General features: G+C 65.1%; 51 protein-coding genes and 3 pseudogenes (2 of these 54 cut by a window edge). 38 read left to right on the top strand and 16 right to left on the bottom strand.

Translation table 11 applies throughout. From position 1 onward, the window contains the following. The 5 genes in view from FOM02_RS17280 to FOM02_RS17260 are tightly spaced (at most 32 nt apart) and all read left to right on the top strand, a layout consistent with a single transcriptional unit that may run on beyond the window. On the top strand, nt 1-504 hold the 3' portion of the coding sequence (locus FOM02_RS17280; RefSeq protein WP_051395273.1) for a branched-chain amino acid ABC transporter permease. It extends 393 nt beyond the left edge of the window; only the last 504 of its 897 coding nucleotides appear in the window; its start codon lies beyond the left edge, outside the window; the stop codon is at nt 502-504. Then, nucleotides 501-1535 carry a branched-chain amino acid ABC transporter permease gene (locus FOM02_RS17275; RefSeq protein WP_027564630.1) on the top strand — a complete coding sequence of 345 codons (1035 nt, stop codon included), beginning with the start codon at nt 501-503 and terminating at the stop codon, nt 1533-1535. The genes FOM02_RS17280 and FOM02_RS17275 overlap by 4 nt, the downstream gene beginning before the upstream one ends. Nucleotide 1536: 1 nt before the next feature. Continuing rightward, nucleotides 1537-2235, top strand: a complete 699-nt coding sequence (locus FOM02_RS17270; RefSeq protein ID WP_035729357.1) for an ABC transporter ATP-binding protein — start codon at nt 1537-1539, stop codon at nt 2233-2235. Next, nucleotides 2232-2927: an ABC transporter ATP-binding protein gene (locus FOM02_RS17265; protein WP_027564628.1), complete on the top strand. Its 696-nt coding sequence runs from the start codon at nt 2232-2234 to the stop codon at nt 2925-2927. The genes FOM02_RS17270 and FOM02_RS17265 overlap by 4 nt, the downstream gene beginning before the upstream one ends. Before the next feature lie 32 nt (nt 2928-2959). Continuing rightward, a complete protein-coding gene (locus tag FOM02_RS17260; RefSeq protein WP_084335036.1) occupies nt 2960-4177 on the top strand; it encodes an ABC transporter substrate-binding protein in 1218 nt (405 codons plus the stop codon). Nucleotides 4178-4219: 42 nt separating this feature from the next. Here FOM02_RS17260 and FOM02_RS17255 read toward each other — a convergent pair whose 3' ends face one another. Next, nucleotides 4220-5239: a zinc-binding dehydrogenase gene (locus tag FOM02_RS17255; protein WP_027564626.1), complete on the bottom strand. Its 1020-nt coding sequence runs from the start codon at nt 5237-5239 to the stop codon at nt 4220-4222. Between the two features lie 183 nt (nt 5240-5422). On the opposite strand from FOM02_RS17255, the gene FOM02_RS17250 reads away from it, so the two are divergent. Genes FOM02_RS17250 through FOM02_RS17215 form a run of 8 tightly spaced genes read left to right on the top strand, consistent with a single transcriptional unit; the run spans nt 5423 to nt 12825 of the window. Next, on the top strand, nt 5423-7081 hold the full coding sequence (locus tag FOM02_RS17250) for an AMP-binding protein (RefSeq protein ID WP_035729360.1): 1659 nt from the start codon (nt 5423-5425) through the stop codon (nt 7079-7081). Then, a complete protein-coding gene (locus FOM02_RS17245) occupies nt 7078-7839 on the top strand; it encodes an SDR family NAD(P)-dependent oxidoreductase (RefSeq protein ID WP_027564624.1) in 762 nt (253 codons plus the stop codon). Before FOM02_RS17250 ends, FOM02_RS17245 begins: the two co-directional genes overlap by 4 nt. A 10-nt stretch (nt 7840-7849) precedes the next feature. After that, nucleotides 7850-8635 (top strand): SDR family NAD(P)-dependent oxidoreductase, encoded by a 786-nt coding sequence (locus tag FOM02_RS17240; RefSeq protein WP_027564623.1) that lies wholly within the window; start codon nt 7850-7852, stop codon nt 8633-8635. Nucleotides 8636-8677: 42 nt separating this feature from the next. Beyond that, nucleotides 8678-9922, top strand: a complete 1245-nt coding sequence (locus tag FOM02_RS17235; protein WP_027564622.1) for an acyl-CoA dehydrogenase family protein — start codon at nt 8678-8680, stop codon at nt 9920-9922. Nucleotides 9923-9927: 5 nt separating this feature from the next. Further along, on the top strand, nt 9928-10968 hold the full coding sequence (locus FOM02_RS17230; protein WP_027564621.1) for a phosphotransferase family protein: 1041 nt from the start codon (nt 9928-9930) through the stop codon (nt 10966-10968). Next, the gene (locus FOM02_RS17225; RefSeq protein WP_265441921.1) at nt 10965-11441 is read left to right on the top strand and encodes a nitroreductase family protein; all 477 of its coding nucleotides are present in this window, start codon (nt 10965-10967) and stop codon (nt 11439-11441) included. Before FOM02_RS17230 ends, FOM02_RS17225 begins: the two co-directional genes overlap by 4 nt. Next, nucleotides 11423-11650 (top strand): nitroreductase family protein, encoded by a 228-nt coding sequence (locus FOM02_RS17220; RefSeq protein WP_265441920.1) that lies wholly within the window; start codon nt 11423-11425, stop codon nt 11648-11650. The genes FOM02_RS17225 and FOM02_RS17220 overlap by 19 nt, the downstream gene beginning before the upstream one ends. A gap of 26 nt (nt 11651-11676) precedes the next feature. Continuing rightward, nucleotides 11677-12825 (top strand): CaiB/BaiF CoA transferase family protein, encoded by a 1149-nt coding sequence (locus tag FOM02_RS17215; protein ID WP_027564619.1) that lies wholly within the window; start codon nt 11677-11679, stop codon nt 12823-12825. 21 nt (nt 12826-12846) lie between these two features. On the opposite strand, the gene FOM02_RS17210 is transcribed toward FOM02_RS17215, so the two are convergent. Together FOM02_RS17210 and FOM02_RS17205 are read right to left on the bottom strand one after the other, a co-directional pair. Further along, complete coding sequence (locus FOM02_RS17210) at nt 12847-14040, bottom strand: ABC transporter substrate-binding protein (RefSeq protein WP_027564618.1); 1194 nt, start codon at nt 14038-14040, stop codon at nt 12847-12849. 52 nt (nt 14041-14092) lie between these two features. Next, complete coding sequence (locus FOM02_RS17205; protein ID WP_027564617.1) at nt 14093-15232, bottom strand: acyl-CoA dehydrogenase family protein; 1140 nt, start codon at nt 15230-15232, stop codon at nt 14093-14095. A 191-nt stretch (nt 15233-15423) separates the two neighbouring features. Here FOM02_RS17205 and FOM02_RS17200 point away from each other — a divergent pair, with 191 nt between their 5' ends. The 4 genes from FOM02_RS17200 to FOM02_RS17185 are packed head-to-tail and all read left to right on the top strand — an operon-like array spanning nt 15424 to nt 20509. Then, a complete protein-coding gene (locus tag FOM02_RS17200) occupies nt 15424-16182 on the top strand; it encodes a FadR/GntR family transcriptional regulator (protein WP_051395272.1) in 759 nt (252 codons plus the stop codon). 59 nt (nt 16183-16241) lie between these two features. Then, on the top strand, nt 16242-17051 hold the full coding sequence (locus FOM02_RS17195) for an enoyl-CoA hydratase/isomerase family protein (protein WP_027564616.1): 810 nt from the start codon (nt 16242-16244) through the stop codon (nt 17049-17051). 49 nt (nt 17052-17100) lie between these two features. Continuing rightward, entirely contained in the window at nt 17101-19302 is a 2202-nt protein-coding gene (locus tag FOM02_RS17190; protein ID WP_231164096.1) for an acyl-CoA dehydrogenase, read from the top strand. 10 nt (nt 19303-19312) lie between these two features. Further along, nucleotides 19313-20509, top strand: coding sequence for a CaiB/BaiF CoA transferase family protein (locus tag FOM02_RS17185; protein WP_027564614.1), 1197 nt, complete (start codon nt 19313-19315; stop codon nt 20507-20509). Between the two features lie 156 nt (nt 20510-20665). Here the strand turns inward: FOM02_RS17185 and FOM02_RS17180 are convergent, their stop codons facing one another. From FOM02_RS17180 to FOM02_RS17165, 4 genes are read right to left on the bottom strand one after another with little or no spacing between them, the layout of a single operon-like run. Next, entirely contained in the window at nt 20666-21283 is a 618-nt protein-coding gene (locus tag FOM02_RS17180; RefSeq protein ID WP_027564613.1) for a HupE/UreJ family protein, read from the bottom strand. Next, nucleotides 21280-21885 carry a HupE/UreJ family protein gene (locus FOM02_RS17175; RefSeq protein ID WP_027564612.1) on the bottom strand — a complete coding sequence of 202 codons (606 nt, stop codon included), beginning with the start codon at nt 21883-21885 and terminating at the stop codon, nt 21280-21282. The genes FOM02_RS17180 and FOM02_RS17175 overlap by 4 nt, the downstream gene beginning before the upstream one ends. A 16-nt stretch (nt 21886-21901) precedes the next feature. Beyond that, a complete protein-coding gene (locus tag FOM02_RS17170; protein ID WP_027564611.1) occupies nt 21902-22894 on the bottom strand; it encodes a HupE/UreJ family protein in 993 nt (330 codons plus the stop codon). Then, entirely contained in the window at nt 22891-23652 is a 762-nt protein-coding gene (locus FOM02_RS17165; protein WP_322596972.1) for a peptidylprolyl isomerase, read from the bottom strand. Before FOM02_RS17165 ends, FOM02_RS17170 begins: the two co-directional genes overlap by 4 nt. A gap of 445 nt (nt 23653-24097) precedes the next feature. On the opposite strand from FOM02_RS17165, the gene FOM02_RS17160 reads away from it, so the two are divergent. From FOM02_RS17160 to FOM02_RS17150, 3 genes are all read left to right on the top strand, one after another. Further along, nucleotides 24098-26122: a hypothetical protein gene (locus tag FOM02_RS17160; RefSeq protein ID WP_027564609.1), complete on the top strand. Its 2025-nt coding sequence runs from the start codon at nt 24098-24100 to the stop codon at nt 26120-26122. A gap of 38 nt (nt 26123-26160) precedes the next feature. Further along, a complete protein-coding gene (locus FOM02_RS17155) occupies nt 26161-26556 on the top strand; it encodes a hypothetical protein (RefSeq protein WP_322596971.1) in 396 nt (131 codons plus the stop codon). Between the two features lie 90 nt (nt 26557-26646). Next, on the top strand, nt 26647-27270 hold the full coding sequence (locus tag FOM02_RS17150; RefSeq protein WP_027564607.1) for a putative 2OG-Fe(II) oxygenase: 624 nt from the start codon (nt 26647-26649) through the stop codon (nt 27268-27270). A gap of 9 nt (nt 27271-27279) precedes the next feature. Here FOM02_RS17150 and FOM02_RS17145 read toward each other — a convergent pair whose 3' ends face one another. After that, nucleotides 27280-29913, bottom strand: a complete 2634-nt coding sequence (locus FOM02_RS17145) for a spermidine synthase (protein WP_027564606.1) — start codon at nt 29911-29913, stop codon at nt 27280-27282. Nucleotides 29914-30064: 151 nt separating this feature from the next. Further along, entirely contained in the window at nt 30065-32302 is a 2238-nt protein-coding gene (locus FOM02_RS17140) for a TonB-dependent receptor (RefSeq protein ID WP_051377685.1), read from the bottom strand. Nucleotides 32303-32906: 604 nt separating this feature from the next. Here FOM02_RS17140 and FOM02_RS17135 point away from each other — a divergent pair. Next, nucleotides 32907-33251, top strand: a complete 345-nt coding sequence (locus tag FOM02_RS17135) for a hypothetical protein (protein WP_265441919.1) — start codon at nt 32907-32909, stop codon at nt 33249-33251. A 10-nt stretch (nt 33252-33261) separates the two neighbouring features. On the opposite strand, the gene FOM02_RS17130 is transcribed toward FOM02_RS17135, so the two are convergent. The 3 genes from FOM02_RS17130 to FOM02_RS17120 all read right to left on the bottom strand — a co-directional run bounded on the left by FOM02_RS17130 (nt 33262) and on the right by FOM02_RS17120 (nt 35312). Continuing rightward, nucleotides 33262-33558 (bottom strand): hypothetical protein, encoded by a 297-nt coding sequence (locus FOM02_RS17130; protein WP_027564604.1) that lies wholly within the window; start codon nt 33556-33558, stop codon nt 33262-33264. A 124-nt stretch (nt 33559-33682) separates the two neighbouring features. Continuing rightward, on the bottom strand, nt 33683-34177 hold the full coding sequence (locus tag FOM02_RS17125; protein WP_027564603.1) for a flavin reductase family protein: 495 nt from the start codon (nt 34175-34177) through the stop codon (nt 33683-33685). Nucleotides 34178-34229: 52 nt separating this feature from the next. After that, nucleotides 34230-35312, bottom strand: coding sequence for an LLM class flavin-dependent oxidoreductase (locus FOM02_RS17120; RefSeq protein ID WP_027564602.1), 1083 nt, complete (start codon nt 35310-35312; stop codon nt 34230-34232). Between the two features lie 123 nt (nt 35313-35435). Here FOM02_RS17120 and FOM02_RS17115 point away from each other — a divergent pair, with 123 nt between their 5' ends. Then, a complete protein-coding gene (locus FOM02_RS17115) occupies nt 35436-36353 on the top strand; it encodes a LysR family transcriptional regulator (protein WP_027564601.1) in 918 nt (305 codons plus the stop codon). An 11-nt stretch (nt 36354-36364) separates the two neighbouring features. Here the strand turns inward: FOM02_RS17115 and FOM02_RS17110 are convergent, their stop codons facing one another. Continuing rightward, nucleotides 36365-37249, bottom strand: a complete 885-nt coding sequence (locus tag FOM02_RS17110) for an SMP-30/gluconolactonase/LRE family protein (RefSeq protein ID WP_027564600.1) — start codon at nt 37247-37249, stop codon at nt 36365-36367. A gap of 98 nt (nt 37250-37347) precedes the next feature. Here FOM02_RS17110 and FOM02_RS17105 point away from each other — a divergent pair, with 98 nt between their 5' ends. Continuing rightward, nucleotides 37348-38022: a TetR/AcrR family transcriptional regulator gene (locus FOM02_RS17105; RefSeq protein WP_027564599.1), complete on the top strand. Its 675-nt coding sequence runs from the start codon at nt 37348-37350 to the stop codon at nt 38020-38022. 21 nt (nt 38023-38043) lie between these two features. On the opposite strand, the gene FOM02_RS17100 is transcribed toward FOM02_RS17105, so the two are convergent. After that, entirely contained in the window at nt 38044-39021 is a 978-nt protein-coding gene (locus FOM02_RS17100; protein WP_027564598.1) for a tripartite tricarboxylate transporter substrate binding protein, read from the bottom strand. Between the two features lie 189 nt (nt 39022-39210). Between FOM02_RS17100 and FOM02_RS17095 the strand changes: the two genes are divergently transcribed. The 13 genes and pseudogenes from FOM02_RS17095 to FOM02_RS17035 all read left to right on the top strand — a co-directional run bounded on the left by FOM02_RS17095 (nt 39211) and on the right by FOM02_RS17035 (nt 52458). Beyond that, on the top strand, nt 39211-39981 hold the full coding sequence (locus FOM02_RS17095) for an enoyl-CoA hydratase/isomerase family protein (RefSeq protein WP_027564597.1): 771 nt from the start codon (nt 39211-39213) through the stop codon (nt 39979-39981). After that, nucleotides 39869-41887 (top strand): annotated as a pseudogene (locus FOM02_RS17090) (acetate--CoA ligase family protein); the annotation flags it as partial. The gene FOM02_RS17095 and the pseudogene FOM02_RS17090, both read left to right, overlap by 113 nt. A 385-nt stretch (nt 41888-42272) precedes the next feature. Next, entirely contained in the window at nt 42273-43385 is a 1113-nt protein-coding gene (locus FOM02_RS17085) for an ABC transporter substrate-binding protein (RefSeq protein WP_265441918.1), read from the top strand. 52 nt (nt 43386-43437) lie between these two features. Beyond that, complete coding sequence (locus FOM02_RS17080; protein WP_027564594.1) at nt 43438-44649, top strand: acyl-CoA dehydrogenase; 1212 nt, start codon at nt 43438-43440, stop codon at nt 44647-44649. Continuing rightward, nucleotides 44649-44909, top strand: a pseudogene (locus FOM02_RS17075) (SDR family NAD(P)-dependent oxidoreductase); the annotation flags it as partial. The gene FOM02_RS17080 and the pseudogene FOM02_RS17075, both read left to right, overlap by 1 nt. Continuing rightward, entirely contained in the window at nt 44866-45420 is a 555-nt protein-coding gene (locus FOM02_RS17070) for an SDR family oxidoreductase (RefSeq protein ID WP_322596970.1), read from the top strand. The pseudogene FOM02_RS17075 and the gene FOM02_RS17070, both read left to right, overlap by 44 nt. Before the next feature lie 46 nt (nt 45421-45466). Beyond that, nucleotides 45467-46486, top strand: a complete 1020-nt coding sequence (locus FOM02_RS17065) for an acyl-CoA dehydrogenase family protein (RefSeq protein ID WP_231164094.1) — start codon at nt 45467-45469, stop codon at nt 46484-46486. 10 nt (nt 46487-46496) lie between these two features. Next, nucleotides 46497-47270 (top strand): SDR family NAD(P)-dependent oxidoreductase, encoded by a 774-nt coding sequence (locus FOM02_RS17060; protein WP_027564591.1) that lies wholly within the window; start codon nt 46497-46499, stop codon nt 47268-47270. A 13-nt stretch (nt 47271-47283) separates the two neighbouring features. Next, on the top strand, nt 47284-48081 hold the full coding sequence (locus FOM02_RS17055; RefSeq protein ID WP_027564590.1) for a carboxymuconolactone decarboxylase family protein: 798 nt from the start codon (nt 47284-47286) through the stop codon (nt 48079-48081). Beyond that, the gene (locus FOM02_RS17050; RefSeq protein WP_084335030.1) at nt 48078-48545 is read left to right on the top strand and encodes a tripartite tricarboxylate transporter TctB family protein; all 468 of its coding nucleotides are present in this window, start codon (nt 48078-48080) and stop codon (nt 48543-48545) included. The genes FOM02_RS17055 and FOM02_RS17050 overlap by 4 nt, the downstream gene beginning before the upstream one ends. A gap of 12 nt (nt 48546-48557) precedes the next feature. Then, a complete protein-coding gene (locus FOM02_RS17045) occupies nt 48558-50057 on the top strand; it encodes a tripartite tricarboxylate transporter permease (RefSeq protein WP_027564588.1) in 1500 nt (499 codons plus the stop codon). A 22-nt stretch (nt 50058-50079) separates the two neighbouring features. After that, nucleotides 50080-51234, top strand: coding sequence for an acyl-CoA dehydrogenase family protein (locus tag FOM02_RS17040; protein WP_027564587.1), 1155 nt, complete (start codon nt 50080-50082; stop codon nt 51232-51234). Between the two features lie 27 nt (nt 51235-51261). Next, nucleotides 51262-52458 (top strand): CaiB/BaiF CoA transferase family protein, encoded by a 1197-nt coding sequence (locus FOM02_RS17035; protein ID WP_027564586.1) that lies wholly within the window; start codon nt 51262-51264, stop codon nt 52456-52458. Between the two features lie 40 nt (nt 52459-52498). Here FOM02_RS17035 and FOM02_RS17030 read toward each other — a convergent pair whose 3' ends face one another. Beyond that, entirely contained in the window at nt 52499-52849 is a 351-nt protein-coding gene (locus FOM02_RS17030; RefSeq protein WP_027564585.1) for a RidA family protein, read from the bottom strand. 96 nt (nt 52850-52945) lie between these two features. Further along, nucleotides 52946-54454: an MFS transporter gene (locus FOM02_RS17025; RefSeq protein WP_084335028.1), complete on the bottom strand. Its 1509-nt coding sequence runs from the start codon at nt 54452-54454 to the stop codon at nt 52946-52948. A gap of 240 nt (nt 54455-54694) precedes the next feature. On the opposite strand from FOM02_RS17025, the gene FOM02_RS17020 reads away from it, so the two are divergent. Further along, on the top strand, nt 54695-55549 hold the full coding sequence (locus FOM02_RS17020) for a LysR family transcriptional regulator (RefSeq protein ID WP_027564584.1): 855 nt from the start codon (nt 54695-54697) through the stop codon (nt 55547-55549). Nucleotides 55550-55701: 152 nt separating this feature from the next. After that, nucleotides 55702-56631, top strand: a pseudogene (locus FOM02_RS17015) (molybdopterin guanine dinucleotide-containing S/N-oxide reductase) (it continues 1391 nt past the right edge of the window).

Genomic DNA, 56631 nt, shown 5'->3' with positions numbered 1-56631 from the left:
GCGCCGAAAATCCTGTCCGGCTCCGTGACCATCCTGCACCTGTCCTATCCGGTCTATCGTCTCTTCCTGATCGTGACGGGGCTCGGGTCCTGCGCGCTGCTCGCCTTGTGGCTGCGATGGACGGCGTCGGGGCTGTATGTCCGCGCAGTCAGTCAGGATCCGTCGGTCGCGCGCATGATGGGCATCAACGCCGACCGCCTGAGCCTGCTTGTGACCAGCCTCAGCACGGCGTTCGCCGGCATCGCGGGTGTGCTGGCCGGACCCTATTTGTCGGTCGATCCGGGAATGGACGTCGTGATGATCGTGAACTGCCTGATCATTGTCGTGATCGGCGGCACCGGCAGCATCGGCGGTGCAATCATTGCAGCTCTGCTGTTCGGCTTCGTTCAGGTCGCGGGGTCGGTGTTTCTGCCAAACCTTGCGGCGCTGGTGCCCTACATCCTGCTGATGGTCGTGCTGCTGATCGCGCCGGGCGGGATCGGACGCGGGAGGGTGCTGAGTTGAGCAACGGCACGATGACCGACGACCTGCATGCATCTGCGACGGCGACGGGCGGCGGCGCGTTGCCGCGGGTTTCGCTCGGCATTGTGGTCGGCCTGATCGGGCTTGGCGCCGGTGCCGTCGTCCCGACCTATTTCGCCAGCGATTTCATGCTTCGACTTGGCAGCGAAGGCCTCCTGCTGGGCTTGCTCGCGCTCAGCGTCGCTTTCCTGATGAACCAGGCCGGCCTCGTTGCGCTCGGCGCGGCCAGTATCTATGGCGGCGCCGGATATCTATTTGCGATCGGCATGAGCGATTGGGGCTTGACGCCGACTGCCGCGCTATGCGTCGCGTTCCTGATCCTTCTTGCCTATTCCGCCATGCTCGGCGCATTGATCGTCAGGACCAATCCGCTCGCCTTCATGATGTTGACGCTCGCCGCCGGCGAAATGATCAGTCATGCCGTTCTGCTCGAGGGACTGCGCGATTATACCGGCGGCGCAGACGGACTGGTTGTGCGGACCACCGGAACCGTCCTCGGCATCGACGCGGTTCGCTTTGCCGATCCCGCGCAATTCTGGTCGCTGGCCTGGGTCGTCACCGTCCTAGTCGGACTGGCATTCTGGGCCATCGCACGTTCCCGTCTCGGCGCGGTGCTTCGCGCCATCAGGGAGAACGAGGAGCGCATGCGCTTCTCGGGCTTCAATACCTTCCTGCCAAGGCTGATCGGGTATGTGGTCGTCAACATCGCGGCTGCGATCGCTGGATTCCTGCATGTGCTCAATGCCGGTTTCGTCTCGCCGGAGAGCCTGGGGCTGTTCGTCAGCACCAATACGCTGGTGGCCGCGCTGATCGGCGGCATCTCCGGTTCGCTCGGCCCGATTCTCGGCGGGCTGATCTTCTCCTTTGCGCAGGACGAGTTTGGCGCGCGCGGGCTCACGCAGCTTCTGACCGGTGTTGCGATCGTCGTGTTCATTGTCGTGTTCCCGCGTGGTGTCGTCGGCGGGCTGTCGGGCCTGTTGAAGCGGCTCGGCTGGCGGCGGGAGGCATCCTGACATGCTCGCGATCGAAAAGCTGTCGGTGAGCTATGGCTCGGTGCGGGCTTTGACCGATGTCGATCTCGATATCCGTGGCGATGGCCTGCTTCACGGCATCATTGGTCCGAATGGCGCCGGCAAGTCCACCTTGCTTGATGCGATCTGCGGCCGACGGCGTCCGACCTCCGGCCGAGTTCGCTATTGTGGCGAAGACATCACGCGGCGTTCGATCAGCTGGCGCCGCCGGCAAGGCATGGCGCGATCGTTCCAGCGCACCAGTATCTTCCAGGACCTGACCGTGCACGAGCAGCTGCAACTCGTTGCGCAACATCTCGGCGACGACAGGGTGGATGACGTCATCGAGGTCATGGATCTCGGCGGCTATCTCGACCAGAAGGCCGGGCGCATTGCCTATGGGGTGCAGCGGCGGGTCGACGTCGCGCTGGCCCTGATCGGGCGTCCGCGCCTTCTCCTGATGGACGAGCCGGGAGCCGGTCTCTCGGCCACGGAGACGTTGCGCCTGTTCGAGCATGTGCGCGATCTCGTTCGCGAGCGAAGGATCGCGGCCGTCGTGGTCGAGCACGATGTCGACGCGGTGTTCGCCTGCTGCGGCATGGTCACCGTGCTCGATCTCGGACGGCACCTTGCCACGGGAACGCCTGAAGCTATCCGCGCCGACCATCGCGTCATCGCGGCGTATCTGGGGACCGCGGCATGAGCGCGCTGCGGATCCACTCGCTGTTCGCCGGCTATGGCGCCTCGACCGTGCTGCGCGGCATCGACCTGACGGTCGAAGAGGGCGAGTCGGTGGCGTTGGTCGGCCGCAACGGCGCCGGCAAGTCGACGCTGCTGCTGTCGGTCTTTCGCGAAACGAATATCTTGTCGGGCGAGATCTGGGTTCGCGACCGCCGGATCGATGCGCTGCCAGGCTATACGGCTGCCAAGCTCGGTGTGGCGATCGCACCGCAAGGACGGCGCGTCCTTCCGAACCTGACCGTGAAGGAGAACCTGCTGCTGGGTCGATCGACCGGCAGGGCAGGGCACTGGACGCTGAAGACCATCTACGAGCTGTTTCCGGTGCTCGAGGAGCGCGCCGACCGGCTGGGCACGATGTTGAGCGGCGGCCAGCAGCAAATGCTGGCGATCGGTCGTGCCTTGATGGCCAATCCGAGCCTCATTCTGCTCGATGAGCCCTCTGAAGGCCTTTCGCCCGTTCTGATCGATGGACTGGTCGACACGCTCAACAAGATCCGCGGCGCCGGCACCGGCGTGCTGGTCGTCGAACAGCACCTCAGCCTCGTCAAGCGCGCCACCGATCGGTTCGTCATCCTGGCAAAGGGCGAGGTTGTCGGTTCGGGCACGATCGGCGCCATCGGCAAGCCGGAGAACCAGGCGCTCATGGCGCTCTAGCGCAACGTCGAGATAACGGAGGAGGGAGGAACATGAAAAAATCATCCATGCGGCTGGCTTTCGGCATGCTGCGCGCGGCGACCATTGGCGCAACGATGGCCGTTGCCGTCGCGACCGCAGCCTCGGCCGAGGACACGGTGAAGATCGGCGTTCTCCTGATCGATAGCGGACCGCTCGCCGGCCTGAAGGACACCCAGGTCAAGGCCGTCAACCTCGCGATCGAGCAGATCAACGGCGCCGGCGGCGCGGCGGGCAAGAAGCTGGAGGCGACCTTCATCTCCTATCCCGGCACGCCCGATACCGCGGTGGACGGTGCCACCCGCGCCGTCCAGAAGGAGGGGGCAATGTTCATCACCGGCATGGATACCTCCGCTGTCACGCCTGCGCTTCAGGCCAAGCTTCCGGCGCTGAAGGCCTTGATGCTGGAGGTGATGGCCAATGCCGACGGACTGACCGGAAAGAACTGCTCGCCGAACTACTTTCGGGTCAATGCCAACGACTCCATGATCATGGGGACGTTCAGGGAATTCCTGAAAGATCAGGGCATCAAGAAATGGGACATCATCGCGGTCGACTATGCCGCCGGACGCGACTCCGCGGACAAGTTCAAGGCGCTGGTGACCTCGCAGGGCGGAACGATCGGAAAAACCCTGTTCTCGCCAAACGGGACGCCGGATTTCGGCGCCAAGATTTCGGAGCTGGGAGCCGAACCGGCCGACGGGCTGTTCGTGACGATCTTCGGCAGTGACGCGATCAATCTCGCCAAGCAGCAGCAGCAGTTCGGGTTGTTCAAGAAGTACAAGATGGTGCTGGGCAACTCCTTCGTGATCCCGCAGACACTGCCGGCGCAGGGCGAGACCGTGCTCGGCGTCTATCAGAATATCGGGTTCGTGGCCGGCTTCCCCGGCGCGCAGGCCGAAGCCTTCGTGAAGGCATATAAGGAAAAATACAACGGCGAGCTCCCGCCCTACACCAGCGCCGATCAATACGCGGCCATTCAGCTGATTGCCGCTGGGCTTCAGAAGGCGAACTCGACCGACATCAACGCGGTTCGCGCCGCGCTGTCCGGCCTCAAAGCCGAAACGGTCCTCGGCGATGTCGAGATACGTGCAGCTGACCATCAGGTTGCGCGGCGGATGGCGATCAGCCAGATCGTGATGGGTCCGGAGGGCAAGCCGATGTACCAGATCAAGAAAATCGAGCCGGGACAGGACATCATCCCGCCCGTCGATCCCGCCTGCAAGATGTGATGCACCGACGCTGTCGATCCCATGTTGCTCGTGAGCCGAGACCTAGGCCACGAGCGACACTTTGCCAAACTGCGCCCCGGAGGCGAGATGGGCAAGCGCCGCAGGAGCGTCTGCCATCCGGAACGACGAGTCGATCACCGGCCGGACCAGGCCGCGATTGAACACATCGAGCAACTGGCGGAACTCCGCGATGCTGCCGCCCGTCGAGCCATAGATCTCGAGCTGGCGGATGAAGACTCGCTGCAGATCGGCCGGTGGGTTCGAGCCAGTCGTGGCACCGCAGGTGACCAGCCGGCCGCCACGACGCAAGGAACGCAGCGATTCACCCCAGCTCGCTTCGCCGACGCTGTCGATCACCATGTCGACACCGCCGCCGCTCATCTGCTGGACGGCGGCCGACACCTTGTCGTTCCGATAGTTGACGCCGCCATCCGCGCCCATCGCGAGGGCCCTGGCGATCTTGGCGTCGCTGGAGGAGGTGACGAAGACGCGGGCGCCCACGAGCTTTGCAAGTTGAAGGCAAGCCACCGCGACGCCGCCGCCGATGCCGACGATCATGACGCTTTCGCCGGGCTGCAAGGCGCGCTTGCCGAACAGCATCCGCCAGGCCGTGAGATGGCCCGTCATCAGGGCACCTGCCGCCACCAGATCAGCATCATCGGGCAGGGGAAAGAAGCAAGCGCTGGGCATCGCAATGTAGTCGGCGAAGCCGCCGTTGCGATGCTCGCCCATGATCTTGACGTTCTGGCAAAGCGGCTGGTCGCCGGCCAGGCAGTATCGGCACCTGCCGCAAAACGCCTCGGAGAAGAGCACCGCCTTCATGCCCGGCTTCAAGCCGCTGCCGGGCGCGGCCTCGACGATCTCCCCGGCGGCCTCGACCCCCATCACCTGCGGCAATGTGTGGGTGATGCCGCCGCCATTGTCGCGCATGTAGAGATCGACGCGATTGACCGAGGATGCGGCCACCTTGAGCATCGACTCGCCCGCAGCCGGTGTCGGGTCGGGGAAATCGCGCCAGGTCACGCCGTCCAGTCCGCGTCGTTCCAGCACTGCCGCCTTCATGGCCGCCTCCCTGCTTCCGGTCGCGTCGCCGAACTAATGCACTAGCTCACGAAAAATCGAGCGCCGTGCCCGCTGCCGATGATTGTGCGGCCGAATTTGATGTTGCAGTTCACTTTAAATATAATACACTAGCGAACTAATATGCCGTCAAGTGCATCGATCAATCGTCATGGAGGCAACGTCATGAGCGAAAGCCGTTTCGATCCCGTGGCGCATGCGCGCGCGATGCGTGTCAGCGGTTTCTGGGTCGACAAGAGCTTTGACGAGTTCCTGCAGCAAGCGATCGCCGCCACGCCCAGCAAGCTCGCGTTGATGGCGGATCGCGCCGATCGCGACGCGCCGAAGCGTCTGACTTACGCTGAGCTGGGTGACATGATCTCGCGTGCGGCGGCGGCGCTACGTCGTCTTGGCATCGGCCCGGGGAATGTCGTGTCGGTCCAGTTGCCGAACTGGTGGGAATTCGCGGTGATCGCGCTGGCGGCGTTCCGCGTCGGCGCCGTGGTCAATCCCCTGATGCCGATCTTTCGCGAGCACGAGCTCAGCTACATGCTGGGCTTTGCCGAGACAAAGCTGCTGGTCGTGCCCAGGCTGTTCCGCGGGTTCGATCATGAAGCGATGGCGCGCTCGCTGCAGCCGGCCTTGCCCAAGCTTGCGCATGTCATCGTCGTCGACGGCGAGGGGCCCAATGGCTTCGAGCAGGCCTTGTTGTCCGGCAGCGAGCGCCTTGGGCCGCCGCCGGTCGGTGAGATCGGCGCGCTGCCGGCGGACCGGATGGCCGTGCTGATGTTCACGTCGGGAACGACCGGCTCGCCGAAGGGCGTCATGCACTGCCTCAACACGCTGATGGGCTGCTGCATCGGACTTGCCGGGCGCTTCGGCCTCGACGCCGGCGATACCATGCTGGTCTGCTCGCCGCTCGGCCACATGACCGGCTTTGCCGCCGGCATGCTGCTAGGCTTGAAGATCGGTGCGACCGTGATCTTCCAGGACGTCTGGGAGCCGAAACGCGGTGTCTCGATCATGGCCAAGGAGGGCGTCACCTATTCCGCCGGCGCGGCGACGTTCCTGGCCGACATGTGCGAGGCCGTTGCAGCCGGCGCGGCGAAGCCAGCCGAGCTGCGCAAGTTCCTTTGCGCGGGCGCCCCGATCCCGCCTGCGCTGATCGATCGCGCCTATCGGGAGCTCGATCTCAAGGTCTGCTCGCTCTGGGGCATGACCGAGTCGCTCGCGAGCACGTTGACCGAGCCGGAGCGTGCGCTGGAAAAATCCTCCAAGACCGACGGACGTCCGGTCGAGGGCGTCGCGGTGAAGGTCTTGCGCATGGACGGCTCTCCGGCCGCGGCCGGCGAGCGCGGTCTGCTCAAGGTCCGCGGCGCGCAGATGTTCCTCGGCTACTACAAGCGCGAGGACATAGAGCCGTTCGATGCCGAGGGTTGGTTCGATACCGGCGACATGGCCTATATGGACGACGAGGGCTACATCCGCATCGACGGCCGCATCAAGGACATCATCATTCGCGGCGGGGAAAACGTCCCCGTCTTCGACATCGAAAACCTGATGTTCAAGCTTCCCGCCGTGCTGTCCGTGGCGATCGTCGGCTATCCGGACCCGCGGCTGGGAGAGCGGGCTTGCGCCTTCGTCGTACTGCGTCCCGGCACGACGCTCGATCTCGCCGCGGTGCAGGCCCACATGGCCGAGCACAAGGTCGCCAAGCAATATTGGCCCGAGCGTCTTGAAATCGTTGCCGACCTGCCGAAGACGCCGGCCGGCAAGGTGCAGAAATATCAGCTCCGCGAGATTGCCAAGGCGTTCGCCGAGCCGTCTCGCAAGGCCAGCGCATGAGTGCCCGTCTCAAGGATCGGGTCTGCGTCGTCACGGGCGCGGCGCGCGGCATCGGCTTTTCCATTGCGGAGCGCTTCGGCCGCGAGGGTGGCCGCCTCGCCTGTGTCGATATCAGCGCAAAGCGGCTGGAGCCCGCGGTCAGCCGGCTGACGGACATGGGGTTCGAGACCAGGGGATACGAGGTCGATGTCGGCCGTCGCGATGACGTTCATGCGCTGTTTGCCCGCGTCGAGCGCGAATTCGATGCGCCGGTCGCGGTGCTCGTCAACAACGCCGTGTTCGCGCGCTTCGAGCCGCTGGCGGAGATCACTGTCGATACGGTGGAGCGGATGTTTGCCGTCGGTGTGCATGGCCTGATCTGGGCTACGCAGGCGGTGGTGCCGCAGATGGAGCGGCGCGGCGGCGGTGCGATCGTGAATCTCAGCTCGGTGTCGGCGTTTCATCCGGCCAAGGATTCGATCGCCTATTCCGCGCTGAAGGCCGGCGTCGTCGGCCTCTCGCGGGCTTCCGCTATCGAGCTTTCCGCCAGGAAGATCCGCGTCAACGTGATCGCGCCAGGGATGATCGGAACGCCGGCCTCGATCGCGCAGTTCGACGAGGCAACGATCGCGGCACGTCAGGCCGAGATGCCGGCAGGGCGTTTCGGCCAGCCCGAGGAGATCGCTTCGCTCGCCGCCTTCCTCGCGAGCGACGATGCCAGCTACATCCAGGGCGCGGTCATCACCGCCGACGGCGGCTGGACCGTTCCTGCAAAATAGGAGAAGGCGCATGAAGCGGCTCGAAGGCAAGCGCGCGGTCGTCACTGGCGGTGGAAGCGGGATCGGCCGCGCCAGCGCCATCCGCTTCGCGCGCGAAGGTGCATCCGTGCTGGTGGTCGGCCGGGCCGGCAATGCGGAGGAGACCGCGGCGGCGATCCGGGGCGAGGGCGGCATCGCTTCCGCCATGATCACGGATGCCGCAGTCGAGGAGAATGTGGCTGCGATCGTGTCGCGCTGCGTCTCGGAGTTCGGTGGGCTGGAGATATTCTTCGCCAATATCGGGGTTACCGGGACCAATACGCCGTTGCTGGAGCAGACGGTGGAGGAATGGTCCGAGGTCTACCGCATCAACACGATCAGCTGCTTCCTCGCCATCAAATATGCGGGACGCCATATGACCGCGCAGGGCTATGGTTCGATAATACTGACCTCGTCCGCGGCCTCGCTCCGCGCCAATGCCGGCGCGATCTCCTATAGCGCAAGCAAGGCGGCGGTGAACAACCTGGCGCAGACGGCGGCGAATGCCTTTGCCGGCACGGGCGTACGGGTCAATGCAGTGTTGCCAGGCCTCGTCGAGACCCAGCTGACCCGCAAAGTCTTCGAGGACGCACGCGCACGAGGCATCGAATCCAAGCTCGGCCACGTCACACCGCTGAAGCGGCCGGGCCGCTCCGAGGAAATCGCGGCCGCCGCGGCGTTCCTGGCGAGTGACGACTCTTCATATGTCGACGGCCAGTTGCTGTCCGTCGATGGCGGTGTCAGCAGCACCCATCCCCATGGCCGGATCGCGCTCTAGCGGATTGGGCGGCCCAACAAGAACAGAGACAGGAGAGGCGCCGTGGATTTCGAGCTCCCGAAGGAGATCACCGACAAGCTCGCCGAGCTTGACGCGTTCATCGAGGCGGAGATCAAGCCGCTCGAACGGGAAAATATCAAGTTCTTCGATCACCGCCGTGAGAACGCGCGGACCGACTGGGACAATGACGGCCGTCCCCGTGATGAATGGCGGGCGCTGATCAGCGAAATGGAGCGCCGTGCCGACACGGCGGGGCATCTGCGCTACGGCCTGCCTAAATCATGCGGCGGGCAAGGCGCCTCGAATCTCGCGATCGCCGCAATCCGCGAGCATCTCGCGGCCAAGGGGCTGGGTCTGCACAACGACTTGCAGGACGAGTCGTCGATCGTCGGCAATTTTCCGATCATCCCGGCGCTGGCCGACTATGGGACCGAAGAGCAGAAGACCTACATCGAAGGCATCATCACAGGGAAGAAGCATCTGTCGTTCGGCCTGACCGAGCCGGGGCACGGCAGCGACGCGACATGGCTCGAGACCACCGGCGTGCGCGACGGAAACCATTGGGTCATCAACGGCCGCAAGCGCTGGAACAGCCAGGTCGCGCGCGCCCATGCCAATCTGGTGTTCGCCCGCACCTCGGGCAAGCCAGGCGAGGCCAAGGGCATTACGGCCTTCGTCGTGCCGACCAACACGCCCGGCCACAACGTGCTCTACAATCACTGGACCTTCAACATGCCGAGCGATCACGCGGAAACCGAGCTCGTCAATGTGCGCGTGCCGGAAAGCGCGATTCTGCACAGGGAGGGCGAGGGGCTCGTCGTCGCGCAGCGTTTTGTGCATGAGAACCGCATCCGTCAGGCCGCCGCCAGCGCCGGCGCGGCGCGCTATTGCATCCAGGAGGCGGTCAAGTACGCCAAATCGCGCGTCGCGTTCGGCGAGCCGCTTGCCAAGAAGCAGGCCGTTCAGTTTCCGCTCGTCGAGCTCTGGGCGGACTATCAGATGCTGCGCAACTTCATCTTCCGCACGGCGTGGCAGATGGATCGCCGGAACCCGCTTGAGATCAGCGATATGGTCTCGATCTGTAACTTCCGTGCCAACCGGTTGTGCTGCGAGGCTGCGGACCGTGCAATGCAGGTGCATGGCGGCATGGGCTATAGCCGCGCCATGCCGTTCGAGCACATCTATCGGCATCACCGCCGTTACCGCATCACGGAGGGAACGGAGGAGGTGCAGATGCGGCGCGTGGCGCAGTATCTGTTCGGCTTCAGCGGCAAGAGCGCGAGCTGATTGCGATGAACGGACAGGCGAGCGATGGCGATCTGGATTTCGACCTTCGTCGGCTCGATGGCTATTTGAAGGATTGGCTGGGTGGAAGCTCAGCGACCCGCGTGACGCGAACCAGTGGGGGAATGTCGAACCCCACCTATTTCGTGACGCGCGGCGATTGGCGTGCGGTCCTGCGCAAACAGCCGAACAATGTGCTGATGCCGTCGGCCCATGCCATTGATCGCGAATATCGCGTGTTGACCGCGCTTCAGGACACTGCTGCCCCGACGCCGAAACCGTATCGGTACTGTGAGGACCGCGACGTCCTCGGGACGCCCTTCTACCTCATGGAATGGCTGGAGGGACGCGTGGTCTACGACTACGCGCTGCCCGGCTTCGGACGCGACGAGCGCATCGCATGCTATCGCTCAATGTGTGCTGCGCTAGCCGCGATCCACAAGCTCGACTTTCGGGCGGTCGGGCTCGCCGACTTCGGCAAGCCCGGAAATTATTTCGCCCGCCAGCTCAGCCGCTGGTCGAAGCTGTGGGCCGAGTACCGCCGTGGCGACGACGACAACCCCGCGCTCGACAGCATGGTGCGCTGGCTCTCCGAGCGTGTGCCGGAAAGCGAACGCCTGGCGCTGTGCCATGGCGATTTCCGCATGGCCAATCTGGTGTTTCATCCGACCGAGCCACGTGTGGTCGGCGTCCTGGATTGGGAATTGTCGACCTTGGGCCACCCGCTTGTCGATCTCGCCTTCAACAGCCAGGCCTGGCGCATGGCGCCGGACGAGAATGGCGGATTGCTCGGTCTGCCACTCGACGACATGGGCATCCCGCGCGAGCAGGATTACCTCGAACTCTATTACCAGCTGTCCGGTGCGACCGAGCGCCTGACGGTCTTCCACCAGGTCTTTGCCATGTTCCGCGGTGCGGTCGGAAGTGCCGGCGTAGCGGCCCGCGGCGATCTCGGCAACAACGTCCTGCCCGATGCCGCCAATGTCGGACGACGGCTCGCCCGCGCCTACGCGACGCGGGGCTTGGCCCTGATCGAGAGCGAGTCATGAGCATGCTGGAACGACCGTCGATGAGCGTCGATGAAGCGATCCGCCAGCGGCGTTCCGTGCGCGGCTTCTTATCCCGCGAGGTGCCGAACGCGGTCCTTCGCGAGGTCTTCGCGCTGGCGCAATGGTCACCATCGAACTGCAACGTGCAGCCGTGGGTCCCTCACGTGGTGTCGGGAGACAGGCTCAGACAGCTTCGCGACGCGCTCGTTGCGGCGGGAATGCGCGACGAGCCGATCAAGCCGGACTGGCCGGCCGACGGCAAGTTCACCGGAATCTACCGCGAGCGGCAGGTCGGTGCCGCGCAGGCGCTTTATGGCGCGATGGGTGTAGTGCGAAGCGACGCGGTCGGGCGCAAGCTGGCCTATATCCGCAACCACGCCTTCTTCGATGCGCCCCACGTCGTCTTCATCTTCATGCCCGAGCCGTTCGATACGTGCGAGCCGCCGATATCGGCATGTACGCGCAAACCCTGATGCTCGCGTTCATCGCCCGCGGCATCGCCTCCTGCGCGCAGGGCGCGCTCGGATTGTTTCCGGACATCGTTCGCAAGCAGCTTGGAATTCCCGCCCATCAAAAACTGCTGTTCGGTGTCTCGTTTGGCTATGAGGATGTCGACGTCAAGGCCAATACGGCGCGCGTCGATCGGGCCCCGATCGATGACGTCGTGCGCTTCCACCGCTGAGAGTTCCCATCGGAGGAGATGTCACCTTGACCGGACCGTTGCAGGGCTTTCGCATCGTCGAGATGGGTGGGATCGGCCCGGCGCCCTTTGCCGGCGCGCTGCTCGGCGATCTCGGTGCGGACGTGCTGCGGATCGATCGCGTTCCCCGGCCGGGCGTTGAGCCGGATCTGCCGGCGCGGTTCGACTTTTACAACCGCAACAAGCGCTCGGTCGCGCTGGATCTCAAGCAGCCGCAGGCCGTCGCAACGGTGCTGCAGCTGGTTGCGCAGGCCGACGCTCTGATCGAGGGCTTCAGGCCGTCGGTGATGGAGCGGCTTGGCCTTGGGCCCGACGCCTGCCATGCCGCGAACCAGCGTCTGATCTATGCACGCATGACCGGCTGGGGGCAGCAAGGGCCGATGTCGCAGGAGGCGGGGCATGACATCAACTATCTTGCACTGACCGGCGCACTACATTGCCTGGGAGAGGCGGACCGCCCGCCGCCGCCTCCGCTCAATCTCGTTGCGGACCTCGGAGGCGGCGCGCTGTATCTCACTGTCGGCCTGCTTGCTGCGGCCATGGAGGCGCGGCAATCGGGCAAAGGACAGACCATCGACGTCGCCATGATCGACGGCGTGACACATCTGATGTCCGCGTTCCAGGCGTTCCGCCAGCAGGGCAGCTGGACTGAGCGGCGCGCCGACAACATCGTCGACGGCGGCGCACCGTTCTACGGCAGCTACGCGACAAGCGACGGCAAGTTCATTGCCGTCGGAGCGATCGAGCCGCACTTTTACGCCAGTCTGCTCGACGTGATGGGGCTCAGGGCTGCCGATTTGCCCGGCCAGGATGATCGCGCCTCCTGGCCGCAGATGCGCCAGCGCTTCGCTGAGATCTTCGCCGGGCGTACGCGCGACGAATGGGTTGCCGCTGCGAGGGGGCGCGACGCCTGTCTTGCGCCGGTCTTGACCATCGACGAGGCGCCCGCACATCCCCAGATGCAGGCGCGTGGCGCCTACGCCATGTTCGATGGGGTTCGACACCCGAGCCCCGCGCCGCGGTTCTCGCGCACACCGTCTGCGCTTCACACACCGCCGCCGCCGCCAGGGCGCGATACCCGGGAGGCGCTCGCGGATTGGGGCGTTTCGCCGGAGCAGATCGCGGTGCTGGAGTCGGTCCGCGCCATCGTGGAATGACGCGGTGACATCAACTTCGATCTAGTCCGCCGATACCGGATCAGCCGACAGCGTCCAGCTCGTGCCGTCGAATGTGGCGATGCGCAGCACTCTGAAGGGCGTGTAATCCCCTGGCGACGTGCTGATGGTGATGCCCGGGAGCATCAGCGGCATCCGCTCGCCATGGAGGGAGGTGGCCTGACGGATCAGGTTCTCTCGCGTGAGCTGGTCACCGCATTTCTTCAGCACCGTCGTAAGCGCGTTCACATTCATGTAGGCGACGAGCACCGAGTAATCGTCCGGATTGGCTGACGGCGTGTATTTCTTCAGGAAGTCGTGATAGGCCTTCACCTCGGCATCGTCGGCCCAGGCGGGATCGCCGGGCTGCTTCAGGAATAGCGTGGTCACGAGGCCCTTCGAAGCCTCGAGGCCTGCAGGACGCAGCACGGTTTCGACGGATGCCGTCGATCCGCCGATGACGTGCAGGGGACTCCAGTTGAGCTCGCGCACCTTGCGGATCGATTGTGCGGCCGCCTTTGCCGAGGACTGCTCGATCAGCGTATCGACGCCCGCAGCCTTGAGCTGAACGATCTGGGAGTCGATGGTCGGGTCGGCAAGCTCATAAGAGGCTTCGGCGATGATCTGCGTTACCTTTGCCCCGAGGCCGGCGCGCAATCCCTTCATGTAGTCGCGGCCAAAATCGTCGTTCTGGAACAGGATGCCGATTTTGGCGTCCGGCCTGGCGTTGCGGATGTAGTGCGCGACGACGCGACCTTCCGTTTCGAAGTCCGGATAGAACGGCACGGTCCACGGGAAATTCTTCGGATCGTTGAAGCGACGCCCGCCGGCGGTGATCAGCAGCTGCGGCACCTGCTTGGAGTTCAGATATTTCTGGATGGCGACATTCGGAACCGTGCCGATGGTGCCGACCTCCGCGAGCACGCCGACATCCTCGACCAGCTTGCGCGACTGCTCGATGGCCTTTGGCGCGCTGTAGGCATTGTCGAGCTGCGTGAAGCTGATCTTGCGGCCGTTGATGCCGCCCTGTTCGTTGATCATCTGGAAATAGCCGACCACCGCGCGTCCGGCGCCGGCGCCGAACGCCGATGCGGGGCCGCTCAGCGGCGTCGATTGTCCGAGCTTGATTTCCGTGTCGCTGGCCCCCGGACCGTAGGCGTTCTGAGCGACGACCGGCGCGGTGGCGAGCGCTGCCGAGGCTGCGACGCCTCCCAAAATCCGTCGAAACTTTCTATTCAAGGCGTGTCCTCCCGCTGATTGTCCTGGTTTGTTATCGAAGAAGCTCGCGCGCGATCACCATGCGCTGGATTTGATTGGTGCCCTCGAAGATCTGGGTCAGTTTCGCATCGCGCATCATGCGCTCGACCGGATAGTCCATGGTGTAGCCGTAGCCGCCGAAGATCTGCACGGCATCGGTCGTCACCTTCATGGCCATGTCGCTACCGACGCATTTGGCCATGCTGGCGAGCACATTGAGACGCTTCCAGTCGCCGGCATCGCCGGCGCGCGCGCATTCATAGACGAGGGCGCGTGCCGCCTCGATCTGCATGGCCATGTCGGCGAGCATGAACTGAATGCCCTGGAAGTCGGAGATCGACTTCTTGAATTGCTTGCGCTCTTTGGCATAGGCGACGCAGGCATCGAGCGCGCCCTGTGCCAGGCCGACGGATTGCGCGCCGATGGTCGGACGGTTGAGGTCGAGCGCGCGCATCGACGCCCGAAAACCCTTGCCCTCCTCGCCGACGAGGTTCTCGACGGGAACCTGGACATTGTCGAAGAAGATCGGGGTGTTCGGCGCGCCGCGAAAGCCCATCTTGCGCTCGTGCCGGCCGAAGGTGATCCCCGGCATTGTCTTGGGCTCGACGATGAAGGCGCTGATGCCGTCGGCGCCCGGACTGTCGCTCGTCCGTGCCATCACCACGATGAAGTCGGCAACGACGCCATAGCTGCACCATTGCTTCCGCCCGTTGAGGACGTAACAGTCACCATCGCGTTTGGCCCGCGTGTTGATGGCGGTGACATCGGAGCCGGCCTGCGGCTCGGAGATCGCGATCGCGGTCACGACGCCGCCCTTCGCGATGATCGGCAGATACCTCCTTCGCTGCTCCTCCGAACCGAAATGGAGCAGGGGCATGATGAACATGGTGTTGAGGCATGCAATCGAGGCGCAGGCCGGCGATATCCTGGAAATCTCCTCGCGCGCGATGCACGCCATGGTCAGGTTGCCGTTGGGGCCGCCATATTGCTCGGGCACCCAGAGCTGCATCAGGCCCATCTCGCCGAAGAGCTTCACGAGCTCGAGCGGGAAGCGGTCGGTCTCGTCGATCTCGGCGGCGATCGGGGCCACGTGCTTGGCGGCCATTCGGCGGACGTTGTCGCGAAATGCGATCTGCTCCTCGGTGAAGCTCATGGACAAACTCCGCTGATTTTTCTGTTGGGAGGCCCCAAAAAGGGGCTTCCATTGAATGGGTGATCCATTTAATAATTCATCCCATGTCGTCCAAGTCAAGCCCCCGCACATCCTCCGGCCCGCGGCCGATCCCTGCCTCGCGGCGCGACCGCCCGTCCGATCACCGCACCGCCGGAGCGCCGGCAGCCCCGATGTTCCGGCCGATTCACACCAAGCGGGCGTTCGAGGAGATCTGTGCGCGGATTCGCGAGCAGTTGGCGCTCGGCGTTCTCAAGCCCGGAGACAAGCTGCCGGCCGAGCGCGACCTCGCGCAGCAGCTGGGCGTCAGCCGCAATGTCCTGCGCGAGGCGTTGCGCAGTCTCGAGATGGCCGGCGTGCTTCGCCTGCAGAAGGGCGTCAAGGGGGGAGCCTTCGTTCAGGCGGGCGACACCAGCCGCATGAACGTCGTGATGCGCGACATGCTGAGCCTGGGGACGATCTCGGTTCGGGAATTGTCGGAGGCGCGGGTCCACGTGCTGGATCTCGGCGTCCAACTGGCTTGCGCCAATGCGCGGCTGTCCGATTTCGAGGCGCTTGAGGCCAATGTCGAGCGCACGGAGCTCGCGACGCGCGAAGGTCGGCTGCTCGACCGGGTCGAATGTGCCCGGGAATTCTACAAGCTGCTCGCAGAAGCGAGCGGCAACAAGGTGATCGCCATGATCATGGACTCGGTCACCGAGATCCATATGCGCTTCGTCTACGCCAAGGTGGCGTCGAGCGGGGTCGCGATGGCCGGGCTGGTCGAGCGGCGCCGCAAATTCCTGGCGGCGCTGCGCGAGCGGGACGTGTCATCCGCGACGCGGCTGATGCGCAGCCATCTTGGCGCCGTGCAGCGCATGCTGGAGCAGGATCCCGGCGCGATGTCGCTTCAGGTTGCGCTGGCGGAGATGCAGCCGGGCATGAGGCGATGAGAGACGATCCAGCGACGAGATAGATCGCGCGTGAACAAGAAAAATAGACGGAGGAAGTCATGTCCCAGTATGCCAAGTACGAATGCTTGAAGGTCGAGGTGGCCGACAAGGTCGCAATCGTGACGTTGAACCGCCCGCAGGCGCGCAACGCGATCAACCAGAAGCTCATCCGTGAGCTGCGGACGATCTGGGACGATCTGGCCGATGATCATGCCGTCAACGTCGTCGTGCTGACGGGTGCCGGCGAATTCTTCAGCGTCGGCGGCGACGTCAAGGCAATGTCCGAGCGCCCGGGAGGCGATGTCCTCGAGGAGGGCGAGGTGCACGATCCCATGATCAGCCGCCGCGGCGTCACCCGGCAGCTCGAGCTCGACAAGCCGATCATCGCCGCCATCAATGGCGATGCCATCGGCCTTGCGGCGACGCATGCGCTGCTGTGCGACATCACGGTGATGGCGGACGACGCCCGGATCGGCGACACGCACGTCTCGCGCGTCGGTCTGGTCGCGGGTGACGGCGGCACGGTGATCTGGCCGCTGCTCGTCGGCATCAACAAGGCCAAGGAATTCCTGATCCGCGGGACGCTCCTGAAGGGCGTCGAAGCCGAGCGCATCGGGCTGGTCAATCACGTCGTGCCGCGCGCGGAGGTCCTGACCAAGGCACGCGAAATCGCCATCGAGCTCGCCAACGGTCCGACCTGGGCAATCCGCTGGACCAAGCTGTCGATCAATCAGATCGTCAAGGACCGCGTCAACATGCTGCTCGAGGCGTCAATGGCGCTCGAGCAGGTCACGTTCGAGACCGCGGACCACAAGGAGGCGACGATGTCGTTCAAGGAGAAGCGCAAGCCGCGATTTGGCCGGGGCTAGGTCGCTCCTCATGGTCGTGGCAGGGTCTGCGGACGACGACATCGGGGACATGCTGCGGGAGTCCCTGCGCGGGTTTCTCGGCGAGCAATGGAACGCCAATTGTATCAGGCTCGGACCGGCGCCGCAGGACATCGCCGGGATATGGACCAGGCTTGTCGGGCAGGGTGTTGCCACTCTCGGCGGCAAGCCCGACGAGGGCGGGCTCCGTGAAGCTGTGGTCGCGCTCGCAGAGCTCGGCCGCGCGGCGTGCCCAGCCCCTCTGTGGTCTGCGGTGCTCGCCAATATCGCGCTCTCGACCTCCCCGTCAAAAGTTGCTGTCGATCTTCTGCAGGCGCTGCACGCAGGCTCGGCCTGCGTGGCGTTTTCGTTCGGGACGCTCGATCCCGATCCGGCGGTGGGCACGCTTCGCGCCTCCGACGGCCGTGTGGACGGATTGGTCCGCTTTGTCGAGACCGCGGGAAGTTGCACCCATCTGCTCGTCGCAATCGATCGGTCGAGGCTGGGGCTCGTCGCGCTCGATGGAGCAGGTGTGGAGATGGTCCCGACCCGCGCCATGGGCGCGTGGGGCCTTTACGAGGTCCGGCTGAATACGGCGGCCATGTCCTTCATAGCGCTGGACGACGGCGTCATCGACGATCTCCTGCCCAAGGGAAAACTGATGCTGGCCGCGCGGGCGCATGGCGCGGCCCGGCGTGCGTTCGAGCTGGTGACGGACTACGCCAGGGAACGTCACCAATTCGGCCAGCCGATCGGGAGGTTCCAGGCGATCCAGCACAAGCTTGCGAATGGGCTCATCGCCCTCGAAGGCGTGCGCCTGATGGTTGATCATGCCGCGAAACTGCACGATGTGGACGATCGCGACTGGCGCCACTTCGCGAGCTGCGCTGTCGCCTTCGCAAGCGAGGCCTTGCGCCGGACCTTGCTCGAGACCCAGCACGCGTTCGGAGCCATTGGCTACGCCGACGAACACGAGGCGCCGCTGCACTTCAAGCGCGTGCATCTCGACACGATGGCGCTGGGTGGAGCCTCGCATGCCAAGCGCTCGCTGGCCTCGTCCTTGCTGGATGCCGATAGCTCGGGCCTGCCCGAGTACGATCTCGGCCCAGCCGGCAACGCGTTGCGCGAGCAGGTAAGGGGTTGGCTCGAACAGAACTGGTCCGGAGAACGGAAGGCCGCGTTCGAACGGCGGCCATTCTCCAGGCGCGAGTTCGATGCCGGCTTTGCCCGCGATATCGGCGAGACCGGCTGGATCGGTCTCGGCTGGCCCGAGAAGTTCGGCGGCCAAGGGCGTTCGCCGCGCGAACAGATCGCTTTCATGGAGACGATGGAGCGGGGCGAAGCGCCGCGGATCGGCGCGGCGATCCAGGCCAATGCGCTCATGATGTTCGGCACGCCCGAGCAGCAGCGAAACTATCTGCCGGACATCCTGCAGGGCGAAGCCATGCACGGCATGGGCTACAGCGAACCGCAGGCCGGCTCCGACCTCGCCGCGCTGCGCACCAGCGCAGTGCGCGACGGCGATCACTGGGTGATCAACGGCCAGAAAATCTGGACCACCACCTGGTGGGGCAAATACATGTTCCTTGCGGCCCGCACCGACAAGGATGCCAAGCCGCCGCATGCCGGGATCAGCATGTTCATCGTGCCGATGGATGCCGAGGGCATCACGGTTCGGCCGGCAACCACGATGTATGACGGCACTTTCGCCAATATCTTCTACGATAACGTCCGCATTCCCCTCGAGAACATCGTCGGCGAGGTCAACGGCGGCTGGAAGGTCCTGACCGGCGCGCTCGCGTTCGAACGCGGCCTGGTCGGCGGCGGCATCGTGCTGAAGGTCGCCCACGCCTTCGAGCAATTGCGTCGTCATGTCATGACAAGGGACGATACCGGGCGTGCGCTCGCCGATGACCCGATCGTTCGCGACCGCATGGCGACGCTGGCGGCCGAGATCGAGGTCGGCCGCCAGTTGATGATGCATTGCGCCGATCTGGCCGCCGACGGCGTGACCCCGCCGGAATACGGCGCGATCAGCAAGGTGTTCTCCGGCGAATTGATGGAACGGTTCGGCGAGGCTGCGCTCGAGATTCTCGGCATGCGCGCCACGCTGTCGGAGCAGATGCCGGGTGCGATCGACAACGGCCGGTTCGAGCAGAACCTTCGGCACTCGCTGATGTGGGTCATCAGCATCGGCACCAACGAAATCCAGCGCAGCCTGATCGCCCAGCGCGGGCTTGGGCTGCCCAGATAGGAGCAACCGCATGCAGCAGCAAACCGCGAGTCGGCCTCTCGAAGGTGTGCGCGTGCTCGATTTTTCGATCATGCTGGCGGGACCCTATTGCGCGCGGTTGCTTGCCGACGTCGGCGCCGAGGTGATCAAGATTGAACCGCCGGAGGGCGACGACATGCGGTTGCGGACGCCGCTCCGCGACGGCCACAGCGCCTATTTCGGTCAGCTCAATGCCGGCAAGCAGAGCCTTGCGCTCGACCTGAAGAGTGCCGAAGCGATCAGCCTAGTGCATCGACTGGTCGCGGAGGCGGACATCCTGGTCGAAAATTTCCGGCCGGGCGTGATGGATCGCCTCGGCCTCGGCTACGACGCTCTGCGCGCAATCAATCCGCGCCTGATCTATTGCTCGATCTCGGGCTACGGACAGTTCGGCCCTGCGGCCGAGCGGGCGGCCTACGCCATGATCGTCCATGCCGAAAGTGGCTTCGATCGATCCCTGATGCGCTATGCGGGCGACCGCGATCGCCCGGCCGCCGGCGCGATCTTCGTTGCGGACGTGCTCGGCGGCATCTTCGGCTACGCCGCGATCCAGACCGCGCTCGTCCAGCGCGCACGAACGGGCGAGGGGCAGCGGATCGACGTTGCATTGATGGACTGCATGCTGAACCTGCTGGTCTATGAACTGCAGGAGGCGCAATTCCCGAGCCCCGTGCCGCGCGCGGCTTATGGGCCGGTACGCGCCGTCGATGGCGATGTCCTGATCGCGCCGATCACGCCGCGAAACTTTGCCGCGCTCTGCGAGGTAACGGGGCAGAATGAGCTCGCCGATGATCCCCGCTTCAAGACGGTGCCGGGACGTGGCGCGAACTGGACCGCGATGATGCAGGTCGTCGAGAAATGGACCGAGCGACATTCCGTCCGCGAATGCATGGACGCGCTGGGTAAGGCCGGCGTGCCCGCCGCCGAGTATCGCGATCCCGGCGCGGCGTTCACCGATCCGCATCTTCTGCAACGCGGCGTATTCGAGACGATTGCTGACGGAGCAGGGGAGTTCATGGGAGTAAACGCGCCCTGGAAGATGTCGGGTGCGGCGGCCACTTCGATGCAGCGGGAAATCCCCGCGATTGGTGCTCATCGCGATGAGGTGCTCTCGCGCGTCCTCGGCCTTTCGGCGGGGGCAATTGCCGACCTTGCCCGGGCAGGAGCATTTGGAACGACGGCGGACTAGCCGACCTTCAGGTGACGAACGGCGTGGCATGGGTGCGCCGCGAGCTGTCCCTCGTGAGGCTACGTTGGTGCCCAATATCCAAGGTCTGACGGGATCGCAGCGAGATCGGTCGCGGCCTTTTCAGTCACGCCAGTGTCGCGATCGCTTGCGGTCCGCTCACGTCGCGAGAGCGAGGCTTGCCATCATCAGGCCGATCGCAGCGATCCAGCCTCCGAGGGCGCGAACGGCGATGAACCGCCAGGATGCTGAATTGTCGGGCAGCGTTTGCCTGAACATGGCGGTCAGCGCCATCGTCAGCGTGATCACTGTGTAGCCCACACAGGCGAGGCCTGCCGCAAACAGCAGCCGATCGGTCTCGGGCCCGAGCTCGGCGCCGTTCGCCGCGCCCCGTATCACGGCGACCGCGAACGCAATTGCGCACAGCACGACGGTGGGAACTTGCGCGGCTGCTGCGAGCAGCATGCCGATCGCAAGCATCATGGTCGCGTCGGCGAGCTGCGTCGCGGCCGCGCCGAAGAAGGACGCGAGCGGCAGCCCGGCCAACAGGCCGAGCGGAAACACCAGGATGAGCCAGCGCCCTTTGGTGGCGCCAAGCGTGCCTGCCAGCACGCCGGTCGCGGTCCAGAGCAGGACATCCTGAAGATCGGTGAGCGGGTGCGAGGCTCCCATGTAGAAATCACCGAGGCGGGCCGCGACGATATGGGCCTCAGCTGCGTTCGCCCCGGTCAGCAGCAACGCTGTGGCGATCAAGGCCCGTGCAAGGTGCGATCTCATGCGACGGCTCCGAGACCCTGTGCGAGGAAGTAGCAGCCGATCCCGGCGATGCCGGCGCCAAGTCCCTGAATGATGCGCTCGCCGGCGGGCCAGCGCGTCAACGTGCCGATCATGATGCCGCAGAGATGCAGCAGGCCGGTGGCGGTGACGAAGCCGACGCCGTAGGCCAGCGCATTCGCCGCGCGGGGAAGCTCGGCGCCGTGCGCATGTCCATGGAAGATCGCGAAGATCGCGACGATCACGGCGGCCACAGCAAAGGGCAGGCGCAGCCGGGCCGCGACAGCGACACCGAGGATCACGGCGGAAATGGCAATCATCAGCTCGGGCATCGGCAGCGGAACATGCAGCACGCCCAGCACCCCGCCGATCGCCATGACGAGCGGGAACGTGATCGGCAGGATCCAGATGGCGGGCGCGCCGAGCTGCGCGCCCCAGATCCCGACAGCCACCATGGCAATCAGATGGTCGATGCCGGTGACCGGATGCAGCAGGCCGCTGGCGAGGCCGCCGGCCACGCCAGCCTGCTCGTGCGCGAAGGCCGGTTGCGCCAGTGCGAACGAAGCGATTGCGATCGTGAGGGCTCGGGAAACGCGTAAAGACATCATGTGCGACTCTCGCTCAGATCACGGCGAACACGCGCGCCAGACGGCCGAAGAACCAGAACATCGACACCGACCCGATGAGATAGGCCGGCAGCGCCTCGCCCCAGCGCGGCACGACGGCATCGAGCCGCCGATGCGCCCAGATCAATGCAAGCACCAGCAGCACGAAGGCAAGCTGTCCGATCTCCACGCCGATGTTGAAGAACAGCAGCGCCGCCGGCAGCAGGCGGTGTTCGAGCCCAAGTCCCGCCAGCGCGCTCGCGAAGCCGATGCCGTGAACCAGACCGAAGCTGAAGGCAACCATCCAGGGATAACGCGCGGTGAGCCCGATCTCGCCGCGTTGCTGCTTGACGATCTCCACCCCGACGAAGGCGATGCTCAACGCGATGCAGGCGTTGAGCGGGCGTTCCGGCACGCCGATCAGGCCGAATGCCGCCGCGGCCAGCGAAGCGCTGTGCCCGATCGTGAAGGCGGTGATGGTCTTCACCAGCCGCCAGCCGCCGCCGACGATCCAGATCAGGCCGAGCACGAACAGCAGATGATCGGCGCCGAGCAGAATGTGATCGATACCGTAATTCACATAAGTCTTGGCCAGCTCGATCCAGGTCTCGAGCGTCGGCGCGCCGGTACCGAGCACGGAGACGACGGGATTGGCCGTCGAGATGGTGTAGCTGCGCGGCTCGCCCTCGATTGGGATGACCTTGATCAGGACGACCGACATGTTGGAGCCGAGATTGGTGATGGTGATCGGACCAATCAGCCCCTTCTGGCCGCAGTTCATCTCGGGCAGGCGCAGGAAGCAATGCGGCGGCACCCGCAGGTCGACCCGCGAGGCGCCGATCGACGGCTCTATGCTCCAGCGGCCGACGAAGGCGCCGGGCCGAACCTCGCGGAATTCGAGCACGCCCATCGCCGCTTCATGCGCATGAAGCGCCGACGGCCGGATCAGCACAGCCAGCGCGAAGGTCAAGGCCAGCAGCGCCAGCCGCAAATATCGAATCGCGGTCACGGCTCGTTCCGCACTTGATAGGATGCCTTGAGCCGCTTGACCGCTTCCCAGGCGCGCTTGCGGGTTTCCTCCGTGTGCCAGTTCCTGGCGGCCTCATCCCGAACGCTGTCGAGACTGGCAAGGTTTCCGGCCTGGCGCGAATCCAGCCGGGCGACGTGCCAGCCATCCTTGGACTGCAACAGTTTCCACTCGCCCTGCGGCATCGCCAGCAATCCGTCACGGAAGCTGTCGCCAAAGGATGCGGAGAGACTCTCGACGGGGCGGCCGAGGATGGCGCGCGTGAGCTTCTGCAACTCCTCGGATTCGCGCTGCTGGGTGATGTCGTCGAGCTGACGTTGCGCCGTCTCCTGATCCGTCGGCGGGGTGATGTAGAATGAGACGCGCTCAGGCTCGTCGAAGCGGGCGTGATTTTCCGCGAACCATGCTTGCAGCTGCTCGTCGGTGGGACGCGGCACGCGGATCTGATCGAAGATTAGCAATTGCATCTTGTAGGCGACCCGGTCGCGGATCGTCTCATCGCCGCGATCCACGGCAAGCGCCTTGCCTTCGCGATAGAGAATCTCGCTCGCGACCCAGCTATCGATCATCTTCTGGAGCTGCGCCTCGGAAGGAGCGCGTTCCTTGTCCTCGTCGAAATTGTCGATGAAGGACTGCCGCATCGCCTTGGTGACGGTGATGACCTTTTCGTCCTTGGCCGGCGGATGCAGCACCGCGTCGATGCCGAAGATGATCGCCCCTAACAACGTGAAGTGCAGCAAAGGCTCACGCGAGAGCCGCACCAGTGTCGAGACGAACGAACGCGAGGACTTCGTTGCTCCATGCGCGATATCATTCGGGTCTGAACCTTCGATACGCGATATCGGAAAGGGCTGCACTTCAACTGGTGTCGCTGGCATTGACATACGGTTGTCACAAACTTTCTTGGCACGCGCGTTCGCCGCGTCTTATGCGGCAGTGCTTTTCATCTGTCATCCTCTATCGCTCATGCGGCGAAGAAAAATGCAATGGGAAAACGCAAGAGACAAGATGCCGCACATGCAGCGCGCAGTTGTCGCGGTCAAACACAAATCCTTCACGAAGCTGTATCGTAACTCTGGCCAGTATCGCCGCGTGCAGGGAGCCGCGCACGCGGATGAGCCAAACGGCTCTCAACTCCCCGCACCTCTGACGAATTTTCTCGATATATGACACGAGGGGCGATAGATGTTTCCATCCGGCAAGACGATCCTGTTGACTGCAGCATCGGCAACCTTGGCGCTGACGCAGAGCGCTGCAGCCGACGACTGGGGGCGCGGCGAGCGCCGCGGCAATCCCTATGTTGCCGGTGACATGCACAACCACAACACCTGTACCGATGGTTCGGTCGCAGCCGGCTACACGATCGACCGCGCGGTCGGCCGCGGCACCGCGTCTGCCGGCGGAAACAACTTCGATCTCGACTGGTTCACGCTCGGCAACCACGGCGGTTCCGGCAACCGCGACTGCCGCTTCAGCGACACCAGCGCCAATCTTCCGGGACAGACCACGACGACCTGGAGCCAGACGCTCGGTCAGACCATCGACGGCATCACCATCAGCAGCCTGAAGGGCACCCCGAACGGCACCGGCAGCGGCGCGCAGATGTGGCGCTGGCAGTCGATCCGCGAGGTCGAGTATCCGACCATCGTCAATCGCACCAACACCTACGATAAGGTGCTGATCGAAGGTCTCGAGTGGATCGCGCCCGGCCATGAGCACGTCGACGTCGCCGTGATCACCGGACAGCACCCGAAGCACCCGCGCAAGTCCGGCAACGCGGACAAGATGGCGGAATTCGAATACCGCTTCGACCGTGCCGACACCGATGCGATCGGTCCCACCATCGACGCCGGCGGCAACCAGCTCTGGCCCGGCAAGGACAACGTCAACAACACGGGCACTGCGGGTCACCAGAAGGCGCTCACCGGCATCAAGTGGCTGCAGCAGAACTATCCGCTGCAATCCTACGTCATCCCGACCCACACCGAACGCCAGGGTCCGTTCAGCGCGACCGCCAACAAGGGCTACAACATCGAGCACTTCCGCGACTTCAACAACGCGGGCCCGACGGTGGCATTCGGCATCGAATCGCCCGGTCACTTCGCTGAAGGCGGCGCCACCGGCGGCTCCGGCTCGTACACGACCGGCGCGGTCGGCGGCGGCACTTACGGCATGAGCGGCATCTACACCGCGAAGGTCGGCGGCCTCTGGGACGGTCTGCTCGGCGAAGGCCGCAACTTCTTCATCTTCGTGAGCTCCGACTGGCATAGCCGCGGTGCGGGCGGTGCGCGTGATTCCTTCACGACGGCCGACTTCATCCCCGGCGAGTACACCAAGCTGTACGTTCCGAATGCCGGACGGTTCTCGTCGCAGCACGTCGTCGACGGCATGCGTTCGGGCAACTCGTACTCGGTCAACGCCGACCTCATCGGACCGGATCTGGTGTTCCGCGCCAAGGCGCGTGGCGACGACTGGAAGACGATGGGCGAGACGCTGGTCGTGCGGCCGGGCGACAAGGTGACGGTCGAGATGGAGATGACCGTCCCGGCCGAGAACAACGCGCCCTACAGCTTCAACAACCCGCTGCTGCTGCCCGTCGGCATCAAGCAACCGCTGAACAAGCCGTCGCTCGACCACGTCGACCTCATCACCGGCAAGATCACCGGCGTGGTCGCGCCCGATGCGGCCGGCTATGCGGTTCCGAATGCGGCCGGTACGGCTGGTGCGGCGATCGTGTACAATCCGACGGCGACCATCGCCCAGCAGATCCTGGCGAAGCAGATGCATCGCGAGCATCGGGACCATGGCGCTGTCCGCCTGAAGTTCACGACGACGTTCACCGCCGGCAATACGCCGTTCTACATCCGCGCGCGCGGAACCAACATTCCGAACGGCACCCCCAACGTCAGCGACACCGCCGGCAACCCGCTGGTCGACGCCAACAACGCGCTGGTCAGCTGCACCGATCCGGCTTGCCCCGCGCATCTCGAAACGGTGAACGGCGCCAAGAAGGTGACCCACGACGTTCAGGCCTACTCGAACGTCTGGTTCTACGCCAACCCGATCTTCGTGCGGCCGGAACGTTCGCCGAAGCTGCTGGTCGAGACCAATGCCGAGCTGGCTCGCCGGCTCGGGCAGCGCGCGGACAACGATCATGATCACGATCATCACGACCATGATCACGACGATCATCATCACGACCACCACTAACGCGATGATTTGAGGCCATCCGGCGGGGCGCATGACAAATGCGTCCCGCCGTACTTTCTTTCGCAATGCGCAAGTCCGACAGCACGACCTCGATGTATCTGCTCCGTATCTCGATCTGCACGCTCTCGTTCCTCCTTGCCGGCTTCGGCTGCGCCCTAGCCACCTCCGGTGCGGTGCCTGCCTCGGACGAGCCCACCCGGGAAGACTGCAACGCCGCGGTTGCGGAGGCGCGCGCATTGGCGGCCGATCTGCCGCCGGATCATCTGTCCCGCTACTTTGCCGAGCGGCATTTGCACCAGGCGCTGGTCGAAGCCGGCAATGGCGAGTTCGACGAATGCGTCGATATGGCCGCGCGTGCCTCCGACGAGGTGCGCGAACGGCGCCATGAGCTGCAGCCGGGCGAGCAGCTGAGAGTGCTCAAGCCCAACGAGTAGCGGGAGCGGAGATCTTGCGCGCTGTCATCGCAGCGTCATCTTTCCCCGCGCATTGTTGGCCGAGCTTCACCAACAGGTAGATGTCGCGACATGGATCAGATCGAGCCGCTTTTCCCGATTCCCCTCATGCGCTCGCCTGGGCTGCTGCCGCCGTCGCTGAACGAGGCCGCCGTCACCGCGATCCGCAGCACCAAGATCGAAGGCAATCTGCGCTCGGGCCAGCTGTTTCACACCGAGGTCGCCGATCCCCGCGACAACGAGCTGTTTCGCCAGATCGCCGAGCTTGCCATGCCGAAGCTGGTCGATTTCGGCGTCCTGCTGTTCGGCGAGCAGCTGCGCTGGACGGTCAAGGAGATGTGGACCAACATGCTCGAGACCGGCGGAAACCAGACGCTGCATTCCCATGCCAACAGTTTCGTGTCCGGCATCTTCTATCTCACGCCGTCACACGCGGCGTGCAAGACGGTGTTCGTGCGGCCGCCCGGTGGCTCCGACTTCTCCTTCCGCCACCACACGCGCAGTGCTGCCCTCGGGCCGTTCAATGCGGGTAAATACGTCTTGCCGGAGGCCGAGCCCGGCGATCTCGTGCTGTTCCCGAGCTATCTCTACCACGAGGTCCCGCGAAATCCGGGCGGACAGCGGATCACGATCGCCTTCAACGCGATTCCGGACCATCTGGACTGCTGGGGCTATCGCATCAACTTCGCGCCGTGAGGCCGTCGATCACTCGTTTCTCAGGCCGAACTCGCGAAGCAGCAGGTCTCTTGCCTCGCGGCGGGACGGCGCCGCCTCATTGATCCTGCGCAGCAGGCGTGCGGCGGTCGCGCGGTCCGAGCCGAGCAGGGATTTTGCCATCCCCATCAGCGGCCCATAGGCCGGATCGAACTCGGCGCTCAGGCGAAGCGCGTCGATGAGGCCAGGCGCGGCCGCGTCGATCAGCGCGGCTCCGCGCGGATCGCCTGGCAGAGATGCACCGGCCTCGAGAAAGCGGTTGCGCGCGGCCCAGTAGGCATTGAGGCGCGTGCCCAGCGCGTCGCGCTCGGCTGCGCGGGCGAGGAGTTCATTCGGATCCGGGCGAATCTCCTTCGTGACGGCAAGCAGCAGTGACCAGGGTGCTGCCGTGAGCGCACGGACGTTTCGGCGCGCATCGAAGGTCACGAACGGATAATCGTCGGTGTTGCGCGGACCCTCGCCGGCGAAGGCGGAGAGGGCGTGCGGGCCTGCCACATACTGGCCGAGGATATCGATCGGCGCCTCGAATCCGAGCGGTCGAACGACGGGCGCGATGGCGGGATCGCGAAGTCGTGCAGCCAGCGCGTCGGTGTCGAGATGGCCGCCGTCCCGCGTTCCGATCAGCGCAAGCATCGGTGTGCGGACGCTGTAGTGATTGAGCCAGGCCGCGCCGTCGGGATAGATCTCGAGAAAACCGCGGACGATGGCGCGCAGCGACGGCATGTCGAGCTGGTACAGCGGCAGCCATTGGCAGAAGATCCCGCCGGGCGCGAGGCGCCGTTTCACGGCTGCGAAATGCTCCACGGTGTAGAGCGCGCCGCTGCCGTCTAGCGCGGGATGAAACAGGTCGGCGATGATCACGTCGTGCTGGCCGGTGTCCGCAGCGACGTAGCGGCGGGCATCCGCCACCGTCACAAGCGGCGCTGAGGTTGGCGGCGGATTGACGAACCAGGGCAAGAGCTCCACCACCTCGCGGGAGAGCTCGACCGCGCGCACGCTGACGCCGGGCATCTGCGCGCCGCCGACCATGGTGGCGCCGGTACCGATGCCCAGGAACAGGGCGTGGTGCGGGGCTTCGTGCAGCAGCAGCGGCAGCATCGCCTGCCGGTAATCGGAGCGCGTCGAGCTCGTTCCGCCCATGCGGAAGTGGCCGTTGATCTCGAGGTAGCGCACGCCCGCGGCGTCATCGACCACGCTGGCGGTCGCCATCGGCCCTTCACGCACCGCCAGCAGCGCTCCACCCGGCGGCACGCGCGTCAATGATGGCGCAGGATTGAGCCACAGGATGAGCGCGGCGATCGCCGGTACCGCGGACCACAGCAGCGCCGATCGGCCGGGCGGCAGCAGCAGCAGATAGCCGATCGCAACGGCAAGCAGCGCCGTCCAGGCACCAAGGGCCGGAATCAGGAATTGCGCCGCCAGCAGCGGCGCGATGCAGGCGCCAAGGCTGTTGATGCCGACCGCCGCTCCGACCGAGCCGCGCTGATCGCTCACACGCTGCGCCAGCAGGCCGAACAGTGCGCCCATGGCGGTGGCGGGGACCAGGAACAGCGCGATCGCGACGGCCAGCTCACCGAAGATATCCGCCGAGGATAGGGTCTCGACCAGACGGCCGGCATAGGGTGCAAGCGCCGCGGTCGCGATGCAGGCGAGTGCGGTTGCCGCGAGCAGGCCGCGGAGGTTTTCATCCCCCGCATCGCGCCCGGATCGCTGCCAGAGCAGGCTCCCCGCCGCGGTGCCGAGCAGATAGGCGGCGAGCAGCCCAGCGAACGTGTAGACAGTGTCCTCCATCACCTGCGCGGCGAGCCGGACCACAAGGACCTCGAAGGTGATTCCGAGCAGTCCCGTGGCGAACAAGGTGATGGTGAGCCGCACATCGCGGATGCGTTCCGGCCGGCGTTCCTCAGCATCGGCCTTGGCTGCTGGCGATCCGAGCGCAAGCGCGCCAAGCGCGCAGAGCGCATTGACAGCCGCGAGGCAGAGCAACGTGCCCGAAAATCCTAGCGCCGGGATCAGGAGGAATGTCGAGACGAGCGTGCCGGCCAGAGCCCCGGCCGTATTCGCGCCGTAGACACCGGCCGTGACGCGGGCTTCGCCACGCGCGTCCCGCATCAACCGTTCCAGCGCGGCCAGGGTTCCGCCCATCGCCATCGTTGCCGGCAGCAGCACGAGGGTCGGCAGCGCCAGGCTGCCGGCCCAGAGCAGGGCAGGCGACGGCTCGGTGCCGAGTAGGGGGGCCAGAGCACGACCCGCTGCGGGCAGCAACCAGACGCTGATCAAGCCCCACACGGCGATGACGGCTTCGAGCATCGCATAGACGCGCCATGGCGATGTCGCGCGGCGGATCGGCCGATCGAGCGCGAACGCGCCGAGAGCTAGGCCGCCGAAGAACCCGGCGATGACCCCAAGCACCGCCATCATCTCGGTGCCCAGCACAAGGCTCAACTGGCGCGTCCACACGATCTCGTAGCCGAGGCCCGCAAAGCCCGACGCCGTCACGATCGGCACGAGAGCCCAGGCGCGGCCTGCAACCGGACGCGCGCGCGCCGGTGCGGTCTCGCTCTGGACCGCGCCCGCGAACCGGCCAGCCGAAGCGATCGCGATGCTGTCCGGCTCAGATTGCATTTCCCTCACTCCTGTTCGAACGCGACCGCTTGCGCGAGGCAAGCTGAGCGCTTTGCATCGGCCGTCGTTCTCAGGGCCGATCAGAGCATTTGCTCTATGTCAGATTTTTTCAGGATTTGTGACGGCCGGTCAGTGCCTATTGCCGGTGCGATCAGAATCTCGCCGCCACCGTCAGCCGCACCGCAAGCGGCTCAGCCGGATGGACGTGACGGTCAGCGACGCCGTCGATGGGCTCTCCCGGCAGGCGGGACAGATAGTAATATTCGATCTGGTTGGTCTGGGCGTTGAAGAGGTTGAGCACGTCGAGCTGCACCTTCACGCCATTGTCGAACCTGTAGCCGGCGCGTGCATTGAAGATCAACGACGACCGCGAACGGACGCTGTCGTCCTCGATGAGCGGACGCGGACCGAAATAGCGCGCCTTCAGGCTGCCGAACCAGCCGGTGTCGCCGCCCAGCGTGATCGCGCTGCTTGCGACCCACGCCGGTGCGCCGGGGATTCGGGATCCGGCGGGGTCGAAATCGGTGAAGCGCGCGTGGGTCTGCGCGACGTCGAGATCGATCGTCATCCACGGCAGGGGCTTGTACTCGTTCGTCCACTCGACGCCGACGCGGCGGCTGGGCCGGCTCGGCTCGGTGGTGCCGGCGTCCCCGACGAACAACAGCTCGGAGTCGAAGTCGAGCACGAACACTGCCAGCGAGCTGGTGAGGCCCTCGATCACCTTGGTACGGATACCGAGTTCGGCGCCGCGCGAGCGCACCAGCAGCGGCACGCGGTCGAGCGGGGTCACCTTGTCGTTGGGATCGACGGTGATCGTCGCGCCGCGGATGTCGTTGCTGTGCAGGCCGTAGCCGGCATTGCCGTAGAACTCGGTCTTGTACCAGGGGCCGAGCACGATGCCGGCCTTCGGGCTCGCCATCGAGGCCTGCGCGTTGCCCGAATTCTGCGGCGTATCGCTGAAGACGTGTCCGGCGAAGAAATCCTCGCGGATGCCGGCCGTGGTGTGCAGCCAGTCGTTCCAGTGCGTGGTCGTATCGGTCCAGAGGCCGACATTGCCCTCCTGCACACGGTCGTCGCGCACGGTCGACAGCCAATTGCGCTGCTCGGTCTTGAACAGGCCGACATGGATGTCGTCGTAGCGGCTCTGCAGGCCGACGCGGGTCTGCGATTCGAGGCCGGCAAAGCGCCAGTCGAACGTATGGCGCGCATCGAAGCCGCCGAGCGTACGACCGTCGAGCTGGCTGAACTGGTCGCCATTGACGGGATTGTCGAGGAAGTACGTGAAGTTGTTGAACAGCCGCAGGTCGGAGCGCACGACATAGGCGCTGACATTGGTCTGCCCGTACTGGCTCGACTGCGCCCAGTTGCTCGACAGGCTGAACCGGCTGGAGGTGCCGCCATCGGTCGGATCGAGTGTGCCGAGACGGCTGATCAGGCCCTGGTCGATCGCGCGTTGCGGGACCTGATCGGTCGAATTCCAGCCGTTGGAATAGGCCATCGCCGTCAGCGTCAGGCCGTCGGTCGCGGTGCCCTGGCTGTAGCGCATGACGCCATTCAGCTTGCGGACATCGTCGGCCACGTCCCACGGCCCGTCATACTTGTTGGCTTCGAACGCCGTCAGCAGCGTGCCGTCGCCGACGCGGGTCGATCCCGCCGCCAGTGCGCGCCGATAGCCGAAGCTGCCGAAGGTCATCTCCGCGAAATTGTGCGGCAGCTTGTTGACATAGTCGATCGCCACGGCGCCGGCGGATGCGAAGTCGCCCTGGTCGGCGAAATACGGTCCCTTGCGGACGTTGACCGATTTGATCAGCTCCGGGATCAGGAAGTTGATATCGGCATAGCCTTGCCCATGACCGTGGGTCGGCATGTTGACGGGCATGCCGTCGACACTGATCGCAAGATCGGTGCCGTGATCGAGATTGAAGCCGCGCAGGAAATACTGGTTGGCTTTACCCTCGCCGGAATGCTGCGTGACGATCAGGCCCGGCACCACTTCCAGCGCCTCGCCGGGGCGCGAGAACGGGATAGCGTTCACCTGCGCGCCGCTGATGCGTATTGCGCTGGCGGCAGTGGGTTGCAAGGCGGTCGAACCGGCCGGCGCTGCGCCGGCCGCACCGCCGCCCTCGGCCTGGCTGTCCGCGCGAGCGGCAGTCTGGCTGTGCACACCAAGGTCCTTCCGCGGTTTTTTGCGAGCGTGTCGTTTGGGATGCTGATGGTCTGCCGCCGCAATGGTGACCGGCGGAAGCTCGGCGGGTGCGGCCGAGCTGCTCTCATGGGCCGGAGCCGGGAACGCGCACAGGGTGGACGATGCGGCGGCGGAAAACACCCGCAACAAGACCCTACGCACCACGATATCTCCGCACGACAACCATTGCAGTCCAATGGCCATACTATGGCAGGTGAGTATGACGATCCAGCAACAATATCATACTAGACCTCAGGCGGCCATTGCGAGTAGCGAATTGTTACAGTTACAACCAAAAAGGCGCATTGCCGGCGGCTTGGACGCTCAAATTCATCTCTGCGCCGTTGCAGTCGGATAAGCCGTTGAAACATCGGGCAAGGTAATCGCCGCTTCGCACGGTTGTCACATCGGTAACCGATAAGCCTTGCTTCCCTCGGCGCTGCCTGTCCTGCATATGCAGGCCGCCAGCTTTCCGTGACTGAGAAACTTGTACTGCTGGCAATTGGCTGATGACGAGGGGCATGCGAGCACATCGGGCGATACGGCGGATCTCGGCATGGTTCGCGCCCATGCTGGCGGCATTGCTTGCCGTTTCCGCTCCGACCTTTGCGCTGCCGTCGGATTTTTCGGATGCCGACGCGCCAGCCTACCTCGTGCCGGCGCCTGACCGCCCGCTTCGGATTCCCGCAACACCGGCATCGGCCGTCGGCCCTGCGGCGCGATCAGCCTCGCCAGTCAAGCGGGAGGCGATGAAGGGCAATCCGCTTTGGGCGGTGCCGCTCGCAACGTTGTCGGAGACGGGCGAGCCGTGGCTTCGGTCGCCGCGTCGAGCGCGCCGCCACCGCCAACGCCGTCCGGCCCGCCGCAGGCCGAGTTGCATCTGGTGCTGGTCGGAACGGTCATCGGCGGCGACCAGAGTGTCGGGATTTTTGTCGACGAGGACAGCAAGACCACACTGCGCCTCAAGCTCGACGGCGACTATCAGGGCTGGAAACTTCTTTCGGTGCATCGCCGGGAGGTGATCATGGCGCGCGGCGAGCTGACCGAGACCTTGGAGCTCACGAAGACGGGCCAGGGCGCGTCCGCAAACGTGTCGGCGGTTGCGGAAAGCACCGCAAAGCGCGGAAGCTCGCACACGGCGCAGTACGATTAGGTGAGTTGGTTTACGCGCGTTCGATATGAGCCCGGATCGCGGCTCGCTCGGCGTCGATCCAGCCATGCTCGCGGGCCTTGGTCACCATCTCGGCGTAGCGCTGGTCCCAGCTCGCATCGTCAGGACGGCCGGTCAGGGTCGGCACGAGATCGATCGCGACAAGCGCATCGCGCTCGTCGAGCAGCGTGATCCCTTTCCAGCCCTGCGTTTCGGGCCGGGCGCCGGCATGCAGCACCAGCTTGAACCTGCGGAAGTCCATCGGCTCCGTCAGCCGGACGATGCTACCCTCGAAGCATTCGATGATCACGACGCCGCTCCCTCGTGCGATGCCCGGCTAGAGCGTGATCCAAGTGCGCAGCGGTTTTCCGAGAAGATCATGCTCAAACAATACCCTAAAGCGCGATGACGATTCATCCTGATCTCATCGCGCTCTAGGCTTGCGGCAAGGCGCGTAGCGCGCCCTGGAAATTGACGAGGGGATCGCCGTTCCCGCCGCGCGTCGCCACGATCCTGCCGATGAAGAGACCGTGCGTGCCGACCACCTGGTGGTGATGTAGCACGCATTCCAGCGCGCCGATCGCCGGTTCGAGCAGCGGCACGTCGAGGACACCTTGCTCCCACGGCGCCGTCGCGAAGCGCTCGAGGCCCTTGATGCCGCCGGCGAAACGCAGCGCCAGATCTTCCTGACCCCGGCCAAGGAGGCTCACTCCGAAGCGGCCGTTGGCGAGGATGGCGGCGTGCGTTTCGGAGCTCGAGTTGACGCCGACGAGCAGACAGGGCGGGTCCATGCACAGCGAGGTGACGGAGCTGACCGTCAGCCCGCGCCGTGTGGTTTCCGTTCCCGTCGCAACGATCGCTACGCCGCTCGCGAGATTACGCATGGCCAGCCGGAATTCGGCGGCTTCGACGGAGTGGAAATCGGTCATCTGCGAGATCTGACATCCCATGACGTACCTCCGGGCCTGCGCTCGCGCTGAGCTATGCCGAAACCGCTTCGCCCGCGACTTTGCCGCGACCGGATTTCAGCTCCTTCCGGATCGCGGGAATGATCCTGCTGCCCCACAATTCGATCTGGCGCAGCATCGTGCGCTGATCGAAGTCGCCGAGCTGGGTCTGCAGCGCGATGTGGGTCGGCTTGAGAATGCTGGTCTCTTCCAGCATGCGGTCGATCACCTGGTTGACGCTGCCGACCGGCAGGTTGCTGCGCATCGTCTCCAGGCTCATGTCGTTCGGTCCGGCTTCCTCCTTGATCAGGTAGCCGTCGTCGCTCTGGGCGCGGCGGAACTTCAGGCTTTCGGAGAGCCGGCGCTGGAAGCGCGCGTTGTCGAGATAGGACTGGATCTCGCTGTCATTGTCGCTGGCATAGGCACAGCGCAGGAAGCCGAAATGCGTATCGTCGATGGAGCGGCCTTCCTTGGCCGCGATTCCCTCGAGACGTTCGCGCAAGGCCTTGATTGCGTCGAGGCCGTTCAAGAGCGCGGTGACGAAGAGGTTGTGGTTGTCGCGAATGGCGCGGCCGAGCGTCTCGCCGTGGCCGGACGTGACCCAGATCGGCGGCATCGGTTTCTGCACCGTGCGCACCGCGATCGCCGTCGGCGGCATCTTCAGGTGCTCGCCGGAATAGGAGAAGATGCGCTCGCGCATGCCGGCCTGGAGCACGTCGTAGAACTCGGCGAACAGCGCATGCGAATGGTCGAGGTCGACGCCGAAGCGGTCGAACTCGAATTTCTGGTAGCCCGAGCCGATGCCGAGATCGAGGCGCCCGTTCGAGACAATGTCGGCAAAGCCGATTTCGCCGAGCAGTCGCGCCGGGTTGTAGAGCGGCAGCACGCAGACGGCCGAACCGAGGCGGATGCGCTTAGTGAGGCCCGCGCAATGCGCGACCATCATCAGCGGCGAAGGACACAGGCTGTAATTGTTGAAATGGTGCTCGGCATACCAGGCCGTATCGAAGCCGGCATGCTCGGCGGCAACGGTCTGCTCGACGGCGTTGTTGATCACCTGCTGTGAGGTCTGATGATAACCGCGCTGCTGCGCCAGAATGAATACGCCGAATTCCATCGGTTGCCTCCTCCACCCAATTGCGGTCGCTCTTGCGACGCGTTCTCATGAGATTATGGCCTTGAGCTTTTTCGAACAATTGGCGTAATCTGAGCATGTCTTTTGCAAAATCTGAAAAGATCGATGAATCGCCTCCAGGCCATGGAATTGTTCGTCAGCGCCGTCCGTGAGGGCAGCTTTTCGGCGGCCGGGCGCCGCGTCGGGCTCTCGCCGGCGTCGGTGTCGCGCTACATCGGCGAGCTCGAGGCGCAGCTCGGCGTGCAGCTTTTGAACCGCAGCACGCGCCATCTCGGCTTGACCGATGCGGGCAAGATTTTCTTCCAGCGCACCGAGCAGGTGCTGCACGGCATCGAGGATGCCGAGGCTGCAGCGCTCTCGCTCCAGACCGCACCGCGCGGAACGCTGCGCGTGCACTCGCGGACGCTGTTCGGCATCAAGGTGCTCTCGCCCCTGATCCCGGGCTTTCAAAAGCTCTATCCGGAGCTGAAGTTGGAGCTGCGTCTGTCCGAGCGGCGCCCTCAGCTTCGCGAAGATGAATTCGACGTCGACTTCCAGATCCAGGCAGCGAAGGACCCAGGCCTCATGCAGCGAAGGCTGCTGCGGAGCGAGCGGATTCTCGTGGCCTCACCGGACTATGTCGGCCGGATGCCGAAGTTGCGCGAACCGGAAGACATCACCCGCCATCATTGCCTGACCTACTGGATGGGCCCGGACGATGTGGTCTGGAAGTTCATGCGCAGGAACAATTTGCGCGAGATCGTCGTACCGTCGTCCCTCAGCAGCAACAACGGCGTGGTGTTGTGCGATCTCGCCGTCACCGGGCACGGTATCGCGCTGCTCGACGATTACACTGTGGCGGAGGAATTGAAGAGCAGGCGCCTGGTCCGTCTGTTGCCCGGCTTCCGGGTGACGAATTCCACCTTCGACGAAGGAATCTACGCGACGTTTCTCCAGAGCAGCTATCTGCCGGAGAAGATCAGAGTCTTTGTGGACTACATGGCGGAGAACGTGCCGAAGCAGATCAAGAGGTCGGCGCACTAGAGCAGAGGCGCTCAGTCGGGGCCAAACCTGTGCGCCGGCAGGCCGCGGACGCCGAGGCCTTCGACCGCGAACAGCCCGCCGGCATCGGGGTGATCGTCACCGAGCGCGTGGCTGCGCGAGATCGAGGTCACGTAGAGAACATCGAGATCGGGCCCGCCGAAGGCCACGCTGGTGGGGTGACGGACCGGCATGTCGATCGTCCGCACCATTGTCCCATCCGGTGCGAACCGCGCGATCTTGCCGATGCGCACCAGCACCGACCAGAGACAGCCTTCCGCATCGACCGTTGCACCGTCGCATCCGGACCCTTGCGCCTCGGTATCGACGAAGACGCGCTTGTTCGCGGGCGGACCGTCCGGACTGTAGTCATAGGCCCAGATGATCCGTCTTGCGCTGTCGGCGAGATAGAACGTCCGTCCGTCCAGACTGAAGCACGGCCCGTTGCTGACCGCGAGATCGGTGTCCAGCAGCTCCAGCGCGCCCGATGCGTCCAGCCGATAGAGACCGCCGAGCGGCGCCTCCTCCTGGGCGCGGTCGCCGTGCATCGTGCCTGCCACGAAGCATCCATGGGGATCGGCCTTGCCGTCGTTCAGCCGCACCTTGGCGTGGTCGAGCCCGATCGAGGGACCGTCGGTCAGCGCGCGCGTGTCGAAATCAAGGTGCGCAAATCCATGGCGCAGCGCCAGCACCGCGCCGCCGTCGCCTCGCAACGCCAATGAGCCGATTGGCGCGGGAGCGCCGAATTCGTCGATAGCGCCGGTGACGGGATCGAGCGTGCGAATCAATCCGGCGAGGGAATCGATCCAGAACAGGCGCTGCCTGCGCTCGTCCCACACCGGGCTCTCGCCGAGCTGGTCCCTGGTCGTGCCGACGCGCGTGATCCGTACCATGCTCATGGTTCCTCGCATGGGAATCGCCGGGCTTGACCGATCGGTCGGTGAAAACCTAGTTTCATTCTAAAGACTCGCTGGCTGATGAATGGATTGCGGAGTTCATGACTGAACTGTCAACGATGAAGGATGGCGTTGCGAACCAGGCCGAGGCCTCTGATCGCGTGCTTCAGATCCTCGCCGAGGCCGGCCGGCTGTTCGCCAGCAAGGGATTCGAAGGAACCTCGATGCGCGACATCGCGCTCGCCTGCGGTATCTCCAAGTCGCTGCTCTACCATCATTTCTCCAACAAGGACGAGATCTACGCGCGCGTGGCGGTCGGCTCGACGCTGGAGCTCTATCTGTTTGTGCGCGATCGCATTCCCGACGGGCCGCCGTCGCAGAAGATCCGCGCGTTCATGGTCGCCACGGCGGAATATTTCCGCCGCTACCGCTGGGCCTGGATCGCTTCGACGACCGCCTTCTGGAACGATCCCGACCGGCACCGGCACAAGGAACGGCTGACGCGGCGCGACCGCTTCGAGAACTTTCTGCGCGGCCTGATCCAGGAAGCCATCGATGCCGGCGAGATCCGCAAGGTCGATGTGCCCATGACCGGCCGGCTGATCCTGTCCTCGCTGAACTGGATGCATCGCTGGTACAATCCCAACAAGTCCGCAACCCCCGAGCAGATCGCGGACATTTTCTTCGACATGATCTTCAATGGTCTGCGCAGCGGCGAACTTGTCGAGCTTCCTGGGGCTGAGCCGCCCAAGGCCGGCCGGCGCAAGTCGCGCTGACCGGCGAGCGGCGGCCGCGCCTCATTCCAGAACGATGTTCTGCGCCTTGATCACCGGTCCCCAGAGCGCGGCATCCTTGGTCAGTTGGGCGTCGAGCCGTTCCGGCGCGCCGGTGTCGACCATCAGGCCATCGGTATCGAGCTGCTTTGCAATCTCCGCCTTCTGCATCGCGGCGTTCGCTGCCGCATTCAGCCGCGCGATGACGTCGCGCGGCGTGCCGGCGGGCGCGTGCAGCGCGGTCCAGAACGACGCCGTGAGGTCGGGATGGCTGGATTCGGCCAGCGTCGGTATCTCGGGAAAGCTTGCCATGCGCTTTTCCGAGGACACCGCGAGAATGCGGAGCTGACCACCGCGCGCGTGCTCGATAACGGCGGCGGGCGTTGCGAAATTGAGATCGCACTCTCCCGACAGCGTCTCCATGATGGAGGCCGGATTGTTGCGATAGGCAACCTCGGTGACGGAAAATCCCATCGACTTGCCCATCATGATCCCGAACAGATGCGTGACGCTGCCCGGGCCTAGCGTGGCGTAGAACAGCGGCTTGTCGCGGCCCTTGGCGTAGGCGACGAAGCTCTTGACGTCGGTGGCTGGCGTCCGCGCGTTCACGGTCAGCGACAGCGGCCCGTTGCAGAGCATGGCGACAGAGGCGAAATCCTCGAGCTTGTAGGGCAGGTTCTTGCGTAGCAGCACGTTCAGCGAAATCGGCCCGGTGCCGCCGGCCAGGAGGACCGAGCCGTCCTTCGGCGCGCGCGCCACATATTGCGATCCGACGATGCCGTTGGCGCCGGGCTTGTTGTCGACGAGGACGGGTTGATCGAGGTTTTCCGCCATCGCCTTTGCGATCGAGCGCATCAGGCTGTCGATCGAACCGCCCGGCGCATAGGGCACGATGATGAAAATCTGCGACGCTCGCGCCCTGACGATTGCGGGTGCGCCAAGCGGCGCGGCGAGGGCGCCGGCGATCAGAGCTGTCGCCTGGCGTCGGCTGATCCTGGGCATGGAAAATCCTCCTCAAGGTCATTCTTGCTTGCCGTGAACCTAGCGGCTGACCGATCGGTCGGTCAATAGGAGCGCGAGAGGATATTGCAAGCAGGTGCGGTTGGTGTTATCAGCACAAAAAGCTGACCGATCGGTCAGGCGTAGCGATACGACCCCAAGCAAGACGAACAGAAGCCAGGAGGAAGCCCAATGTCAGGAGATATCGTCACCCTCGAAGTGTCCGACAACATCGCGCTGGTGACGCTGAACCGGCCTCCGGTGAATGCGCTCGATCGCGCAATGCGCGACCGCATCGTGGCGGTGTTCGACGAGATTTCCGAGCGCCAGGACGTCAGGGTCGCGATCCTGACCGGCGCCGGCAAGGTGTTCTGCAGCGGTGCGGATCTGAAGGACCGGCCGGACCCGACCAAGATCGGCGCGTTTCACAGCCATAACCGCATCACGCGCGAGACCGGCAATTGCATCCGTGAATGCGCCAAGCCCGTCATCGCGGCGATCAACGGCGTCGCGCTCGGCGCGGGTGTGGGCCTGATGGCCTCCTGCGACATCTTCTACGCCTGCGAGGAAGCTGTCTTCGGCATGCCCGAGATCAATGTCGGTCTCGCCGGCGGTGCTGCGATGCTGAATACGATATTTGGCCGCTCGCTGATGCGTCGCATGTTCTTCACCGGCTATCGGGTGCCGGCCGCCGAACTCTATCGGCTCGGCATTATCGAGGCCTGCACCACCAAGGAGAACCTGCTCCCCGAGGCGATGAAGCTCGCGCGTGAGATCGCGTCCAAGAGCCCGATCGCGATGGAATACGCCAAGAACGCGGCGAACATGGTCGAGCTGATGCCGCCGCGCGATGCCTACCGCTTCGAGCAGAACATCACCATGGCCCTGTCCAAGACCGAGGACGCCAAGGAGGCGCGCATGGCGTTCCTGGAGAAGCGCGCGCCGGTGTTCAAGGGGCGCTGAGATGCGGGCGGGGGAGGGTCTCGACGCGCTGATGTCGCCGCGCTCGATCGCGATCATCGGCGCCTCGCAGGAGGCGACGAAGATCGGCGGTCGGCCGGTCGATCTGTTGCGTCGTCACGGCTATGCCGGCCGGATCTATCCGGTCAATCCCAGGGCTGCGACGGTGCAGGGGCTGCAAGCCTACGGCTCCGTCGCCGACCTGCCGGAAGCGCCCGACCTCGCCATCATCGCGGTCGATGCGGAACGCGCCGGCGAAGCGGTCGAGCAGTGCGCCGCCCGCGGCGTCCGCAGCGTCGTCGTCTTCTCCTCGGGTTTTGCCGAGCTCGGCGAGCAGGGTCGCGCCATGCAGGACCGGCTGCGCGTCGCCGCACAGCGCAGCGGCATGCGCCTGCTGGGGCCGAACTGCCTCGGCGCGGTCAGCATCGCCGAGAAGAGCATCGCGACCTTCTCGATCGTGCTCGAGCACGGCATGCCGGCTGCGGGTTCGCTCGGCATCGTGTCGCAGAGCGGCAATCTCGGCAGCTACACCATGCGTCTCGCCAGCGAGCGCGGCGTCGGCGTCAGCCGCTTCATCACGACGGGCAACGAGTGCGACATCGACATTGCCGACGGCATCGCCTGGATGGCGCGCGACCCCGCCACCAAGGTGATCCTGTGCTGTCTCGAAGCGTGCCGCGACGCCGGCCGCCTGATCGCCGCGCTTGAGGAGGCACGCGATGCCGGGAAGCCGGTCATCGCCATGAAGATCGGCACATCAGCGGCAGGCCAGGCCGCCGCGGCCTCGCACACCGGCGCGATGGCGGGATCGGATGCGGTGTTCGACGCGCTGTTTGCCCGCTGCGGCGCGGTGCGGGTGCGCAGCATCGACGAGCTGATCGATCTCGGCCATGCCGCATCGATCCTGCTGCCGGACCGGCTGCCGAAGGGGCCGGGCATCGCGATCCTCACGGCGTCGGGCGGTTTCGGCGTGCTGCTCGCGGATGCCGCGCAGTCGGTCGGGCTGACATTGCCGGAGCTCGGCGAGGAGACGCAGCGCCAGATTTTGGAATTGGTGCCCTTTGCATCCGCCCGCAACCCGGTCGACGCCACCGCGCAGATGTCGAGCCGTCCTGATCTCCTGGAGAAGATCATGACTGCCGTCGTGGCGGACGAACGGACCGACACGGTGATCCTGCCGCTGCCGTTCTCGCTGCATCTGCCGCGCCTGCGCTCCATCTATATGGACAGGTTGCGCAACATGCGCGCGCAATTTCCTCATCGCCCGATCGTCCTGTGTGTCGACGGTCCGGATGATGCGCTGGCCGAGCTGCATGCACTGGGCTTTCCGACCATCGCCAGCTTCGACGGCTGTTGCGCAACCGTTGCCGCACTGGTGCGGTTGCAGGCCGCATCGCAGCGTCCGCAGGACGCGCCCGAGGCAGTCGCGCAGGCGGCGCCGCTTCCGGCAGGCGCATTCCGCCATGAGCTTGGCGCCAAGCGCGCGCTTGCCGACGCCGGCGTTCCGGTGCTGGTCGAACATCTCGTGCAGGATGCGGATGCGGCAGTGCGCGCCGCCACCGAGATCGGTTATCCCGTGGTGCTGAAAATTGCCTCGCCCGATCTGCCGCACAAGACCGAGGCCGGCGGCGTGGTCGTCGGCCTCGGCTCGGAAGCCGACGTCCGGCGCGCCTATGCCCAGATGCGCGATCGCGTCGCCACCCGCGCGCCCACGGCGACGATCGACGGCGTGATCGTGGCGCCGATGGCCAAGGGTGTCGCTGAGCTGATCCTCGGCAGCCGCATCGACCCCGTGTTCGGACCGGTGGTAATGGTCGGCCTCGGCGGCATCTTCGCGGAGATCCTCCACGATTCCGCCGTGCAGATGGCACCGGTCAGCGAGGCGCAGGCCATGGCGATGCTGAGATCGCTCAAGGCCTTCGCGGTGCTCGACGGCGCACGCGGGCGCCAGCGTGCCGACCTCGACGCCGCGGCCGGCCGTTGCCGCACTGTCGCGCTTTGCCGCAGCGCATGCCGACACGGTCGCCGAGATCGACGTCAACCCGCTGCTGCTGCGCGCCGAGGGCGAGGGGGCCGTCGCGCTCGACGCGCTGCTGATCCCGCACGGCGCGCAGGCACGACACTGAATTCAAGACCACAAGAGGCCGCACAAGCCGGCCCAGAGGAAACGCGAAAGGCAGGAGGAAACGGTGAAGAGATCGACGATCACTGCGCTCGGCATGATTGCCTTGCTGCTCACGAATGCGCCCCTGCACGCGCAGGGCATCTCCGGCGATGTCGTCAAGATCGGCATCATGAACGACCAGAACGGCCCCTACGCCGACAATTGCGGCCTCGGTTCGGTCGCGGCGGCCAAGCTCGCGGTCGCGGATTTTGGCGGAACGGTCGGCGGCAAGAAGATCGAGCTCGTGATCGCCGATGACCAGAACAAGCCCGATGTCGGCGTCGCCATCGCCATGCGCTGGGTCGACAATGAGGGCGTCGATGCCATCGTCGGCTGCTCGACGTCCTCGATCGCGCTTGCGGTGCAGGAGATCATGAAGAACCGCAAGAAGCCCTACATGCTGGCCGGCACGGCGGGCTCATTCTTCACCAACGACAAATGCTCGCCGATGACGACGCAATGGGTGGTCGATACCTACGCCCAGCCCAAGGCCACCGTGAAGGCGCTGCTCGCGCAGGGCGTCGACAGCTGGTTCTTCCTGACGGTCGACTACGCTTTCGGCAAGGCTTGGCAGACTGACGCGACCAACTTCATCAAGGCCGGCGGCGGCAAGGTGGTCGGCTCGGTGCTGCATCCGCTGAATGCGTCGGATCTCTCCTCGTTCCTGCTGACGGCGCAGGCCAGTGGCGCCAAGGCGATCGCGCTCGCCAATTCGGGCTCTGATTTCGCCAATGCGATCAAGCAGGCGCAGGAATTCGGGCTGACCAAGTCGCAGCTGCTGGTCCCGCTCGGTCTCATGATCAGCCAGACTCACGGCATTGGCCTCAAGGACCTCCAGAACGTGCGGCTGACGACGCCGTTCTATTGGGACATGACGCCGGAAAGCCGGGCCTTCGCCAAGCGCTATGCCGAGGCGACGGGCGGTCAGTTGCTCAACGAGGGCAAGTCGGCCACTTACAGCGCCATCACGCATTATCTGAAAGCGGTCGCCGCCGCGGGGGCCGACGACGGCGAGGCCGTGATGCGGCAGATGAAGAACACGCCGGTCAACGATTTCGAGATGAAGAACGTCAGCATCCGGGCCGACGGCCAGGTGATGCGCCCGCTCTATGTCGCGCGGATCAAGACGCCGGCGGAATCCAAATACACCTACGACTATTACGAGATCACCGGCACGATCGCGCCCGAGGACGCGTGGCGGCCGGCGTCGGAGAGTGCCTGCGACCTTCTCAAGTCGCAGTGAGCAACAGGTAGCCGGACATGCCGGCACGGATGGCGAAAGCAGGAAGCAGGCGATGAGTGTAGTTGAAGCGGTATCGATGCAAGCCGTCGCGGGCGAGAACCTGATGGGCGAAGCCTATCGCGATGCGATGCATCGCTGGCTGCATGCCAATCTGCCCGCCAGCTTCCGCAGCGACAGCGCCGCGTTCGCGGCGCCCACGCTGCAGCAGTCCGTCGCCTGGGAGGCGGCGATGTACCGCGCCGGCCTCACCGGCATCACCTGGCCGCAGGCCTATGGCGGGCATGGCCGCTCCTTGCGCGAACATCTCATCGCCAATCAGGAGATCGGCCGGCTTGCGATGCCGGAGAGCGTCAACTCGATCGGCAAGGAGCTTGCCGGTCCGATCATCCTGGCCGTCGGCACCGAGGAACAGAAGCGGCGCTTCCTGCCGGCGATCCTCGAGATGCGCAACATCTGGTGCCAGGGCTTCTCCGAGCCCGAGGCCGGCTCCGACCTTGCGGCCCTGCGCACCCGTGCCACGCGGGATGGTGACGGCTGGCGTATCAACGGCCAGAAGATCTGGACCAGCGGCGCCTATCGCGCACAGCGCTGCCTGGTGCTCGCGCGCACCGGACCGCTGGAGGACCGCCATCGCGGTCTTGCCATGTTCGCGGTGCCGCTCGATGCCAAGGGCGTGCGCGTGCGCACCATCAAGTCGATCGACGGCCGCGAGAGTTTTTGCGAGGTGTTCTTCGACGAGGTCGAAGTTGCCCAGACGGATGCGATCGGCGCGCCCGACGAGGGCTGGGCCGCGGCGATCCGCGTGCTCGAGATCGAGCGCGCGACCAACCGGATGTACCGCGCCTGGCGCTTCGAGAACGAGCTGCGCCATCTGATCTCCGCCAGCAAGACCGACCCGGTGCTGTCGGCGATGGTCGCGGACCGCCACTATGCGGTCCGGCTCGGCGAAGTCGCGGTCGAGATCGAGGTGCTGAAGGCGCATGTCGAGACGGCCGTGGAAGCGCTCGCGAGCGGCGACAAGATCGGGGCGCGCGGCAGTCTTGCGAAGCTGTACTGGAGCGAATCGCATCAGCGCTTCGCTGCGCTCGCGATCGAGCTGCTGTCGCAGGCCTCGCTGCCGCAGAACCCGGCGATCAAGGTGGCACGGCGACGCTTCGAGACCATCTACCTCCAGGCGCGTGCCGAGACGATCTATGCCGGCACCACCGAGATTCAGCTCGGTATCATCGCCGACCGGATCCTCCAGCTGTCGCGAGGCAAATAATGGCCGCGCAGGGTCAGGTCGCGGGCCTGCTGCACGATCGCCGCGTCGTGGTGACGGGGGCGGGGCAGGGGATCGGACGTGCCATCGCGCTCGGCATCGCCGCTGCCGGCGCGAAGGTAGTCGTGACCGATCTGCGGCAGGACCGGGCAGAGTCTGCCGCGCGCGAGATCAGGGACGCGGGCAAGGAGGCGCTGGCCTGCGCGCTCGATGTGACCGATGCTGCGGCCTGCGGTGAGTTGGCGAAGCGCGTGGACGAGGAGATCGGTCCCGCCGACGTCGTGGTCAATAATGCCGGCATCATCATCCGCGAGTCGATCGACAGCCCGCGGCCCGCACGAGAACTGGCGCCAGGTTTTCGACGTCAACGTCAACGGCACCTTCAACATGGTTCATGCCTTCATCCCCGCGCTGCGCAAGACGCACGGGTCCATCATCAACGTTGCCTCGGTCGCGGCCTTTGGCGGCATGAATGGCGCGCTCGGTTATTCGCCGTCCAAGGGGGCGGTGCGGTTGTTCACGCAGGCGCTGGCCCGCGATCTCGCGCCCGACGGCATCCGGGTCAACGCCGTTGCGCCCGGCATCATCGCGACCGAGATGAGCGAGAGCACGCGCGACAATCCGACGAGGCTCTCCGGCCTGATGGCGCGCACCCCGACGAAGCGCGTAGGGCAGCCCGACGAGATCGCTGGACCCGTGATCTTTCTGGCATCGGCGATGGCCTCCTATGTCAACGGCGTCATCCTGCCGGTCGACGGCGGGTATCTCGCCTAGTGAACGATTGTAGTCGCAGGGTTTTGAGAAGAGGACGATGATGAGCATGGCCGAAGGACTTCAGCCCGCCGAGTTCGCGGCAACCGCGACACGCGCAGTGACCGCATGCGCGGGCCTGGACGTTCGTGAACAGGCGCGCAATCTCGCCGGCGACGGCCTGCTCGGCGTCATCGCGGATGAGGAGGTGGGCGGGCTCGCCCTGCCGCTTGGCTTCGCAGTGCCGGTGATCGCGGCCGCGCATTCGGGATTGCTCGGCTTCCCGCTGCTGGAAACCATTCTCGTCAGCCGGCTGCTCCAGTCATCGCTGACCCGTCTTGCCGGCGCGATCGTGTCCGGCGAGAAGCTGGCGACGATCGCCTGGCAGGGCGAGGCGATCGCCGACCGGGAAGACGGACTGCTGATGCTGAGCGGTACGCTCGCGCGCGCCCCTTGCGCTGCATCGGTCGACCACATCCTGGTACGGATGAGTGGTGGTGCGGCAGCGCTGATCCCGGCCAATGCCAAAGGCGTCCTGGTGGAGGACGCGGCCGGCCTCGACCTGACGGTGCCGGAGCACGTGGTGCGGCTTGAGAAAGTCGAAGTTCCCATCGGCTCCGTCCTGCCGGCCGGAACATGGGATGGGCTCAACTCGGATGCCAATGTGCTTCGTGCCGCGGCCATCTTGGGATCGGCTGAGGCGTGCCTGGCGCTCGCGCAGGAGCATGCCTCGACGCGCCGTCAGTTCGGCCACGCCTTGTCCTATAATCAGGCCATCCGCCATGCGCTGGCGCGCCAGAAATTGGGATTAGAGAGTATCCGTCATGCGATCACGCGCGGCCTGTCCGAGGGCGGTGGCCCGGTTCAGCGTGATGCGGCGTTCCTGGCGGCAGCGACCTATGGCAGCTCGATCAGCGAAGGCGCGCTACAGATCCATGGCGGCATGGGTTTCACCTGGGACGTGCCGGTGCATCGCCATTTGCGCCGCATCCGCACGCTCCAGGCACAGGGCGATGCCAGCGCCCTGATCAGCGCATTCGGCCGCCGTTACGTGTCGGAAATTGCACCGTTCGCAGAGACGGGAGCGTGAGGAGATAGTCATGACCGAGATCAAGGATCAAACCCTCGCAGGCCGCATCGCCCTCGTCACCGGCGCTGGCAATGGCATCGGCCGCGCGACCGCGCTCAAGCTGGCCGCGCGCGGCGCGATCGTCGGCGTCAATGATTTGAAGCCGGAATTTGTTGATAGCACGGTGGATGCGATCAAGGCAGCGGGCGGCAACGCGGTTGCCGTCACGCATGACGTTTCCAGCCGCGACGGCATGCGGCAGGCGGTTCTCGGATTGGCGGAGCGTCAGAGGCGTTTCGACATCCTCGTCAACAACGCGGCGTGGGTGCGCTATCAATCCGTCCCGGACATCGCTCCGGAAACCGTCGATCGCATGCTCAACATCGGCTTCAAGGCGATCATCTGGGGAATCCAGGCCGCCGCGGAAGTCATGGACGCCGAGCGCGGCGGCGCCATCGTCAACGTCGCCTCGGTGGCCGGCCTGATCTCAGCCAAGAACAGCATCGTCTATAGCGGCATCAAGGCCGGTGTCATGGGCATCACGCGCGCGGCCGCAGCCGAGCTCGGCGCGCGCAACATCCGCGTCAACGCGGTCGCGCCCTCGGCGATTCCGACCGAGGGCACGATGCGCAATCGCAACGCCGAGCTCGACGCGCGCCGGGTCGCGCGGACACCGCTCGGGCGGCTTGGCACCGTCGACGACATCGCCAAGGCGATCTGCTTCCTCGCCGGCGACGAGAGCGGCTTCATCTCGGCGCAGGTGCTCACCGTCGACGGCGGCATCACCCTGACCAACATTGCCTGACGGGACGATCGCGATGTCCAATCTGACGCCGGAACAGCAGGCGCTGAAGGACGCCTACGTCAAGGCCCGCGGCTATTGGCGGCCCTGGACGGAAGGCCTGTTGCGCCTCGATCCCGAATTTCTCCAGACCTACGGCAGATATGCGGGCTATGCCGCGGAGAAGGGACCGCTGTCGCCCAAGATGCGGGAGCTGATCTATGTCGCGCTCGACGGTTCGGCAACGCATCTGTTCCGTTCCGGCCTCGCGCTGCACCTCGTTCTTGCGCTTCAGGCGGGAGCCTCGGCGCAGGAGATCATCGACGTATTCCGGCTCGCGACGGTTCAGGGGCTCGACGGCAGCAATGTCGGCATCAATATCCTTGCCGAGGAATTGGCAAGCGCGGGCCTCGCGGTCGATCAGCCCGAGCTGACGGACGAGCAGAGGGCGCTCCGGAGCGCCTATGTGGCGAAATTCGGAGACTGGCCCGACTTCTGCGAGCAATGGCTGCGGCACGATCCCGGCTATTTCGCCGTTATGCTCGATCTCCTCGCGGGCGGGCACGCCGAAGGTGGTCTCGACCAGCGCTCGCGATGTCTGATCTCGATCGCATTGAACGCCTGCTTCACGGGGCTCGATCCGCACGGGCTGCGTGTGCAGATCAGGCGCGCCCTGCGGCTTGGCATCGACCAGCGCGAGATCGTGCAGGTCCTTCAGATGACCGCACATCTCGGCGTGCACGCATGCGCCGTCGGCGTGCCGGTTCTGATGGAAGCCCTCGACGAACGCTCCAGAACCGGCGCAGGCAAGGGCGAGGCAGGAGGAGCGGAATGAAGGGATTGGCCATCCGCAACCAGCGGGCGTTCGCGTCCGGCGCGCTGTTCCTCGCCTTTGCGATCTTCTTCTTCCTGGTCGCGCTGGAATATCCCGCCGGCACGGCTGCGAAGATGGGGCCGGGTTATTTCCCGCGCATGCTCGCGATCGTGCTCGCTGCCATCGGTCTCGTCGTGATGCTCGGGGCGATCAAGCCGGGCGCAAGTCGGGAGGCGCTGCGCCAATGGGATCTCAAGGGGCTCGCCTGGATCACCGGATCGGTGGTGCTGTTCGGCGCCCTGCTGTTTCCGCTCGGCCTGGTTGGCGCCTTGTTCGTCCTGATCATGGTGTCGAGCAAAGCCAGCCCTGAATTCACCTGGACGGGCGCGCTGACCAATGCGGCGGTGCTCATCGTGCTGTGCCTTGCCGTCTTCGTCTATGGTCTCGGGCTGCCATTGCCCGTCTGGCCCTCCCTTTTCAACTGAACGAGCCGGTCGATGGATCTCTTCCACAATCTGGCGATCGGCTTTGCGACGGCAGCCCAGCCCGCCAATCTGCTCTACGCCTTCTTCGGCTGCCTGCTCGGCACCTTGATCGGCGTGCTTCCCGGCCTCGGTCCGCTCGCGACCATCGCGATGTTGCTGCCGATCACCTATGCGCTGCAACCGGACGCCGCGCTGATCATGCTCGCCGGCATCTATTACGGCGCGCAGTATGGCGGCTCGACCACGGCCATCGTGGTCAATCTGCCCGGCGAGTCCTCGTCCGTCGTCACCACGATCGACGGCTACCAGATGGCGAAGCAGGGCCGCGCCGGCGTCGCGCTCGCGACCGCGGCGATCGGCTCCTTCTTCGCCGGCTGCGTCGCGACGCTCGCTCTTGCAGCCCTCGCGGGCCCTTTGACTGCGACCGCGCTCCTGTTCGGTCCCAAGGAATTCTTCGCGCTGATGATCCTGGGCCTGATCCTAGCCTCGGTGCTGTCGAGCGGCCCCTTCATCGAGGGCATCGGCATGGTCGTGCTCGGCATGCTCCTGAGTCTCGTCGGCACTGACCTCAACAGCGGCAGCCAGCGCTTTGCCTTCGGCATTCCCCAGCTGTTCGACGGCCTCGATTTCGTGCCGTTGGCGATGGGCATCTTCGGCTTCGCCGAGATCGTCAAGAATCTCGAGCAGGACGACAAGCTGTCGCTGGTGACGCAGAAGATCACCAATTTGTTTCCGACCCGCGACGACTTCCGTCGCATGGTGCCGGCGATGCTGCGCGGCACGGCGCTCGGCACGCTGCTCGGCGTTCTGCCCGGCGGCGGCGCGGTGCTGTCGTCGTTTGCGTCCTATACGCTGGAGAAGAAGCTGTCGCGCCACCCCGAGCAGTTCGGCAAGGGCGCCATCGAAGGCGTTGCCGGCCCGGAATCCGCCAACAATGCCGGCGCCCAGACTTCGTTCATTCCATTGCTGACCCTTGGCGTTCCCTCCAACGTCGTGATGGCGCTGATGGTCGGCGCCATGAACATCCATAACATCCATCCGGGCCCCGAGGTGATGACGAAGAACCCGACCCTGTTCTGGGGCCTGATCGCCTCGATGTGGGTCGGAAATCTGATGCTGCTGATCCTCAATCTTCCGCTGGTCGGATTGTGGGTGAAGCTGCTCACGATTCCCTACCGCTATCTATTCCCCGCGATCATGGTGTTCTGCTCGATCGGCGTCTATTCCATCAACAGCGGAACGTTCGAGGTCTATGAAGCTGCTGTGTTCTGCGTGTTCGGCTACATCCTGATCAAGCTGCAACTGCCGGCGGCACCGCTGCTGCTGGGCCTGGTGCTGGGTCCGGCCATCGAGGAGAACTTCCGCCGCGCCATGGTGCTGTCGCGGGGCGATGCCACCGTGCTGCTGACCTCGCCGCTCTCGGCGAGCCTGCTGGCTGCCGCTGCCATCGCGGTCCTCCTGATCATGCTGCCGACAATCCGCGCCCGGCGCGAGGAGGCGCTCCAGGAATGAGAGACTTCGGAAGGCTTCCGTCATGATCCGTGAACCTGCCGCCTTCGAGGCCCTACTGGAGCGTGTCCGCTGCTTCGTCCGCGACATCGCCATTCCAACCGAGGCACGCGTCGAAAGCTGCGATGAGGTCCCGGCGGACATCGTTGCCACCATGCGCGAGGAAGGCTTCTTCGGCTGGAGCATCCCCGAGACCTATGGCGGAGCCGGCCTCACCACGGAGGAGCTCGTCCTTGCCGCGTTCGAGCTGTCGCAATGCTCGGTCGCCTTCCGCGCCCGCGTGGGCACCAACACCGGCATCGGTTCGGAGGGAATCGTCGCCGATGGCACCGAGCAGCAGAAGCAGACCTATCTGCCGCGCCTTGCCAGCGGGGAATGGACCGGCTGCCTCGCGGTGACCGAGCCCGACGCCGGCTCGGAAGCTTCGAACGTGCGGACCATCGCCCGCCGCGAGGGCGATCACTACGTTCTCGACGGCGAGAAGTGCTTCATCACCAATGCGCCCGTCGCTGATGTCTTCACCGTCACCGCGCGAACCGATCCGCAGTCGAAAGGTGCCGCGGGCGTCTCGGCCTTCATCGTCGAGCGCAGTAGCCCGGGCCTTGCGACCGGCGCGCCCTATCGCAAGATGGGGCAGGCGGGCTCGCCCGTGAGCGCGGTCTATTTCAACCAGTGCCGGGTGCCCGCGGCCAATCTGATCGGCGGCCGCGAAGGCGCGGGCTTCAAGACCATCATGAAGGTGCTGAACAAGCAGCGCATTCATCTGGCCGCCCTGTCGACCGGGCCGGCGATCCGGATGCTAGACATGGCGATCCGCTATACCGGCAGCCGTGTTCAGTTCGGCGAGCCGATCGCGAATTACCAGCTGGTGCAGGCGATGATCGCGGACTGCCGGACCGAGATTTTCGCGGCGCAGTCGATGATTCTCGAGACCGCGCGCAAACGCGACCGCGGCGAAGACATCGCGCTCGAAGCGTCGATGTGCAAATATTTCGCGACCGAGATGTGCGGCCGCGTGGCCGATCGCTGCGTGCAGATGTTCGGCGGCGCCGGCTACGTCGCCGATCACTCCTCGATCGAACGCTGGTACAGGGACGTCCGGCTGTTCCGTCTTTACGAGGGCACCAGCCAGATTCATCAGCTCAACATCGCGCGCCTGCTGCTGCGGGATGCAGTGTGAGCCGTCAAGCCAAATTGAGGAAGTGAGATGAGCGGGCCGCTCGAAGGACTGAAGGTCCTGGACATCGCGACCATCGTCGCTGCGCCGTTCGCGGCAACGCTGCTGGCCGACTACGGCGCCGAGGTGCTCAAGATCGAGATGCCCGGGCAGGGCGACGGCGTGCGCGCCTTTCCGCCGTTCAAGGACGGCAAGCCGTTGTGGTGGAAGAGCGTCAACCGCAACAAGAAGTTCGCAACGCTCGACCTGCGCAAGCCGGAAGGCGTCGCGCTGTTCAAGCGGATGCTGCCGCAATTCGACGTGCTGATCGAGAATTTCCGCCCCGGCACGCTCGACCGTTGGGGATTGTCGAAGGAGGTGCTGTGGCAGATCCAGCCGCGTCTCGTCATCCTGCGCGCCACCGCGTTCGGCCAGGACGGACCGTATCGCGACAGGCCCGGCTTCGCGCGGATTTTCGAGGCGATGGGCGGGCTCACCTACATCACCGGGGAGGCCGGCGGTCAGCCGATGCATCCGGGCTATCCGATCGGTGACGCGATCGGCGGCCTGTTCGGCGCGGTCGGCGCGCTCGCGGCGCTGTGGAAGCGCGCGAAAAATCCGGATGCACCGGGTGAGGAGATTGATCTCGCGCTGACCGAAGCCGTTTTCCGGCTGCTCGACGTTTTGCCGATCGAGTTCGATCAGTTGGGAGAGGTGCGCGGCCGGATCGGAAACGGCAACGCGTATTCCGCGCCCGCCGCGGTCTACCGGACCCGCGATGATCGCTGGGTCACGCTGGCGGGCTCGACCAATGCGCTGTTTGCGGCGAATTGCCGGGCCATCGGCCGGCCTGACCTGATCGAGGATCCCCGTTTTTCCAACAACGCGCGCCGCGTCGAGCATTCGGCGGAGTTGAATGCGATCTTCTCGCAATGGTGCGGCGACCATACGCTCGAAGACGTGCTTGCCGCCTTTGCCGCCGAGGAGGGCACGCTGGCGCCGATCTATGCGATCGACCAGATCGCCGCCGATCCGCAATCCCTGGCGCGCGAGATGATCACCCGCGTTCCCGACCGGGATTTCGGCTCGGTGGCGATGTCGAATGTCGTGCCGCGTTTCACGGTCGATCGCGCGCGGTTGAAGACATCCGCGGGCGACATCGGCCAGGACAATCGCGAGATCTACCAGCGCTGGCTCGGGCTTTCAGAGGCCGAGATCGATCGCCTCGCCGAGCTGAAGGTCATCTGACAAGGTCGCGAGGCCGCAGGGCGAAGCAGGCTCGGCGGCGCTATTGCCGGGCCGCGATCGCGGTCATCTCGAGCTTGACGCCCGGACCGAGATCGGCCACGCCGATTGCAGCGCGCGCCGGCAGATGCGCTTCCGCGAAGTGCGCCTTCCAGGCCGCGTTGAACTCGGCCTTCTCCTTGAGATCGGTCATGTAGATGGTCACCTGCAAGACCTTGGAAACATCGGACCCGAGGGTCTTCAGCAGCTGCGCCAGCTGCCGGAGGACGTCGTTGGCCTGGCCCGACATATCGAGGCTCGTATCCTCGGGGACGATCCCGCCGATGTAGAGCACACCATTGTGCTCGACCACTTCGTGGAGAAGTCCTTCGTAGGGCAAGACGCGATTTATCATGATGAGACCGATACTGCTCGAGGGGATGCGTGGCGTATCGCATATTCCGACCACCAATACGAGACCCTTACCTCACTGGCCCTCCGCGCCTTCTGATCATGAGGAGGAGCGGGGGACGCAGCAAGGTGCATTCCCGCTTTGCGGCCGGTGCTGCCGCGCACGGCTTTGGCCGGAAATCAGGAAGCTCGCCAGCGCCAGCATCCAGACGGAAAGCCCGCCATAGAGCATCACCAGCCTGAAGCCATGGATCAGCGCATCCTGCAGGACGGCTTCCGCCGCCGGCGTCAGGCTCAGCTCGGGGATATCGGACACGCGGACGGCACCGCCGGCGATCTTCTGCGCAACATCTTGCAGGCAGCCGGCGTCGAGCGCGACGGGAAGTGTGCTGCTCAGCCGGGACGAAATGCCCGCGATCAGGATGAAGCCTATCAAGGCGATGTTGATCGCCAGCGAAATCATGCGGGCGCTCATGTCGATCCCTGAGGCCATGCCGGCCCGCGTGCTCGGCGCCGATGCGGTCGTGACGTTGGTCACCGGCGTATTGGTGAGACCGAGGCCGACGCCTGCGAGGAGGCATCCCGGCGCCAGCGTCAGCCAGCTGACATGCGCGACGCCGCTGCCGGTCCACATCAGTAGGAAGCCGAGACCGATCACGAACAGGCCGGCCGGGATGGCGATGCCGCCGCCAAACCTCAGCAAGATCCGTTCGCCGAACGGCGGAACGACGAGCGTCGGAAGTGTGTAGGCGAGCAGCGCCAGGCCTGCCGCGATGTTGTCGTAGCCAAGCGCGCTACGGAAGAAGATCGGCAGGTAGATCATGAACGGCCAGAAGCTGAAGTTCATGCCGGCCGACCCCAGCAGGGCGCCAGAGAAGGCGGGTATGCGCAGGACCGAGAAGTCGAACATCGGGCGGGCGCTACGCGTCTCCGCCAGCACGAAGGCGACGAAGCTGAGAACCGCCGTCGCGACAATCGCAAAGCCGGTCGGACTGGTGAAGCCGAAATCAGGACCCTGCGTGATGTAGAAGGCCACACAGAACACCGAGGTTGAGAGCGTCGCGATCCCCGCGACATCGAGATGCGTCGCGTCGGGATCGCGCGACTCCTGCACGCCGGTCGCGGCGAGCGCAGTCGCGGCAATGGCGATGACGGCATGGACCAGGAACACCCACTGCCAGCCGGAGACTGCGACGATCGCCGCCCCGATGATGGGGCCGAAGCCAAGGCCAATTCCGAAGATGATCCCCCAGGCCGCAAAGGCGCGAGCGCGCTCCGGTCCTTCCTGGAATTGATGTGAGAGAACCGCAACCTGGCAGATCAGCATCGCGCCGCCGCTCATGCCCTGAAGGAAGCGGCTCCCGATGAGGACCAGGGCGTCCTGTGCTAGGCCGCAGACCAGCGAGGCAAGTCCGAACACGACGATGCTGACGACGAACACAAGTTTTCTGCCATAGCGATCCGCCAGCGTCCCCGTCGCCATCAGAACCGTCGTAACTGCGATGGTGTAGGCGTTCATGATCCACTGGAGCTGCTGGAAGGTTGCGTGCAGCACCGTCTCCAGTGTCGGCAGGATCGTCGGCACGCTGGAGATCTCCAGACCGAACATGAGGGACGCAAGGCACGCCGCGGCGAGGGCAATCGTGTTTCGTCGTGATGGTGAGACCGTCAAAGCTATGACCTCCAAACTTGGTGCCGATGACGGACGTGCAGGCGCGGCATCCCTCGATCGAAGGATGCTGCTTTCCCCTGCGCTGCCGTGCGTCAGGCCGCGCGAACATAGGGGGGCCTTGACCACAACAAAATCCGATCAATATAGATTTCAGAGACAACAAAGCCGGATGGTGGAATGCTCTCGCTCGATGTCGATGCCGTCAGGGCTTTTGTGATGGTGGCGGATCTCCACAGCTTCACGCGCGCCGCAAAGGCTTTGGGGACTACGCAAGGGGCGATCAGCGTGAAGCTGAAGCGGCTCGAGGATCGCATCGGTCATCGCTTGCTCGAACGCACGCCGCGCTCGGTGCGGCTGTCGGCGCAGGGAACCGCCTTCCTCCAGGGCGCGCGGGACTTCATCGCGGCTCACGAGCGCGCGATCGCGGGACTCACTGCGCCGCCGCGTCACTTCGGCCTCGGCATTGCCGCGCATGTCGCAGGCCCGGAGGTTCCGTCCCTGCTGTCGCGGCTCCATGCGCATGATCCGAATTTGACCATCGAGGTCCAGCTCGACAGTTCGCGAAACCTCCTCGATCTGTTCGATCAGGGACGGCTGGACGCGGCCATCGTCCAGCGCGAGGACGATCGTCGCGACGGCGAGACGCTTGCACACGAGCGCTTCGGCTGGTTCGCAGCGCAGGGGTTCGAGCACAGGCCGGGAGAGCCCTTGCGCCTCGCCGCGCTGGCCGCGACCTGCGGTGTCCGCAACATCGCCACGCAGGCACTGGACGCTGCCGGCATCAAATGGACCGAGGTGTTTTTGGGAGGTGGCTCCTCTGCGGTCCACGCCGCGGTTGTGGCCGGACTCGCAATCGCACCGTTGTCGTATCGGATCGCTCCTGGCGGCACGATCGACATCGGCGAGCGGCTTGGGCTACCAAAACTTCCACCGTCCGAGGTCGTGCTTCATTCGTCCTTGACGGATCGACGGTCGCGGGCTGCCCTGGCCGCATTGGCGGCCGCATTCCGCGAGCATCGTGCGCCGGCGTGAGCCCACGCGAAGCCAGCGACTGTCGTTCCAACGAAACGTTCACCAGACCGCACGGCGTACAGGGGAGCCCCGCGTCTACGTCAGCCTGATCGCCATGACATCGGGATGTGGATCGGTATACTGCCACCACGCACCGGAACAAGGATCTCGCGATGGACGATACGATTGGCTTCCCCGACCCGGGCCTCGACCTGTCGGACGGCTTCAAGCCGCACACCTCGCATTGGGGCGTGTTTTCCGCGCGTCACGGCGAAGCCGGGCTCGAGGTCAGGGCCTATGCGGGCGATCCTGATCCGAACGGCATCATCGAAAATTTCCCCGGCGCGCTGCGCCACCAGGCGCGCATCGCCCAGCCGGCGATCCGCCGCGGCTGGCTCGAGCGGGGTCCAGGTCCGGACGATCGCCGCGGCGCGACGAGTTCGTCTCGGTGAGCTGGGAGAAGGCGCTCGATCTGCTCGGCGACGAGCTCGGCCGCATCCGCGACACGCGCGGTCCCGGCGCCGTGTTCGGCGGCTCCTATGGCTGGTCGAGCGCGGGCCGCTTCCATCATGCCCAGAGCCAGGTGCACCGCTTCCTCAACATCGCCATGGGCGGCTATGTGCGCTCGGTGAACACCTACTCGTCGGGTGCGTCCTCGGTGCTGCTACCGCAGATCCTCGCGGGCTACGAGGACATCACCAAGCGCAACGTCACTTGGGAGCAGATCGCTGCCGAGACCGACATCGTGCTCGCTTTCGGCGGCATGGCGCTGAAAAACTCCATGGTGGCCGGCGGCTCGATCAGCAAGCATGTCGAGCGCGGCGCGATGGAAGCTGCGCGTCGGCGCGGCTGCGAGTTCATTCTGGTGAGCCCGCTGCGCGACGATCTTCCCGTCGAGGCGGGCGCGGAGTGGATGACCTGCGTGCCCGGCACCGACACCGCCCTGATGCTCGGCATCGTCCACACGCTGGTCGCGGAAAACCTGCACGACCAGGCCTTCCTCGATCGCTATACCGAAGGCTGGCCGGTTTTCTTGCGCTATCTCCTTGGCGAGAGCGACGGGCAGCCCAAGCACGCCGACTGGGCCGCATCGATCTCAGGCG

Origin of the sequence: Bradyrhizobium sp. SEMIA, assembly GCF_014844175.1 — a bacterium.
GTDB classification, from domain to species: Bacteria; Pseudomonadota; Alphaproteobacteria; order Rhizobiales; family Xanthobacteraceae; genus Bradyrhizobium; species Bradyrhizobium arachidis.
This window is presented reverse-complemented; position numbering and strand designations above follow the sequence as displayed.

What these genes read in the sequence shown, in the direction of transcription:
- FOM02_RS17270 (WP_035729357.1), top strand. Translation starts at nt 1,537, where the DNA reads ATGCTCGCGATCGAAAAGCTGTCGGTGAGCTATGGCTCGGTGCGGGCT.
- FOM02_RS17265 (WP_027564628.1), top strand. Translation starts at nt 2,232, where the DNA reads ATGAGCGCGCTGCGGATCCACTCGCTGTTCGCCGGCTATGGCGCCTCG.
- FOM02_RS17260 (WP_084335036.1), top strand. Translation starts at nt 2,960, where the DNA reads ATGAAAAAATCATCCATGCGGCTGGCTTTCGGCATGCTGCGCGCGGCG.
- FOM02_RS17255 (WP_027564626.1), bottom strand. Translation starts at nt 5,239, where the DNA reads ATGAAGGCGGCAGTGCTGGAACGACGCGGACTGGACGGCGTGACCTGG.
- FOM02_RS17250 (WP_035729360.1), top strand. Translation starts at nt 5,423, where the DNA reads ATGAGCGAAAGCCGTTTCGATCCCGTGGCGCATGCGCGCGCGATGCGT.
- FOM02_RS17245 (WP_027564624.1), top strand. Translation starts at nt 7,078, where the DNA reads ATGAGTGCCCGTCTCAAGGATCGGGTCTGCGTCGTCACGGGCGCGGCG.
- FOM02_RS17240 (WP_027564623.1), top strand. Translation starts at nt 7,850, where the DNA reads ATGAAGCGGCTCGAAGGCAAGCGCGCGGTCGTCACTGGCGGTGGAAGC.
- FOM02_RS17230 (WP_027564621.1), top strand. Translation starts at nt 9,928, where the DNA reads ATGAACGGACAGGCGAGCGATGGCGATCTGGATTTCGACCTTCGTCGG.
- FOM02_RS17225 (WP_265441921.1), top strand. Translation starts at nt 10,965, where the DNA reads ATGAGCATGCTGGAACGACCGTCGATGAGCGTCGATGAAGCGATCCGC.
- FOM02_RS17220 (WP_265441920.1), top strand. Translation starts at nt 11,423, where the DNA reads ATGTACGCGCAAACCCTGATGCTCGCGTTCATCGCCCGCGGCATCGCC.
- FOM02_RS17205 (WP_027564617.1), bottom strand. Translation starts at nt 15,232, where the DNA reads ATGAGCTTCACCGAGGAGCAGATCGCATTTCGCGACAACGTCCGCCGA.
- FOM02_RS17200 (WP_051395272.1), top strand. Translation starts at nt 15,424, where the DNA reads ATGTTCCGGCCGATTCACACCAAGCGGGCGTTCGAGGAGATCTGTGCG.
- FOM02_RS17195 (WP_027564616.1), top strand. Translation starts at nt 16,242, where the DNA reads ATGTCCCAGTATGCCAAGTACGAATGCTTGAAGGTCGAGGTGGCCGAC.
- FOM02_RS17190 (WP_231164096.1), top strand. Translation starts at nt 17,101, where the DNA reads ATGCTGCGGGAGTCCCTGCGCGGGTTTCTCGGCGAGCAATGGAACGCC.
- FOM02_RS17185 (WP_027564614.1), top strand. Translation starts at nt 19,313, where the DNA reads ATGCAGCAGCAAACCGCGAGTCGGCCTCTCGAAGGTGTGCGCGTGCTC.
- FOM02_RS17180 (WP_027564613.1), bottom strand. Translation starts at nt 21,283, where the DNA reads ATGAGATCGCACCTTGCACGGGCCTTGATCGCCACAGCGTTGCTGCTG.
- FOM02_RS17175 (WP_027564612.1), bottom strand. Translation starts at nt 21,885, where the DNA reads ATGTCTTTACGCGTTTCCCGAGCCCTCACGATCGCAATCGCTTCGTTC.
- FOM02_RS17160 (WP_027564609.1), top strand. Translation starts at nt 24,098, where the DNA reads ATGTTTCCATCCGGCAAGACGATCCTGTTGACTGCAGCATCGGCAACC.
- FOM02_RS17155 (WP_322596971.1), top strand. Translation starts at nt 26,161, where the DNA reads ATGCGTCCCGCCGTACTTTCTTTCGCAATGCGCAAGTCCGACAGCACG.
- FOM02_RS17150 (WP_027564607.1), top strand. Translation starts at nt 26,647, where the DNA reads ATGGATCAGATCGAGCCGCTTTTCCCGATTCCCCTCATGCGCTCGCCT.
- FOM02_RS17145 (WP_027564606.1), bottom strand. Translation starts at nt 29,913, where the DNA reads ATGCAATCTGAGCCGGACAGCATCGCGATCGCTTCGGCTGGCCGGTTC.
- FOM02_RS17140 (WP_051377685.1), bottom strand. Translation starts at nt 32,302, where the DNA reads ATGGCCATTGGACTGCAATGGTTGTCGTGCGGAGATATCGTGGTGCGT.
- FOM02_RS17125 (WP_027564603.1), bottom strand. Translation starts at nt 34,177, where the DNA reads ATGACCGATTTCCACTCCGTCGAAGCCGCCGAATTCCGGCTGGCCATG.
- FOM02_RS17120 (WP_027564602.1), bottom strand. Translation starts at nt 35,312, where the DNA reads ATGGAATTCGGCGTATTCATTCTGGCGCAGCAGCGCGGTTATCATCAG.
- FOM02_RS17115 (WP_027564601.1), top strand. Translation starts at nt 35,436, where the DNA reads ATGAATCGCCTCCAGGCCATGGAATTGTTCGTCAGCGCCGTCCGTGAG.
- FOM02_RS17110 (WP_027564600.1), bottom strand. Translation starts at nt 37,249, where the DNA reads ATGAGCATGGTACGGATCACGCGCGTCGGCACGACCAGGGACCAGCTC.
- FOM02_RS17105 (WP_027564599.1), top strand. Translation starts at nt 37,348, where the DNA reads ATGACTGAACTGTCAACGATGAAGGATGGCGTTGCGAACCAGGCCGAG.
- FOM02_RS17100 (WP_027564598.1), bottom strand. Translation starts at nt 39,021, where the DNA reads ATGCCCAGGATCAGCCGACGCCAGGCGACAGCTCTGATCGCCGGCGCC.
- FOM02_RS17095 (WP_027564597.1), top strand. Translation starts at nt 39,211, where the DNA reads ATGTCAGGAGATATCGTCACCCTCGAAGTGTCCGACAACATCGCGCTG.
- FOM02_RS17085 (WP_265441918.1), top strand. Translation starts at nt 42,273, where the DNA reads ATGAACGACCAGAACGGCCCCTACGCCGACAATTGCGGCCTCGGTTCG.
- FOM02_RS17080 (WP_027564594.1), top strand. Translation starts at nt 43,438, where the DNA reads ATGAGTGTAGTTGAAGCGGTATCGATGCAAGCCGTCGCGGGCGAGAAC.
- FOM02_RS17070 (WP_322596970.1), top strand. Translation starts at nt 44,866, where the DNA reads ATGCTGCGGCCTGCGGTGAGTTGGCGAAGCGCGTGGACGAGGAGATCG.
- FOM02_RS17065 (WP_231164094.1), top strand. Translation starts at nt 45,467, where the DNA reads ATGGCCGAAGGACTTCAGCCCGCCGAGTTCGCGGCAACCGCGACACGC.
- FOM02_RS17060 (WP_027564591.1), top strand. Translation starts at nt 46,497, where the DNA reads ATGACCGAGATCAAGGATCAAACCCTCGCAGGCCGCATCGCCCTCGTC.
- FOM02_RS17055 (WP_027564590.1), top strand. Translation starts at nt 47,284, where the DNA reads ATGTCCAATCTGACGCCGGAACAGCAGGCGCTGAAGGACGCCTACGTC.
- FOM02_RS17050 (WP_084335030.1), top strand. Translation starts at nt 48,078, where the DNA reads ATGAAGGGATTGGCCATCCGCAACCAGCGGGCGTTCGCGTCCGGCGCG.
- FOM02_RS17045 (WP_027564588.1), top strand. Translation starts at nt 48,558, where the DNA reads ATGGATCTCTTCCACAATCTGGCGATCGGCTTTGCGACGGCAGCCCAG.
- FOM02_RS17040 (WP_027564587.1), top strand. Translation starts at nt 50,080, where the DNA reads ATGATCCGTGAACCTGCCGCCTTCGAGGCCCTACTGGAGCGTGTCCGC.
- FOM02_RS17035 (WP_027564586.1), top strand. Translation starts at nt 51,262, where the DNA reads ATGAGCGGGCCGCTCGAAGGACTGAAGGTCCTGGACATCGCGACCATC.
- FOM02_RS17030 (WP_027564585.1), bottom strand. Translation starts at nt 52,849, where the DNA reads ATGATAAATCGCGTCTTGCCCTACGAAGGACTTCTCCACGAAGTGGTC.
- FOM02_RS17025 (WP_084335028.1), bottom strand. Translation starts at nt 54,454, where the DNA reads ATGTTCGGTCTGGAGATCTCCAGCGTGCCGACGATCCTGCCGACACTG.
- FOM02_RS17020 (WP_027564584.1), top strand. Translation starts at nt 54,695, where the DNA reads ATGCTCTCGCTCGATGTCGATGCCGTCAGGGCTTTTGTGATGGTGGCG.